Raw genomic sequence first — 57,671 nt, forward strand, 5'->3', positions numbered from 1 at the left:
GCGCGTCATTCCGGCCTGCGAACCGCCGGTACCGGTTAACCTGCGCCGATCCGCGTCCAACGAGGGTTTCGTACCGTCGGCGAATCCCTCGGCAACACGAACGGGGCCCCGCGACGGATGTCGCGGGGCCCCGTTCGTAGCAGGGTGGATCAGGCGTGCGGAAGGTCCGGAATCCGGGTCGCCCTGGCATAGACCGTCTCGCCCTCGGTCAGGCGGAGCGCCGCGGCGTCACCGCGGGTTACCTGGGCGGCGAACTGGTCGCCGGTCGCGGCATTGCGCAGTTCCAGGCGCACCTCGAAGCCGAGGCGCACGATCCGCTCGACCGTGGCCCTGGTGACGCCCGCCGATTCGGCGGTGCCCTCGTGTTCGGCCATCGCCATGCTGGGATCGCGACCGACGCGGATATCGTGCGGGCGGACCAGATGGCCGTTGAGCCGGGCCACCGCGCCGAGGAACGACATCACGAACTCGTTGGCGGGCCGGTCGTAGACCTCCTCGGGCGAACCGACCTGCTCGATGCGGCCCTTGTTCATCACCGCGATCCGGTCGGCCACATCCAGGGCTTCCTCCTGGTCGTGGGTGACCAGCACGGTGGTCACGTGGACCTCGTCGTGCAACCTGCGCAGCCACTGCCGCAGATCGGTGCGCACCTTGGCATCGAGCGCGCCGAACGGCTCGTCGAGCAGCAGCACCTGCGGGTCGACGGCCAGCGCACGAGCCAGTGCCATGCGCTGACGCTGACCGCCCGACAGCTGCGCCGGGTAACGGTGCTGGAAACCGTCGAGGCCGACGATGCCGAGCAGCTCGTCGACGCGCTTGTCGATCTCCTTCTTCGGCCGCTTGCGGATGGACAGGCCGAAGGCGACATTGTCACGCACAGTCATGTGCTTGAACGCGGCGTAGTGCTGGAACACGAAGCCGATGTCGCGCTTCTGCGGTGAGACGCGGGTGACGTCCTTGCCCGCGATCATGACGATGCCCGAATCGAGAGACTCGAGTCCCGCGATCGACCGCAGCAGGGTCGACTTGCCCGAACCGGACGGGCCGAGCAGGGCGGTCAATTCGCCGGATGGGATGTCGATGCTGACATCGTCGAGAGCGGCGAAGGAACCGTAGTTCTTGCGCGCGTTGGTCACGGTGATCATTCGGGGCCCCGTTTGCGTTCGAGAAGAGTCATCAGGAGAAGAACCACCAATGCCATGCCCATCAGCAGGGTGGCCGCGCTGTAGGCGCCGAAGGTGTTGTGATCGTTGATGTAGCGGCCGTGCACCAGCAGAGTCAGTGTTTGCGACTTGCCGGGCAGCGCGGTCGACACCATGATCACCGCGCCGAATTCGCCGAGTGAACGAGCCACGGTGAGCACGACGCCGTAGGTGAGGCCCCAGCGAATGGCGGGGAGAGTGATCCGCCAGAACGTCTGCCAGCGATTGGCGCCGAGAGTCGCCGCCGCCATCTCCTGGTCCTCACCGATCTCGTGCAGCACCGGCTCGACCTCGCGAACGACGAACGGCAGCGTGACGAAGATCGTCGCGATCACCATGCCGGGCAAACTGAAGATCACCTTCAAGCCGGTGTTCTCGATCGCACCGAACCAGCCGCCCGCACCCCAGAGCAGGATCAGCGCAACACCGACCACGACCGGCGACGTCGCGATCGGCAAGTCAACGAGACCCTGGACCAGATTGCGGCCGGGAAACTTGCTCCGGACCAACGCCAGCGCGGTGATGACGCCGAATATCACGTTCAGCGGCACCACGATGGCCACGATGATCATCGACAACTGGAACGCCGAGATCGCTGCGGGCGTGGTGATCGAATCGATGAACGCACCGATCCCACGCTCGAATGTGCGGTACAGAATGACGCCGAGCGGCAAGACCAACAGAATCAACAGGTAGCCCAGCGCAACGGTCCGCAGGGAAAGGCGGGTGAACACGGAGAGCCTCATTGGTCCGCCCTCTCCTTTCGGGACGCGCGCTCTGCCAGCAGCCGCAGCACGAACAGCGTGGCGAAGGAGATGACCAGCAGCGCCACCGATACCGCGGCCGCGTTCACCGGCCGGTCGACCTCGATCTGCTGCTGGATGTACTGCGAGGTCATCTGCGTCTCGCGCGGGATATTGCCGCCGATCAGCACCACCGAACCGTACTCACCGATCGCCCTGGCGAAGGCGAGCCCGCCGCCGGAGATGATCGCGGGCGTGAGCGTGGGCAGCACGATCCGGCGAAATGTCGTCCAGTTGCTCGCGCCCAGTGAGAGCGCGGCCTGTTCCACTTCCTTGTCGACCTCGATGAGCACGGGTTGCACCGAGCGCACCACGAAAGGCAGCGTGACGAAGGCCAGCGCCACGACCAGACCTGGCTGGGTGGCGTTGAGCTGAATGTCGACCGGGCTGTTGGGGCCGTACAGCGCCAGCAGCACGATCGAGGCGACGATCGTCGGCAGCGCGAACGGGAGGTCGATCAGCGCGTTGACGATGCCCTTGCCAGGAAACTCGTCACGCACCAGCACCCAGGCGATCAGGGTGCCCATCACGATGTTGATCACGGCCACGATCACCGAGACGCCGATCGTCACCTTCAGCGAGTCGAGCGCCGAGGGCGCGGTGACCGCGTCCCAGAAGCCCGACCAGCCTTCTTCGAAGGAGCTGACGGTGAGCGCTGCCAGCGGCAGCAGCACGATCACGCTGAGCCACATCACGGCGACACCGATGCCGAACGGGCCCACCGAGCCGGTAACGCGCAGCCACGACCAGCGAGGTCGGCGCGGGGCTGGCGGCTTTTTGTCCAGTTTCACGGCGCCGCCGGGATCGGGGGTTTCCCCGGTCCCGGCGGGCCCACTGCTGTCAGTCACAGTTGTCCAGTATCGCGTGTGAGCCGGGTCACCGACTACTTGGTGGCCTGGTCGTAGATGACGGCAACCTTGCCGGTGCCCTGCGCGAACAGATCCCTGTCGACGGCCTTCCAGCCACCGAGGTCGTCGATCGTCCACAGCTTGGCCGGGGTCGGGAAGTCCTCGGCGAACTCGGCGGCGACCTTCGGGTCAACCGGACGGAAGCCTGCCTGCGCCCACGCCTTCTGACCTTCGGCGGTGAAGAGGAAGTCGCGGAACGCGGTGGCCTTGGCCAGGTTCTTGGCGTTCTTCAGCACCGCGACCGGGTTCTCGATCTTGAAGGTGGTCGGCGGGTTGATGTGCTCGATCGGGTCGCCGTTGCGCTCGGAGAAGATGGCCTCGTTCTCGTAGCTCAGCAGCACGTCACCGGTGCCCTGCAGGAAGGTTTCGGTGGCTTCGCGACCAGACTTGGGCTGCACCCGCACGTGTTCGGGGGAGATCAGCTGCGACAGGTAGTCGAGACCTGCTTGCGGGTTCTTGCCGCCGTCGCTCTTGGCGGCGTATGGGGCGAGCAGGTTCCACTTGGCCGAGCCGGAGCTGAACGGGTTCGGGGTGACAACCTCGATTCCCGGCTTCAGCAGGTCGTCCCAGTCGTTGATGCCCTTGGGGTTGCCCTCGCGCACCACCAGGGTGACGACCGAGCCGAAGGGGATGCCCTTGGTGGCGTCGGCGTTCCAGCTCTCCTCGACCAGGCCCGCGTCGACGAGGCGGGTGATATCGGGCTCGACGGAGAAGTTCACGACATCGGCCTCGGCGCCGTCCTTGACCTTGCGCGACTGGTCGCCCGAGGCGCCGTACGACGGCCGGACCGCGACATCCTTGCCTGCCTCGGTCTCGTTGAACGCGGACGTGACCAGGTCGAATCCCGGCTTGGGCACGGCATAGGCATAGAGGTTGATGGTGCCCCCACTGCCGTCGGCCACGATGTCGCTGCCGTCGGTCGAGTCACTGGCCCCACCGCCGCAAGCGGTCAGCGCGAGCGCGGCGACAGCAGTGAGAGCGACGGCGGCGGCGCGACGGCGCGAGCCGATCCAGGTATTGCGAGACATCGGGGTGAACCTTTCGGGAAGGACCTGCGGCGCAACATCTTTCGTGGCGGCAGGATTACGCTCATCGATCGGTAGACCTGCCGTGTGCGGAATGCACGACAGTTGGCGCGACTCGGGCCGGTGGCCTCGACAGTGACGGACTTCGACTGCGAAAGGGAAAGCGCGCGCCAGTCTACTGGGCAGAAACGCGCAGACGAGTCCGGTGGCCGATCATCGACAGAGAATGTCAGCGACGGCGAGGTTGCCGACAGCGATCAACGCCAACTCATGGCGGATCTGCGGGGCGACACTCGACGACACAGGCAGACTGTAGCAGGTTGCGACATGATGGTCGCAATCGACGAGAGTTCATCAACCAGGGGGAATTTCATTCTATGACCATGGCTCCAGACCGGGTTCGCACGCGTTTTCCGGAGATCAGCACGCGCGCTTGGGAACACCCGGCCGACCGCACCGCGCTCGTGGCACTGCGCTCACTGAGCGGCTTCGACACGGTGCTGCGGGCGCTGTCGGGATTGCTGCGCGAGCGTCAGCACCGGTTGATGTATCTGGCGACGGCCGTGCGGGTCGACGATCGGCAGTTCCGCACGTTGCACCAGTTGCGCGCGGACTGCGTCGGCGTGCTCGACGCGCAATCCACGCCGGAGATGTTCGTGCTGCAGGACCCGTCGGTGAACGCGTTCACCATCGGGATGGACAAGCCGTTCATCGTGCTCACCACCGGGCTGCTCGAACTGATGGACACCGAGGAGTTGCGGTTCGTCGTAGGCCACGAACTCGGCCACGCGCTGTCGGGGCACGCGGTGTATCGCACGATGCTCATGCACCTGATGCGCCTGTCGGCCTCGGTCGGCTGGATGCCGGTGGGCGGCTGGGCGTTGCGCGCGATCGTGGCGGCTCTGATGGAGTGGAGCCGCAAGTCGGAGCTGTCCGGCGACCGGGCGGGGCTGCTGTGCTGCCAGGACGTGGACGCCTCGGTGCGCGTGCACATGAAGACCGCGGGTGGCGCGTGGCTGCACGAGATGAACCACGGCGCGTTCCTCGACCAGGCCGACGACTACCTGCGCTCGGGTGACCTGCGCGACGGCGTGCTCAAGCTGCTCAACCTGGAATTGCAGTCGCACCCGTTCTCGGTGCTGCGCGCGGCCGAGCTGCGTCGCTGGATCCAGTCCGGCGACTACGACCGGGTGCTCGGCGGCACCTACCCGCGCCGTGAGCACGACCGCAACGCGCGCATCAGCGAGGAGGTCAAGGAGGCGGCCCGGCACTATCGCGAGTCGTTCGATCAGTCCGAGGACATGCTGGTTCGCACGGTGCGCGACCTGGGACGCGATGTGGGCTCAGCGGTGAACACGGTCGGTCAGGAAGTCGGCCGCACAGTATCGGACCTGGGCAAACGCTTCGACGACTGGCGTAAGAACTAGCCGCGGCGCCGGCGCGGGCTTGTGCTCGCGCCGGTCACCGCGTGAAGAACCAGGCGATGACGACGAGAACGAGCAGGGCGAGGAGAGCGAGCTGAACGCGAGAACGTGGCATCAGCGGGCACCGCTGCCGACGGTCGGGCGTTCGGCGAGGGTGACCGGCATCGGCGGTTCGGTGCGATCGTCGCGGCGCAGGACGCGGAAGGCCATGCGCAAGCCGCGGTCGAGTAGGAAAGCGATGGCGAAGCTGATCGGGACCATGCCGACCAGCACCACGAGAAACTGCGGAATGAAGGGCAGCCCGGCTACCCAGAGTTCGAAGCCGTCCCACCAACCTGCGATGCGTTGCACGCCGACCAGCCTAGTCGGTCACCGTGAACGCCCTCGCCGTCCACTCGGCGCAAGCGAATTCCCGGGCCGCGACCAGCGGATCAACCGATATCGCTGCCCACAGCGGTGGACGCGCGCCCGCACCGCCGTGATGATGGGGTATGGAGTCTCCCAGCGTGGACAGCCTGCCGATTCTGAGCCCGGTCTCCTCCAGCGGCCGTCGCGGTGCGTTTCCACCCATCGACGACTACGCCTTCCTGTCCGACTGTGAATCCAGCTGCCTCATCGCCAGCAGCGGCTCGGTGGAATGGATGTGCGTGCCACGCCCCGACTCCCCCAGCGTTTTCGGCGCGGTCCTCGACCGTAGCGCCGGACATTTCCGCATCGGCCCCTACGGCAAGAACGTGCCGGCGGCGCGACGGTATCTGCCGGGCGGGATGATCCTGGAAACGACCTGGCAGACCGAAACCGGCTGGCTGATCGTGCGCGATGCGCTGGTACTCGGCCCGTGGCACAACAACATCGCCCGGTCGAAAACCCACCGGCGCACCCCGATGGACTGGGATGCCGAACACATGCTGCTGCGCACGGTCAAGTGCGTGAGCGGCACTGTGGAGCTGGAAATGAGCTGTCAGCCCTCGTTCGACTACCACCGGGGCGGGGCCAAATGGGAGTACACCGGCAAGGTCTACGAGCAGGCGACCGCGCGGGCGACGAGCGATCCAGCTGTCGGGCCGTCGCTGATACTCACCACCGACCTGCGTCTCGGTTTGGAGGGCAGAGAGGCACGGGCACGCACCAGAATGTCCGAGGGTGACCAGGTGTTCGTCGCGCTGACCTGGTCGGAACTGCCCGCGCCCGCCACCTTCGACGACGCGGCACAGAAGATGTGGGCGACCGCCGAATGCTGGCGACGCTGGATCAACCAGGGCGACTTCCCCGATCATCCGTGGCGCAGCTACTTGCAGCGCAGCGCGCTCACGCTGAAGGGACTCACCTACGCGCCGACCGGTGCACTGCTCGCTTCCTCGACCACCTCACTTCCGGAAACCCCTGGTGGACAACGTAACTGGGACTACCGCTACACCTGGGTGCGGGACGCGAGTTTCGCATTGTGGGGCCTTTACACCCTCGGACTCGACCGCGAGGCCAACGACTTCTTCGCCTTCCTCGATGACGTCACCACCGGCGACAATGGGGAAGCGGTCCCCCTGCAGGTGCTCTACGGGATCGGCGGCGAACGTCGCATCACCGAATACGAGCTGCCCAATCTTTCCGGCTACGACGGCGCGCGCCCGGTCCGCGTCGGCAATGCCGCCTACGACCAGGACCAGCACGACATCTGGGGCACCATGCTCGACGCGGTGTACCTGCACGTGAAATCGCGCGGGCAGATACCGGAATCGCTGTGGCCGCTGCTCGAACGCACCGTGCACGCGGCGATCGCGAACTGGCGCAAACCCGATCGCGGGATCTGGGAGGTGCGCGGTGAACCGCAGGACTTCACCTCGTCGAAGGTGATGTGCTGGGTGGCGCTGGATCGCGGTGCCCGGCTGGCGCAATTGCACGGCCAGCACGAGCGTGCGGCCGAGTGGTTCGAGATCGCCGAGGAGATCCGGGCCGACGTCCTCGAATTCGGTGTCAGCAAGGAGGGCATCCTCACGCAGACCTACGGTGGCGACACTCTCGATGCCTCGCTGCTGCTGGCGGTGCTGACCCGTTTCCTGCCGCCCGACGATCGGCGTATCCGCGCGACCGTGCTCGCCATCGCCGACCATCTCACCGTCAACGGGCTCGTGCTGCGCTACCGCACCGAAACCACCGACGACGGGCTGGAGGGCGAGGAGGGCACGTTCACGATCTGCTCGTTCTGGCTGGTCTCGGCGCTGGTGGAGATCGGCGAACTCGAACGGGCCACCAATCTGTGCGAGCGGCTACTCGGACTGGCCAGCCCGCTGCGCCTTTACGCCGAGGAGATCGACTCGCGCACCGGGCGTCACCTCGGCAACTTTCCGCAGGCGTTCACCCACCTGGCACTGATCAACGCCGTGACCCACGTGATCCGGGCAGAGGACCAGCGCAACGTTGGTCAGTTCCAGCCCGCGCACGCACCGTCGCACCGTCACACCGACCGTGAAGGTCCGATGGCCGCTCAGTAGGCGAGACGCTCGGCGCGGGCTCGCAGCCCGGCCACGGTGCGCAGGCCCGCATCGATCTCGGTGATGCGCAGTTCGCGGTGGTCGCCGTAGCGCAGGCCGGTTTCCTCGGCGGCGCGCAGTGCCTCGTCGGCGGTGCGGCCCACTTCGGCGGCGATCTCGGTGTAGTGGTCGCGCAGCACTCGTTGCAGTGCGCGCAGGCGGTTGCGTGATTCCTTGCCCACCTGGAAGATCACATCGTCGGCCAGGCGTGCCACCGCAACCTTCGCCTCGGCTTGTCTGCGTTGCTTGCGGGAACGGCGTTCGTCCCACAGGGCGTTCACGCCGAGCAGTACGCCCGCGCCCGCCGAATACCAGTTGACCAGCCCCATACCGAAAAACAGGCTGGTAGCCAGACCGACCATCAGGATGCCGCCGTAGGAACCGCGCAACGCGGAGAGAAACTGCTGTCCGACAACGACTTTGGCGCTTTCTAGCGTCTCCAACGACTGCACCGGCTCGAGTACCTCGCCGGGATCGGTCAGGCGCAGTTCGGGTAACGGCGGGGTGCGGTTGTCGGGCGGGAATTTCGAGGCCACTTGCTCGGTGAGTTCGACGGCACGATAGTGCGCCATCACGAAATTCTCCTCGACCGCCTCGCAGATGCGCGCGTCGAGTTCGGCGGCGAAGTCTGCCCACTTGCGCACCGGGTCGGTGCGGGTGATCTCGGCCTCGGCCTCGCGGACCAGCGTGCGCAAGCGGTGCCGCAGATCGTGTTCGATATCGGCGCTGAGCTCGGAACTGCCGTCGACGAGGGTGACCTGCCAGGTGGCGGTGCGCTGGCGCAACTGGTCGGCGGTGGTGCGCGCGGCGGCCAGACGCTGGGTGATCTCGGCGCGCCTGCGCGGGTCGCGCAGCGTATCCGACTCGGCCCGCAGAGTGACGGTGAGCTGGTCGGTGATCAGCGCGATATCGCGCACCGCGGCCGCCACTGCCACCGAATCAGCCTGGGCGACAACATATTCACTCAGATGATCGATGAGCTGGGGCACCCCCGACTCGGCATCACGCTGCTGGTCGCCGCGCTCGGTGGCCTCCCGATGCAGCAGACCCGAGACGGGCGCCACCGCGAAGTTCAGCCCGGCACCGTCGAGCAGCGTGCGATTGCGCCGCTGGGTCAGCGACCAGTGCGGGTTGCGGTCGATCTTGGTGAGCACGCAGACCACCGCCGGGCACACCTGCTCGACCCGGCGCAGGTAGTCCAGCTGGGCCTCGGTGAGTTCGGCGGCGGAATCCGCGGCGTAGAGGACCACATCGGCGGCGGCGATCATCGACCAGGCGGCCGCCTCGTGGGCGGTCGAACCCGGCGCGTCCATCACGACGAGACCGTCGGCCAGCAGCGCACTCGGCTCGGCGAACTCGGCGCGCAGCACGCCGAGGGCGGTCAGGGCGGGCAGCGGGTTCAGCGGATCGACGGGCACCCGTTCGACCCGGCCGCCCGGCGCCGATTTCACCAGCGTCGCCTTCGGCGCCTGGCCGTATTCGACGATCACCGGAACGCTCGGCTTGCCCTCGGTGGCGCTGACCGGGGACCCGACCATGCTGTTGACCAGCGTGCTCATCCCCGCCTGCGGCTCACCGACGACAACGATCCGGACCCGCGGATCGCTGAGCCTGGCCCGCACCATCCCGAGGCGCGCATCGAGGTCATTGCGGCCGCCCGAGCGGACCAGTTCCCGCAGTTCGTCGACCAGCGCGACAACGGGAGCCATCACATCCGGATGCTTCACCGTCGCGGTCTGCAGTCCGGCTGCGGCAGACAACTGTTCCTCACTCTCGTCGCATCGAACACGGCCGAAATCGTCGTGTTTCAGACCACGAAGTCATACCCATGGTGCTCGACGGGAAACGCGGCAGCGAGCAAATCGCCACCACCCATGCCCGTATCGAACAATCCGGCCGAAACGCCATGGTAACCGCCGTCGTGCTGGTCGAACTCGGCGGCGATCGGCTTGGTCTCGATGACCGGGGGTTTTACCGGCGCGACGGTGGGCTGCACGGTGACCACCGGCGGTGGGGTGACCACGGTCGGCGGATCGATGTCGACGGTGGGCTGCTTGGTCGGCTGATCGATGGTCGGTTGCTTCGTCGGCGCGGTCGGCTGCTGGGTGGGCACCGTCGCGGTCGTGTGGGGTGCGGTCTGGCTCGGCACGTCGACGGTCGGGGTACTCCCGCCGGTCGAGGGTGTCGTCACGCCACCGGTGGAGGGTGTCGTCACGCCGCCGGTGGTGCCCGGCTTGGTGGTGATGTCGTCGTCAGGGACGGTCGGCTTGGCCGGCCCGGTCGGCGACACCGTGATCGGCACCTTGGTGTCATCGGGCGCGGTCGGGACCGTGACCGAGGGGACGGGCAGCTTCACTGTGGTCGGGGTGTCGATGTCGACCGTCGGGACCTTGGACGGAACGGTCACCGGCACCGTCGTCGGGGTGCTGCCGCCACCGGAAACATCGGGCAGCACAACGGGTTTCGTCGGCGTGGGCGGGGTGAACAGGGCCGGCACCGAGGCAGCTGGCGCGGTGAGCGGCGAAACGGCCTGGTGGCCGAACACATTCGCGATCGGGGTGGTCGCGACGTCGGGCTGGATGGTGGTCTGCAACGGCGTGCTGACCACGGGGTTGACAGCGACCGGCGCGGGCGCGGCGGGCGCGATCGGCGCAGGCACGGGGGCGATCGGGGCCGGGGCGGGCGCGGGAGCCGGGGCGAACGGCGTCGCGGCGACGGGCGCGGGGGCAGGTGCCGCGATGGCGGGGGCAGGCGCTGCGATCGCCGGGGCGGGCGCCGCGGTGCCGGGCAGACCGACGCCCGAGGACGACGATCCGGGCAGGCCGGGAGCACCCGACGACGAGTTGCCGAGGCCGGAACCGCCGGACGGCGAGGTGCCGAGGCCGGACCCGGTCGGCGAGGTGGCCGCCGGGTCGCCGGGAACCTTCAGCCCGTCACCGAGCCACTGGCCGTAGTCGTCGAGCTGATCGCCGACCTGGCCGACCTGCACGTCGACCTTCATCTGCGAGGTGGCCCATACCCCGTCGAGCCCGACGTGGACGTCGACCTGCCAGTCGGTGGTCACCATCGCGCCGACGCCGTCGAACATGCCGCCCACACCGTCGAACGCACCGTCGAGATCGCCGATTCCGTTGAACATGCCGTTGGAGCCGGCCAGGTCGCCACTGGGCATACCGACGCTGTCATAGCCGGGGATGCCGAAACCCTGTCCGGGCAAACCGTCGTAGCCCGGAATACCGATGCCACCGCCCGGCAGACCGTCGAAACCGGGCAGGCCGTTGCCGGTGCCAGGGAGGTCGAAGCCGGGGAGGTTGCCCTGGCCGGGCAGACCCTCGAAACCGGGGAGGTCGAAGCCGGGGTCCGGGGAGGTGCCGGGTAGCGGGAAGGCGTTGTCGCCGTAGCCGGGTCCGGCCGGTGCGTGCCCGTAGGCCGGAATGCCGATACCGCTCGACGGCTCGTCGCTGCCGGGGATCCGGAATTCGCGATCATCATCGGAACCGGGAATCTCTGGGCGCCACCCGGATTCGTCCGGCGCCGCGACCATCGAGGCGTCGGCCTTCGGCGGCGCGAAGAACGGCGTGTGCGGCACGACGGGGGCAGGCGTCGGCTCGACGGCCAAGTCGGGGAAGGTCACGATGGGGCTGGGTGCGTCCGGGCTCGGATCGGTGGGCACGGTCTGCTGAGACCAGCCCGCGTACCGGCTGTCGGCATTGCTGGTGCCCGGCTCGCGCGTGGTCCCGTTGGCCGCGACCAACGCGCCACCGGTGACGTAGGCGCCTGCCCTGGCCACCCTGGCCACGCCGTTGGCGATCCGGTAGGCCGTGTCCGACCCCTCCGACCCCTCTGCGCGCGCGGCACCGTCATCGAAAGGCAGATCACGCGTCATCAAAGCTCCAACATCGCATCGCTGTGGTTCCCCACCACAAACAGCGGCGAAGTGAGGCCCATCCAACACTATTTCCCGGACATCGGCCTGTCATTTCGTCCAGGCCGGTTGGTACTCACCTTATGGCGAGCAACATCTTTCGGCGAGCCCGGGGAATCAGGGGCGCCGACGATCCCAAGAGAACTCTAACGATTGCTCAACGGCGCCTGAAGTTCGGCGCCATAACGTCGGTGCTCGCCGGCCGAGGAGGTCGGTGAAACGCATAGTCAGGAGCCCGATCATGACCGCACTCGCCACCCGCAATCGCGTCAAGGCCGCCGCATTACTCGGCGGCGCCGCCGTGATCACCGCCACTGTCACCGGCGTCGCCTCCGCCGATCCGGGCGACCGTCCCGACGACGGCCGGGCAACCACGATCATCTGCACCGCGCCGGGCGGCGGCGACGTTCCCGGAATGCCCCCGCTGTCGGACGGGCCTCGTGTGCACTTCGAGCACACCGTTCCCGGCCGGCCCGGCCATGAGTCCGGTCAGATCCGCATCGAACGCGCGGCGCCGGCCCCGGGACACCCCGCACCGCCGATGGACGGTCCGGTGGAATGTCAGCAGATCCACCCCGGCGGGGTGCGCACCAGCGTCCCCGCGCCCGGTGGCTTCACCGATGCCGTCCCTGCGCCGGCAACCGGTTCTGCCGACACCCAGCCCGCACGACCGTTCTGACCAGCGCTAACAAGGAAAACACTAGGGTGAGTGCATGACGGGACAGCAGATCTTGGTCGTCGACGACGAGGTCCGCGTGCTCGCGTCGCTGCGGCGCGGCCTGGAGCTCTCCGGCTTCGAGGTGATCACCGCGCCCGACGGCGCCCGTGCACTCTCCCTGGTGGGTTCCGCCGCGCCCGACGCCATGGTGCTCGATGTGAACATGCCCGAACTCGACGGTGTCGGCGTCGTCACCGCACTGCGCGCGATGGGCAACGACATCCCCATCTGCGTGCTCAGCGCGCGCAGTGCGGTCACCGACCGGATCGCCGCGCTCGAGCGTGGCGCCGACGACTATCTGACCAAACCGTTCGATCTGGGCGAGTTGGTCGCGCGGCTGCGCGCGCTGTTGCGGCGCAGGCCGGCAACCGTCACCGCCTCGACCGACACGATCCAGGTCGGCGAGGTGGTGATCGATCTGACCGGGCATCGGGTGCACGCGGGTTCGGCGCCGGTCGACCTCACCAAACGGGAGTTCGAACTGCTGGCGATGCTGGCCCGCAATACCGGGATCGTGCTCGGGCGCGAGCAGATCCTGTCGGCCGTCTGGGGTTACGACTTCACCACCGACACCAATGTGGTCGATGTGTTCGTCTCGTATCTGCGACGCAAATTGGAGGCCGACGGTGTCGCGCGGGTGGTGCACACCGTGCGCGGGGTCGGGTTCGTGCTGCGGGATCAGCCGTGAAGGCGTCATGGTCGCTGCGGGTCCGGGTGGCGCTGGTATCGGCCGTGGTCGCCGCGATCGTGGCGGTCACCCTCGGCCTGACCTACGGCGCGCTGCTGAAGGTGGCGGGTACCAGCCAGCTCGATCAGACCGTGTCCAGCATGCGGGTGCAGGTCGCGCAGCGGTTCGACGGTGATCGCCCGAGTCCACCGTCCGAGCTCGGGGCTCCTGCCGTACCCGGGCCTGCGGTCCTCGCACCGACCATCCCTCGTGAACACACGATCGTGGTCCCTGGCACAGCTGCGAACGAATCGCTGGCGCTGGTGCAGGGCGCGCCGGGTCTGGTGGTCCGGCTCGATCCCGATCGCGAACTCGTCGACGCCGCCATCACCCGCAGCCAGCTGATCGGACTCGGCATCGGGGTGGCCGGGGTGCTCGCCGCCGCCGTATTGGGTTGGGTACTGGCCGGATTCGCCGCCAGACCACTGCGCAGGCTGGCCACCGCCACCCACGAAATCGACACACTCGACGAGTTGCCACCGCTGTCGGGACGTGGCGCCAAGGAAGCCGAGGAACTCTCCGACGCGATCAACCGGATGCTCGCGCGCCTCGAGACCGCGCACGGCGAGACACGGCAGGCGCTGGCCAGTGCCCGCGACTTCGCCGCCGTCTGCGCCCACGAACTACGCACCCCGCTCACCGCCATGCGCACCGACCTGCAGGTGCTCGCGGGCACCGAACTGCCCGCCGACCAGCGCGGCGCCGTCCTGGCCGACGTGCTGGCCGCCGAGGGCCAGATCGAGCGCACCCTCACCGATCTGGAACGCCTCGCCGTCGGCGAGCTCACCGATCACGGTGCGTTCGAACCGTTCGAACTGTGCGAAATCCTCGACCGCTCGGTACAGAACGCGCGCCGCGCGAATCCCGGCGTCGACATCACGCTCACCGCGTGCGATCCGGTCCCGGTACACGGGTTGCCCGGCGGGATCATGCTGATCGTGACCAATGCCGTAGCCAACGCGGTCCTGCACGGGCACGCCACCGAGGTCACCGTCGCCGCACGGGCCACCGGCAACGGCGCGTCGATCACCATCGACGACAACGGCGCAGGCATTCCGGAACACCTGTCCCCCACCGCTTTCGACCGCTTCGCCAAACGACCGGGCTCCCCCGGCTCCGGCCTCGGCCTCGCACTGGTTCGCCAGCAGGCCGAATTGCATTCCGGCACAGCCGAACTCGACCGGAGTCCGCTCGGCGGCGCCCGCCTGCGGGTGGAAATAACTCAGGCGCCGGTGAGCACCGGCGCCTGAGTTGTCGCGCTGAGGGCTTGCCTACTTCTTGGGCTTGTCCGAATCCGAGGACAGTGCCGCCACGAAGGCTTCTTGGGGGACCTCCACGCGACCGATGGTCTTCATGCGCTTCTTGCCCTCCTTCTGCTTTTCGAGCAGCTTGCGCTTACGGCTGATATCGCCGCCGTAGCACTTGGCGAGCACGTCCTTGCGGATCGCCCGAATGTTCTCGCGGGCAATGATCTTCGCGCCGATCGCGGCTTGGATCGGCACCTCGAACTGCTGGCGCGGGATCAGTTCGCGCAGCTTGGTCGTCATCTTGTGGCCGTAGGCCTGCGCGGCGTCGCGGTGCACGATCGCGCTGAACGCGTCGACGGCCTCGCCCTGGAGCAGGATGTCGACCTTCACCAGATCGGCTTCCTGCTCGCCCGCCTCTTCGTAATCGAGGCTGGCGTAGCCGCGGGTGCGCGACTTCAGCAGGTCGAAGAAGTCGAAGATGATCTCGGCCATCGGCATCGTGTAGCGCAGCTCGACGCGGGTCTCGGACAGGTAGTCCATGCCGCCCAGCTCGCCGCGGCGCTGCTGACACAGCTCCATGATCGAGCCGATGAACTCACTCGGCGAGATGACGGTGCACTTCACGATGGGTTCGTACACGTGCCGCGATTTGCCCTCGGGCCAGTACGACGGGTTGGTGACGACGTGTTCGGTGCCGTCTTCCATCTCGACCCGGTACACCACGTTGGGCGCGGTGGAGATGAGCTCCAGATCGAACTCGCGCTGCAGGCGTTCGCGGGTGATCTCCATGTGCAGCAGACCGAGGAAGCCACAGCGGAAACCGAAGCCCAGCGCCACCGAGGTTTCCGGCTCGTAGGTGAGCGCGGCATCGTTGAGCTGCAGCTTGTCCAGTGCGTCGCGCAGATCCGGGTAGTCGGAGCCGTCGACCGGGTACAGACCCGAGTAGACCATCGGGCGCGGCTCGCGGTAGCCGGTGAGTGCCTCGGGAGCGCCGTTGCGGGCGCTGGTGACGGTATCGCCGACCTTCGACTGGCGCACGTCCTTCACGCCGGTGATCAGGTAACCGACCTCGCCGACGCCGAGCCCCTGAGTGGCCTTGGGTTCGGGCGAGACGATGCCGACCTCGAGCAACTCGTGGGTCGCACCGGTCGACATCATCTTGATCTTCTCGCGCGGCGAGATCTTGCCGTCGACCACGCGGATGTAGGTGACGACGCCGCGGTAGGTGTCGTAGACCGAGTCGAAGATCATCGCGCGAGCGGGTGCGTCGGCGTCGCCTACGGGAGAGGGAACGGCCTCGATCACCTTGTCCAGCAGTTCTCGCACGCCGACACCGGTCTTACCCGAGACCCGCAGCACGTCGTCCGGCTCGCAGCCGACGATGTGGGCGATCTCGGCCGCGTACCGATCGGGATCGGCGGCGGGCAGGTCGATCTTGTTCAGCACGGGAATGATCGTCAGATCCTTCTCCAGCGCCAGATACAGGTTCGCGAGGGTCTGTGCCTCGATGCCCTGCGCGGCATCGACCAGCAGAATCGCACCCTCACAGGCCTCGAGCGCGCGGGAGACCTCGTAGGTGAAGTCGACGTGGCCCGGAGTATCGATCATGTGCAACACGTACTCGGTGCCGTCGACCGTCCACGGCAACCGCACGTTCTGCGCCTTGATCGTGATGCCGCGCTCGCGCTCGATGTCCATCCTGTCCAGGTACTGGGCGCGCATGGCCCGCTCCTCGACCACACCGGTCAGCTGCAACATCCGATCGGCCAGGGTCGACTTGCCATGGTCGATGTGGGCGATGATGCAGAAGTTCCGGATCCGGGACGGATCGGTGAACGTCGTATCGGCAAAACTGGAAGCCACTCCACTCCTCGCGGGGTATAGGCGAACTGCGCCCATCGTCCCATGCGCCCAGCTAGACCCCTGCCACCGGTGCACCAGACCGTGAGTCGACGACACATTTCGCCCAGCTAGACCCCTGCCACCGGTGCACCAGACCGTGAGTCGACGACACATTTCGCCCAGCTAGACCCCTGCCACCGGTGCACCGGACCGTGCGTCGACCCCTCATTTCGCGCGGCGACGGCCCTGTCACCGGTGCACCGAAGTGCGAGTCGGCGTTATATTTCAGAGATGGCCAGCAGTTGGAACAGTCTCGGCAAGCAGCTCGGCGTCATCGCCAAGGAGCAGGGGCCCAAAATCGTGCGCAAGCAGGGGCCGCGACTGCTCGAGAAGCTGGTGGACGCACTGGCGACCAAGTCCGGACCCGCCGTCGCGGTGCGTCCGACAGCCTCGACACCCGTGCCGACGGCGCATCGCGCCCGCCAGATCGTCTACTGCCCGCAGCTCGACGGGCGCGCCGACCCCGGCGAGATCGTCTGGACCTGGGTGCCGTTCGAAGAAGACCCGACCAATGGCAAGGACCGCCCGGTCCTGGTGGTCGGGCGCGACCGCAAGACCCTGCTCGGGCTGATGCTGTCGTCCAAGGCCGACCGCGCCCACGACCGCAACTGGGTCGGGATCGGCGCCGGGCCGTGGGATCACGACGGCAGGCCGAGCTGGGTGCGGCTGGACCGGGTACTCGACGTGCCGGAGGACGGTATCCGGCGCGAGGGCGCCATCGTCGAGCGCAAGACCTTCGACCTGGTCGCGCACCGCCTGGTCGCCGAATACAGCTGGAGCTGAACGACAATCGAACCCCGACCCGGGTACACCGGATCGGGGTTCGATGGTTCGTAGCTAGGAGTGCACGTCCTTGGACCGGCCGAAGATCAGGCCGTAGAGCAGCGCCCCCAGCGCCCCGCCGATCAGCGGGAACACGATGAACGCCCACACCTGCGCCATCGCACCGTCCTGATACGGCGCGACGCCCAGGCTGCGCGCCGGGTTCACCGAGGTGTTGTCGATCGGCAGCGACACCAGGTAGATCACCGTGAGAGTGACGCCGATCGAGAGCCCGGCCAGCGGCACGTCGGAGATCTGATCGGTCGAGGCGAGCACCACGAACACCAGCAGCGCGGTGAGCATCACCTCGATGATGATGGTGGCCGCCAAGCCGTACCCGTTCTGCACCACGACCTCACCGAGGGGCCCGGTCACCGCCGACGGGCTGTGCGCACCCCAGCCGTTGGCACCGAGACCGTCGACCGGGCGGTCGTAGGCGGGCAGATTGTTGGCCAGCGCGAACAGCACCAGTCCGGCGAGGAACGCGCCGACCAGCTGGGCGATCACATAGCCGACCGCGCCGATCGCACTGATCCGCCCGAGCAACATGTGCCCGAGCGTGACGGCCGGATTGACATGGCAGCCCGAGATCGGCCCGATCGCGTAGACCAGGAACATCAGCGACAGCCCGAAGGCGAAGGCGACGCCGAGCGCGCCGACCCGATCGCCCGCCAGCACCATCGTGCCGACGCCACAGATCACGAGGATGAAAGTGCCGAGCCCCTCGGCCGCCCACTTCTTCGGCTCGGGGACTACTTCGATTTCGACGAGTTCCTGTGCAGTGGGAGACATCGGCTGCCACCTCTCCGGGAGGAATCATCCCCGCGGCGAGCGGGGTCCGCACGAGCCTCTCGGACATTACGCGAGGCGGGTGACCTCCACAACGACCTCCAGGTCTGTCGAGCCGCCGCCGGAGAACACGCCTTTCAACGGCGGCACATCGGCGTAGTCACGTCCGACACCGACCGACACGTGCTGTTCGTTCACGGCGAGATTGTTGGTCGGGTCATATCCCCACCACTGTCCGGTCCATGCCTCGATCCACGCGTGCGACTGGCCCGCCACCGTCTCGCCGATCGCCGCGCCCGGCTTCGGATGCAGGTAACCGGACACGTAGCGACTGGGAATACCCATGCTGCGCAACAACACCAGCGTCAGGTGGGCGTAGTCCTGGCACACACCACGGCGCTCGGCGAAGGCCTGCAACGCCGAGGTGTGCACCGAGGTCGTGCCCGCGATGTAGTCCATTTCCTTGTGCACCCACTCGGCCGCGCGCACCACCGCCTTGGCAGGCTCCTCACCGCGCGAGAGCTGGCGCGCCACGGTCGCGAGTTTGCGATCGCGCGGCACATAGGCGGTGGGGCTGAGCATTTCGTCGAACCGGTCGACGACACGCCCGCCCTGCAGTTCGTCCCAACTCAGTTCCTCGGCGGGTTCGGCGAACGGTTCGGTCTCCACCACCGAGGACCCGGTCACCTCGAGTTCGGTGTGCGGTGCGTGCAGGTCGAAGGCCGTGACCGCGGTGCCCCAATAGTCGGTGTAGCGATAAGCCCTTGTGGCGGGCACGGTTTCGACGCGATTGAGGATCACGTTCTGCCTGCTGTCGGCGCGCGGGGTGAGCCTGGCCTCGTTGAACGATCGCGTCACGGGCGCGTCGTAGACATAACCGGTGGTGTGCACCACCCTGATCCGCCAACTCATAGCTCTCCCTCTACCTGCACGCGGCCGTCCTGCTTGCTGCGCACATCGGTCCACGCCACCCACGGGGCGGCATGGAAGTACTGGCGTGACACGGCTTCACTGAGCTCACGGCACGATTTCTGCAGGGCGAGCAGGCGGCTCTGCAGATCTTCCAACAACACTCCAGGCGGCAGGAATTCGAGTTCGCTGCGCGCGCGTCCGAGCACCCGTTGCGCCTCGTGCCGCGCGCCGACGCGACTGCCCGGTCGCTGATCGAGCTCGGTCAGGCAGGCCTCGGCGACCCGCAGCGTGTGGAACACCGAACGCGGGAACAGGCGGTCGATCAGGATGAACTCGGCGACCCTGGCGGCGTCGAGGGCGCCGCGATGGGTGCGCAGGTAGGTGTCGTGCGCGCCCGCCGAGCGCAGCACCGTCACCCAGGCGGGCGAGGAGGTCTTGTCACCGGCACGCGAGAGCAGCAGCCGCACCATCATGTCGACGCGTTCGATGGAGCGGCCGAGCAGCAGGAAGCGGTAGCCGTCATCGCGACTCAGGGTCGAGTCGGTCAGTCCGGTGAACATCGCCGCCCTGCCCTTGATGTAGGAGAAGAACTCGTGCGGGCCGAGGCCACGTGCCGCCCGCTCCGCCGCGGCCATGCCGTTGTAGGTGGCATTGAGGCACTCCCACATCTCACTCGAGGTGACTTCGCGTGCGCCGCGGGCATTCTCGCGGGCCTTGGTGATGGAGTCACTGATCGAGACGCCGTGGTCGTGGCTGTAGGCGACGAGATCGGTGACCGACCACACGTCCAGGCGCAGGCCCTCGGGCGGTTCGATCCCGAGCACCTTCAACAGCACGCGGGAGGTGCGGTCCGCGTCGACGGTGGCGTCTTCGAGCAGTTGGTGCACTGCCACGTCAAGGATGCGCGCTGTGTCGTCGGCGCGCTCGACGTATCGGCCGATCCAGTAGAGGGATTCGGCGTTTCGCGCAAGCATGTCTCTATTCCCCGATCAGCCGCTGTGTCTGCTGCTGTTGCTGCTGTTGCTGATTGGCCTGCGGCGTGCTGAGTTCGCGACCGATCTCGAACGAATCCGCTTGCGGCGGTTCGCTGACGAGTTCGGGTCCGGCCAGTTCCCGGTCTTCGGTCCCCGAGCGCCCGGCCAGCACCCAGGTGTCCTTGCTGCCGCCGCCCTGACTGGAGTTCACCACCAGCGACCCCGCAGGCAACGCGACCCGGGTGAGACCGCCGGGCAGCACCCAGATGTCGTCGCCGTCGTTGACCGCGAACGGGCGCAGATCCACGTGGCGGGGCGCGAGATCGTCGCCGATCTTGGTCGGCACCGTCGAGAGCTGTACCACCGGCTGGGCGATCCAGCCACGCGGGTCGGCCTTGATCTTGCGCTTGATCGCCTCCAGCTCGCGCGGCGACGCGTCGGGCCCGATCACGATGCCGTAGCCACCGGAGCCCTCGACCGGTTTGACCACCAGGTCGCCGACCCGATCGAGCACTTCCTCGCGCTCGTCGTCGAGCCAGCAGCGGAAGGTGTCGACATTGGGCAGGATCGGCTTCTCACCCAGGTAGTACTCGATGATCTTGGGTACGTAGGTGTAGATGAGCTTGTCGTCGCCGACGCCGTTGCCGACCGCGCTCGAGATCACCACATTGCCCGCGCGGGCGGCGTTGAGCACCCCGGCGACGCCGAGCACGGAGTCGGGGCGGAAGTGCATCGGGTCGAGGAAGGTGTCGTCGATGCGCCGGTAGATCACGTCGACCTGACGCTCTCCGGCCGTCGTACGCATGTAGACGACGTTGTCGCGGCAGAACAGGTCGCGACCCTCCACCAGTTCCACGCCCATCTGCCTGGCCAGCAGGGAATGCTCGAAGTAGGCGGAGTTGTGCACGCCCGGCGTGAGCACCACCACTGTCGGGTCGACCTCGTTGGGCGCCGCGGACGCCCGCAGCGCGCGCAGGAGGTGGCCCGGATAGTCGCCCACCGCGCGCACCCGATGCGAGGAGAACAGATCGGGGAAGACCCTGGCCATCGTGCGCCGGTTCTCCATCACATAGGACACTCCCGACGGCGAGCGCAGATTGTCCTCCAGCACCCGGAAGTCGCCTTTTTCGTCGCGGACCAGGTCGATGCCGGAGACGTGGATGCGCACACCGTTGGGCGGTACCAGCCCGGCGGCCTCGCGATGGAAGTGTTCGCACGAGGTGACCAGCCGCTTGGGGATCACCTGATCGCGCAGAATGTTCTGTTCGCCGTAGACGTCGGCCAGGAACAACTCCATCGCGGTGACCCGCTGTTTGATCCCGCGTTCGAGCTTGGCCCACTCCGCGGCGGCGATCACCCTCGGCACCAGATCCAGCGGAAACGGCCGCTCCTGGCCCGAGAGGGAGAAGGTGATGCCCTGGTCGATGAACGCGCGGTCCAGCGCGTCCGATCGTTTGGCCAGGTCATCGACGTCATTGGCCGCCATCGCGGCGTGGATGCCCTTGTAGGGCGCCCGCACTTTTCCCGACCCGTCGAACATCTCGTCGAACGCGTCGGCGAAGCGTCCCGGGCCGTACCCCTCGAACAAGCCGGTGTGCGTGGCTGCTGGATGTCCGTTCGTTCTCACCATCGCCGGTGATGCAGATCGAGCCGTACCCGGCGCAGTGGTGGAGGTCATGACAAAAACTGTGCATCACCCGGCAGCAGCGTCGTGTGTGACACAGGTAAATTCTTTGCATCACCTGAAAGGGGTGAAATCGGCGTCGTCTCCCCGGTCCGGTGGATCCAGGGCCGATTTCGCCGGGGGGTGCCGAGCTGGTAACCTCGATATTCGGCGCGGTGTTACCCGTAGTTCAGCACCAACTGCTGCATCGTGGGCGCGCGCCCGACGAGCTTTCAAGGAACACCACCCAGCGACAGGAAACCAGAGGATACAGGCGTGGCCAACATCAAGTCCCAGATGAAGCGGATCCGTACCAACGAGGAAGCGCGTCAGCGCAACCAGTCGGTCAAGTCCGCGCTGCGCACCGCGATCCGCAACTTCCGTGCGGCTGCCTCCAGCGGCGACAAGGAAAAGGCTGCTGAGCAGCTGCAGTTCGCGAGCCGCAAGCTCGACAAGGCCGCGTCCAAGGGCGTCATCCACGCCAACCAGGCGGCCAACAAGAAGTCCGCGCTCGCGCTGGCTCTGAACAAGATCTGATCGTCGGCGAGCTAATGCTCGCTGGTAATACCTCGCAAGACGCAGCCGCCGTGGCCTCGATGACCACGGCGGCTTTTGTCGTTCCCTTCCACCAGCTACCATTCGCGCCATGTTGACGGTGTACGCGAATCAGACGGTGGTACGAGGCGATGACCTGGCCGAGGTGATCCGCGCGGCGGAGATCCTCGGCATCGGTCTCAAGGTCGAAAATGTGATGGTGCCCGACGAGGACGGTGGTTACGGCGCCGCGTGGATCGTCACCCGTGAGGACGAGGTTCCCCTCTACGACGAGTGGGAGGGACGCTACGACGACCTCGACGACGACGAGGATGTGGACATCTCGCTCGTCGTCGCCGGCGAGTAGCTCAATTCACGCAGGGCACCTGCCCCGAGGTGATGTCGCTGCGGACCGGCGTGCCCGCGTCGGGAGTCTCCGGCTCCGACGCGGTCGTGCTGGTCTGCCAAGCGCCCGCGGTCGACTCCGACGACCACGCGGCCGGCGGTTCGGTGCGTTGTCCCGTGCGCTCGACCGTGGTAGCGGTCGGTACGGGCATACCGAAGGCCGCGGCGATCTCGCGGCGGATCGCGGGCCGGTCGACGATGTTCACGTCCTGGCCGTTGATCACGTCGTAGCGCAGCACCGGCAGGGTGCGGAATTCGACCTGCGGATCGTCGGCGGTACCGAGGGTGCGGACGAATTCGGTCATGTTCCAGCCGTCCGACAGCACGATATTGCGATGCGCCACATCCATCAGCGACGAGAGCTTGCCAGGGTCGGTGAGCGTGCCCGCGCTACGTAACTGTCGAGCTACCGAGGTCAGGAACGCCTGCTGACGGTGGGTTCGGTCCAGGTCGCCGTTCTCCAGCCCGTGTCGTTGCCGGACGAAGGCCAGCGCCTGCGCCGGATTCAGCTGCTGGCGGCCCGCGGGGAAATCGGCGCCGGAGAACTCGGTGTCCTTCACCGGCTTGTTCAAGCAGACTTCCACGCCACCCAGCGCGGCGGCCAGATCGTAGAAGCCTGCCAGGGTGACCTCGGCGAACCGGTCGATCGGCACCCCCGTCAGGTCCCGGACCGCGGCCACGGTCGAGGCCCGCCCCGCCTCCCTGCCCGCCTGTTCCAGCTTGCGCTTATCGGTGATTCCTCGTGCGATCAGCTGGTCCTGCACGGCCGCCTTCTTCAACCCGTACGTCTCCTTGATCTTGGCGTGGGTGTAGCCCGGGATGCCGGTGACCGGCACATAGTCGTCGCGCGGAATCGACACCGCGACGATCTTGTTCATCGAGGCCGGAATGTGCACCAGGATCAGCGTATTGGCGTTGTATCCGCCCTCGTCACCGTCGCCCGCGTGGAGTTGATCGAGTACCTCGGGGGGCAGTTCGTTGCCGTTCTGATCGCGCCGGGTATCCAACCCGATCAGCAGGATATTGAGATCGCCGCCGAGTGAGTGCGGTGCGTCGTCACCGATCGCCCGCGACCGCAGGAACCCCGCGTCGAAAGTCCCCGCCGTCGACCACCCATACGCCGTCACCAGGACTACCGCTGCCGACAGCACCGCCGCGACAACCTTCACCACCTGCCGCGCTATTCGCCCCGCCGAGCCCCGACCGCGTCGACCGCGCCCGCCTTGTCCATCCCGGCTACCACTCGGCTCAACCATCTCATGATCAACTGTGCCAGCCGCGATAGCGAGCAGACATCGCGATTGGATCCCGATTGGATGGAGGTGCGGCGCGCCCGTTCAGTGGGGACGGATGCCGAGGTCCTGCGAAATCCGCAGCAGATAGCCGTCCGGATCCTGCACCGCGAACTGACGCACCCCGACCGCGTCGACGGCCCGCCCGTACCAGCCGATCAGACGGGGCACCTGGTTCAGCCGGTGGCGCGAAGGTCCAGGATGCGGGCGAGGGCGTGTTCTACGGCGTAGGTGGCGTCGGCGGCGCCGCCCTTGACATCGGCGTTGAGGGTGGCGACTACCCGCAGGGCGGTGCCGATGGTGGTGGGGTTCCAGCCGCGGGCTTGGGCCTGGGCCTTCTTGATCTTCCAGGGGGGCATGCCGAGTTTCTGGGCGAGGGCGAACGGGTCGCCGCGACCTGCCGAGCCGACTTTGGCGATGGTGTGGACGGAGTCGGCGAGTGCGTCGGCCAGCAGGACGTGGGGGACGCCGCGGTCGGTGGCCCAGCGCAGGGCCTCCATCGCGCCGGGGCGGTCGCCGGCGACGGCCAGGTCTGCCACGTCGAAGCCGGTGACCTCGGCTCGGCCGGAGTAGTAGCGCCGGACCGCGTTCGCGTCGACCTTGCCACCGGTGTCGGACACCAATTGCGAACAGGCGGCGGCCAATTCGCGCAGTTCCGAACCGACGGATTCGAGCAGGACCTGAACGACTTCGGTCGGCACCTTGACCCCGAGCGCCCGGAACTCGCCGCGCACGAACTCCACTCGCTCGGCGCCCTTGTTGAGTTTCGTGCACTCGTGGACGGTCGCGCCCTTCTTCTGCAGCGCGGGTGCCAGCGCCTTGGCGCGCCCGCCTCCTGAATGCAGAACCATCAGCACCACGCCGTCGGGCGGATCGGCGGCAGCCTCGGTGATCACCGCGACCGCGTCCTTGCCTGCTTCGGCGGCCGACTCGAGCACGATCACGCGGTCTTCGGCGAATAGCGACGGACTGAGCAACTCTGCCAGCTCCGCAGTACTCGCGTCACCGGCGCGCAGTCGATCGACGGGCACCGAGTCCGGATCGGGCGCGCAGGCCCGCACCTGCGCGGTCACCTTCGCAACCGCGCGTTCGACCAGCAGTTCCTCGTCGCCGAGGACCAGATGCACCGAGGCAGGGCGTTCGCTCACCAGCCGATCCTACGTACGCCCACCGACAACCTGGACACGCGCCGCCTTCCCGCGCCGCACCCGGCGACTTGCCCTGAACCCCTGCCCACGCCATCGAGGCGCTGGTCCGTGCCGCGCACGCGGTGCGGTTCGACGGGACGTGACAATCCGTAGGTCAGCGGCGGTACCCACGATCACGACATCACCATTTCGGTCGGTCCGAGCCACGGATGTGCCGAGCGCGGCAAGGGTGGTAGTCACCGTTGGGTGCGGATGACCGAAGGTGTTGCCTGACCCGGCACTGATCAACGCCAGGCGCGGGCCGACAGCACGCAGGAATTCCGGTGTGGTGGTGCGTGATCCGTGATGCGGCACCTTGAGAATGTCGGCACGCACATCACCGCCACGCACAATCCGGTCCTGCGCCTCGGCCTCGATGTCCCCGGTGAACAGGATCGTCCCGGCCGAGGTACGAGCCCGCATCACCAGCGACCGATCGTTGGCCTCATCGGCCGCCAATGATGTCGGCACCTCCCGGCTCGGGGTCAGCACACGTAATCCGACTGTCCCGAAGGTCATCTCATGCCCTGCGTGGAGTTCCATCAGCGGAATACCGGCCGCGCCGGCGAGTTCCGCCACCCGCTCTACTCCACCAGTGTCATCACTATGGCCATGCGATTCCCGCTGGGAAACACCGTGATCCGCTGACCGGCTATCGCCCGTCGCCAGCCTCTCCCCCGGGGTCCCACTCGGGCACACGACCTGATCACCTCCCGTCCGCGGCCGCGCGTCAGCGTCCACAGCCGACGCTCGCTCCGCCGGATGTGAGGCCGCCGTCGGCTCCGGTTCCCATGGCGCGGTCGATGTCGCCGAGTGCGACGGCGGTCCGACCAAGCCGTCCGGCGGCAATGGTGAAACCGCCACGTCCGCCGGGGGCACCTGCGCAGCGATTACACCCGGTGGCGATACCGACGATTCCACAGGATGCGGTGGCTCTCCCGCGGCCGCTGTTGGACGCGAGGGAGTTCCGGTTGGCGCCGCGAGGTTCGGCGGTGTCGGCACCGAGACCGACGCCGGCTCGTGGGTTCGGTGTGCGACGGCACAGGTTCGGGCGATAGCTGGGCGGAGTTCGCCTGGGGCGGTGGCTATCGCGTCGACGGTGCGGCCGCGGAGTGCGCCCGCGAGGCCGTTGATGTGGTCGGCGTGGGGGTGGGTCAGGACGAGCAGGGGAATGTGGGTGATTCTCAGGCGGTCCAGGCAGGCCCGCATCGGGCGAGGGTCGGGGCCGACGTCGATGACGACCGCGGCACCAGGAGCGACCGACAAGGCCAACCCATCGCCCTGGCCTACGTCGCACATCGCGAGCACCCAACCCGATGGCGGCCAACCCGGCTGCAAGAAGCGCACCGGGAGCAGCACTATCGACACGCCCAACGCCACTACGGCGAGGTATCTGCGGGTGTGCGACCAACGCAAGGCCGCCACGACGGCAACGACGATCACCGCTGCGACCACTCCCCCGACCGCGCCTCCCGGCACCGTGATCGTGGCGCCCGGCACCGCGGCAGCACGATCGGCGACGCCGAGCAGCCACCACATCGGTAGTCGGGCACACCAGAGCACCCACACCGCACCATCGCCCCACACGCACGCCACCACCGCGCCCACCGCACCGATCACCGTGATCAGCCCTACCACCGGTGCGACGAGCGCATTCGCCACGATCGCCACCAGGCTCACCCGCCCCGACAGGGCCACCATCAGCGGCAATGTGACGACGAACGCGGCCGCCGACACCGCGACGATCTCCGCGGGTGCGCGCCACCACCCGCGCGCTCGCAACCAGTCGGCCCAGCTGGGCGCCAGCAAGATCAGCCCCGCCGTGGCGAGAACGGACAGTGCGAATCCCGCGCTCACCGCCAATTGTGGTGCGACAGCGAGCAATCCGATCACTGCTGCACACAGCGCCGGTAGCGCCTGCTTGCGTCTTCCGGTGAGCAGAGCCAGCACTGTCACCGAGCCCATCGCCGCCGCGCGCAGCACACTCGGGTCGGGACGCGCGATGACGACGAACAGTACGACGACTCCCGCCGCCGCGGTGGCACTGGTTCGCGGACCAGCCGTGAGCAGTCGAGTGAGCGCCAACAGGACCGTCAACAAGATCGTGAAGTTGGCACCGCTGACGACACAGAGGTGCTGCAGTCCAGCAACTTCGAACGCGTCGCGCACTTCTTCTGACAATGCGACGGTATCGCCGACGACGAGCGCGGGCAGCAACCCTGCCGCGGCAGGTGGCAATGCTCTGGCGGACGCTTCGACCAGATCCGATCGCACGCCCGCCGCGAGCCGCTGCCACCACGGCGGCTCGCCGATCCGCTTCGGTGCATCGGTGGCGTGCAGGGTGGCAACAGTCAGATCCGCGCGGTTCGGCTCGCTGACCTCGGCCCGGAACCGCACCATCTGTCCAGGCGACAACTCGGCCCATTCGCGACCCTGCGCGAGCACCACGATCGAACCGCCGGCCTGCGTCCACGCCGGGCCCTGACCGAACTCGTGCAGACCTGCACGAACAATCCACCGCCGCTCGCCACCGAACCCACCGGCGCGCATGGGCTTCGCGTCGTCGGTGACGACGGCGAGCACGTTCACCGATCGACCGAACGACTCTCGCAGCGGGTGCGACTGGACATGATGCTCCTGCCAAGCACCCGCGGCCCCGAAGCCCGCCCCGAGCAACATCGTCGCCAACCCGGTCACCGCGACAACCCGCCACCGCTCCCGCCGATGCGCCATCGCCCACAGCAGCACCACCCACAGCCCGATCGCCACCACCACGGCGCCGACCGCCACCACCGATCCCGCGACCCACCCCATAGTCACCGCGACGATCGTCGCCAACCAACACCCGAGCGCCGCGGGCACCAGCCGCATATCGAGCACCTGCTGCCCCGGCTGCTCCTCCCCCACCGCTTCGTGCTGCTCCGCGGCCGTCCGCCGGCCATGCGCCCGTCTTTCCGCTGCCACCGGCAGCCACGCCGACCACGTCCGTCGACTCTGCCCCGACTGCTCCCGCGACCTGTCCTCGCGTTCCTCCTGCGACCTGCCCTCGCGTTCCTCCGCACCCGCCCGTGTGCGCCCCCGCGCCTCTCGCTGTTCAGCTCCTACACGTTGCACCACGGTTGTTGCTCGGTGCCGTGCCAACGCCTCCAGCAACGTTCCCTCGCCCGGCGCGACCGTCATCCGTCAGCCACGTCGTCATATCCGGGCGTACCACTGCCCGTGCTACCCGCGGGCAGATCTGCGGCACAACGGGTTTCGCCCAGCGTGCTCAGACATGTCGGCCCGACGATGTCGTCCGATCGGGGTGCGCAGTCGTCCGACGCCTGCAAGGTCTGATCTGTGGCGTGCCGCGCGCAGGGCCACATCGGGCAGCTCATGCCATCGCCGCCACACACGCGGCACTCCGGTGATAATCGTCGGCGGTGCATGAACTTTCACGCTCGCTGCTGCGAAATGTCCCCAGGATCATGTCGTCACCAGGTCGCGCAGTCGGGCCAAGCGCGCGGGGCCGATGCCGTCGACCTCGCCGAGTTGAGCGACGTCGGCGAAGCGACCGTTGGTCGAGCGCCACGCGAGGATCGCTTTGGCAGTAACCGGGCCGACGCCGGGTAGCGCGTCCAGTTCGGCTTCGGTTGCGGTGTTCAGATCGATGCGAGATTTTCCTGGCGTACCGCCCCCGGAGCTGGGGCCTACGGTATTCGAACCCACCGTGCTCGATCCGGCCGTGTTCGAGCTCGCGTTGTTCGGGCCTGCGGCGGGTGCGCGACCCGCGCCGATCATGATGCTGCCGAGGCGGGGTTGTCCGACCTGGGGGTCGGTGGCGCCGACGACAACCTGGTCTCCGTCGGAGAGCCGTTGGGCCAGGTTCAGGCCCGCCAGGTCAGCGCCTTCTCTGGTGCCGCCTGCCTTCTCGAGTGCGTCGGCGATCCGAGAGCCGTCCGGCAATCGGTGCAGCCCTGCCCGTTCGACCAAACCGACCACACTGACGACAACATCAGCGCTCGCGGTCGGGCCCGGACCGGCCATCGCCGCCGCCACGGTGGTCGGGCCGGGCTGAACCGCAATGCTTTCCGCCCGCAGTACCGGCACCGGCGGCACCGCCCGGGCCACGGGCTGATCACGCAGCACCATCACGCCGGTCAGCACCACCGCGATGACACCGACCAGGCCGAGCACCAGCGCACCGCGACGACCCGGATCCAGCCGCGCTTCACGAAAGCGCTCGGGCACCAGCCGCTTTCGCCCGCGCGAGACACCGTCGTCGAGCCACACCGGCGGCCCGACCGCTCCCGCGGGTCCCGATGACGGTGCGAGTTCGTCGTCGTCCCAGTGCCCTCGGTCGTCATCAGTGCGCGAATCAACCGTCCCGGAACCCATCCCGGACTCGCGCAGCGGCTGACGGCTCGGCCGCTCTCGCTCGCGGACCGCCAGACCACCCAGCCGCTGCCGTACCCGCTCGTGCTCTTCGTGTCGTGACATGGCAGCGACGTTATGCCGACGCCGACCTGACGAACCCACGCTGACCTGGGCAGGAAAGAAACCTGTGGATAACTCCTGCCCTGTGGATAACTCACCGCTCAACAGACCTCGTACCCGGGATCCGGCCTGCCCGAATAGATACCGTGCGCTCATGGCCGATTCGACGTATTCAGGTACCCATGGAACTCGCACAACGATTCCGCGACTTCGCACTCCGGGAAGCGCACGACAATTCCCCGCTCTATCACCGACGAGCACTGGATATCAGCGCGGACGCGGCGGTGTTGGCGCTGATCGCCCAATTGCCCACGGACAAGCAACAACCCAACCTGATCCTGGCCGCCGCGCGAGTGAACGGTGCGACCGCGGTTCCCTACAGCGAGTTCAGCGAACAACTACGCGAGAACTGGCCGGCGATCTCGGCCACAGCACTGACCCGGCGAACGCAGACGAACGAGGCGGGCCGGGCGGCGGCCTTACTGCCGGTGCTGGCCCGGCTACCCGGACCGCTGTCACTCATCGAGGTCGGCGCCTCGGCCGGATTGTGTCTGTACCCGGACCGTTTCAGCTATCGGTACGACGCAGCCGCGCTGGATCCGTTCGACGGTCCGTCGCCAGTTGTATTGTCCTGCACGACAACCGGTCCGGTGCCGATCCCGGACCGGCTCCCCCGAGTCGTCCATCGGGCAGGAGTGGATCTGAACCCACTCGACGCCGGCGACGAGGACGACCAGCAGTGGCTGTCCGCGCTCGTCTGGCCGGGTCAGGACGAGCGGCTGGCTCGGCTGCGCGCGGCCTGTTCGATCGCGGCCGCGGATCCTCCGACCGTCGTTACCGGCGACCTGAACGAGCAGATCATCGACTTGGTACACGGAGCACCACTCGACAGCACGGTGGTGGTGTTCCACAGCGCGGTGCTCAGCTATCTCTCGCCGCGGGCACGAGCGGACTTCCGGGCGACGGTGCGGGAGCTGCCCTGCCACTGGGTTTCGCAGGAGGGCCCCGGGGTGCTCGCCTCGCTCGTCGACCGGTTGCCGGCGCGCGAGTCGGCGGCGGCTCGGTTGGTACTCGCTCTCGACGACGAGCCGCTGGCTTTCGCCGGGCCGCACGGCCAGTCGCTGGACTGGTTCGGCCGGGCGTAGCGACCTCAGATTCGGCGCATCACCGACACGACACGGCCCAGGATGACTGCTTCGTCGCCGTCGATCACGGAGTAGGCGGGGTTGCGTGGTTCGAGTTGGACGTGGCCGTTGCGGCGGCGGTACACCTTGACCGTGGCTTCCTCGCCGATCATGGCGGCGACGATATCGCCGGAGTTGGCTTCGCGCTGACTGCGGACCACGACGAGGTCGCCGTCGCAGATCGCGGCGTCGATCATCGAGTCACCACGCACCCGCAGGCCGAAAACCTCACCGCGCCCGACCAGTTCACGCGGCAGGGTCATGACGTCGTCGGGGTTGTGCTCGGCCAGGATCGGGGTGCCCGCGGCGATGTCGCCGACGACGGGCACCGACACCGAGGCGTCGGAATCGGCGGCGGGGGCGCCACGCAGGAACAGGCGCACGTCTATGGGGCGGGTCATGGTGGCGGCGCGACGCAGGAAACCGTCCTCCTCCAACGCCTTCAGGTGTTGGGAGACCGTGGATGTGGAGCGCAGGCCCACCGCGTCGGCGATCTCCCGTGTGCTCGGCGAGTAGCCGTTGGCGAGCACCGAATCCCTGATCACGGCGAGGATGTGTTGCCTGCGGGGAGGCAGGTTCGCGGCGTCGAGGTGGTCGAAGTCGTCGTATCCGGTCATCGGGGAATCGTAGATCCCCATGCGATCACCACTTCAGTGCAGGTTCCTCGCGAAACAATTCGACAGCGGCAGGACGTGATAGGGCGCGAACAGCGGAATCCGGTGATAGCCACTGCGCTCGTAGAAGCGCACCGCGTCGGGCTGCAGATGGCCGGTCTGCAGGATGATCCGGGGCTGACCGGCCGCGCGGACAGACGCTTCGGCGGCTTGCAGCAGCGCGGTCGCGGTTCCGGTGCCCCGGTAGGAGAGGCGGACGAACATCCGCTTGAGTTCGAGGTCACCGGCGTTCCAGCGCAACGCGACGTGGCCGACGGGCTCGGCGCCCGAGTACGCGACGAATGTTCGGTGCACGGTCTCAGAATCGACCGACATGGGCGCGGGGCCGCGCAGTGTGAGCTCGAGGTGCGCGTAGCGGGGACCGACCTCCGCCGACATCTCCGCGCGCAGCAGCTCGGCATCCGGGTCGTCCCACTCGACCACGAGTACTCGCGGCGAAAGGTCGGTCTGTGGAGAAGTGTTGCCAGCCATGACTACCACGGTAGGCACCGGATCATCGCCACCGGACTGATTGCCCTCAGCGAGATTCTGAACCGGCACCGATCAGACACATCCGCCCGGCAACACCGCGACGCCGAGTGCGCCGATACCGAGGTGTACACCGAGTGCGGGGCCGAACTCGGCGACGTAAAGTTCTTGAACCTCCGGCAGCTGCTCACGCAGTTGCGCCGCGATGTTCTCGGCGGCCTCGGGTGCACCGAGGTGCTGGATGCCGAGGGCCGCGCCGTCGGACGCGGCCGCGTCGACCGCGGCGGCAACCAGCTTGGCGTAGGCGCGCGATCTGGTTCGCACCTTCTCGCGCATTTCGAGCTTGCCCTCCACCAGTTGCAGCAGGGGCTTCGTCACCAGTTCGCTGCCGAAGAATGCGGCGGCGCTGCTGAGCCTGCCGCCCTTGCGGAGTTGCTCGGTACGGTTGACCAGGATGAACGTGCGAGAACGGGTCGCGGCCGACACCGCGCACTCGTAGACGTCGTCCAGCGGTTCACCGGCCGTCGCCCTGCGCGCGGCGGCCAACACCGGCAGACCGGTGGCAAGACCGGCGCCGAGCGAATCGACCACGCGCACTCGATCTTCGGCGCCCATGTCGCGCACCGCCTGGCGACCCGATTCCCAGGTCGCCGACAACCGGCGCGACAAGTGCACCGCGACAACGCCGGCACCATCGCTGTGGCTCAACGCGCGTTCGTAGGCTTCGCGCAGTTCGCCGGGCGAAGCGGCCGAGGTGGTGACCGAGTCCGCCGTGTAATCGATCTCGATCGGGTCGATGCCATCCCGGATCTCACGCTCACCGACGAGCACATGCAACGGCACCACTTCGATACCGAGCTCGGCGACCAGATCGGCGGACAACCCCGCCGCCGAATCGGTGACCACCACAACGGCCACGGACTACCGGACCTCCTGCAGCGCCTTGGTCATCGCCGTCGCCACTGCCGCGTGCCCAGCCCAGCCCCAGTGGATGCCATCCGGGTTCGCGGACCCCGACTCGATGTCGTCACGGACGGCCTCACCGAGGTCGACGAGCGGCACCGAGGTGCGACCGGACCACGCCTGCAAGGCCTTGACCGCCCGTGCCCGACCCCGGTGCACCCGCCCGTAGGCATCGCACTTGTGCACCGACGGCAGCACCGCCACGACGGGCAGCTCAGGACGCAGATGGTTCAACGCGGTACGCGACTGTTCCAGGTAGTCCACGCTCACCCGCGGCGGAAGGGCAACCGGGCGACCGAGTTTCGACAGCTTCGGCTGCAACCAGTTGTAGGACGCGCGCACGCCACGGCGCAAACGCGGCGGACGGATGTAGCGGATCATCTCCCGCAGCGCGGTGGGCAGCGGGGACGGCAGAGTGTCCATGCCGCCGACGGCGAACACGACCGCTCCGGCGCGTGGCACCGCGGCCCACACCCGAGGATCACCGATCAGTGCCCAGTACGCATCGCGGCAGGTCCAGCCGATCCGCGCGATCAGCTCGACATCCCAATCCAGCTCCGCGGCGACCATATTCGGCCAGATCCGCGGATCGTCGGCAGGCAGCCCGCCCTTCGGCCCGTAGTAGGCGAGCGAGTCGGCGATCACGAGCAGCACTGGACGCGGCGCGGCAGACTCCACCGGCCTGGGCGACACGGCTTCCTCAACGAGCAGCGAACCGGCTGGCTTCGCAACGACCGATTCGCCATGCGAGGCAGCAGGGTTCGCGGCCGCCTCGACTGCGAGATCCGCGTCAGTGGCAGGCGAAGATGCCGGCAAGCTGTCCGCGGTATCGAGGTCCACGCCGGGGAGTGCGGCGGGAGGATCGGCCTGCGCATCAGCAGATCCGGTTTCGGCGGCGGCCGTCACCTCAGCCGAAGAAACTTCGGACGAGGTAGTGGCGTCGGACTGAACCGGACCAGTCGCATCCGGTCGGAGTGGTTGCAGCGCAGCCAGATCCGTCGGTCCGGCGGTATCCGCGATCGACTCGACGACTGCCGGGTCATCGACGGATTGCTCCGCGGACAGTTCGCTGCCGGAGACCGCATCCGCATCCGCCGTAGCGAATTCCGCAGTGGACTCGACGGTATCAGCCTGTACCGCACCGGAATCCGCATCGACGAGTTCGTCTGTCGAACCGTCATCTGCGGCAACGTCCACCGATGCCGTGACACCGGAAGTCTCGCTGTCGGCTTCCTGCACAGCAGAACTGGATGCGACGTCGACAGCGTCGTGTGCACCCTCGGCATTGTCACCGATCGAGGTCACCGCACTATCGCCGTCGATACTGCCGTCCGGGGAAACATCGGCGGCCGAGGAGTCGGAATCCGCTGTCCCCGAGCCGGACTCGACGGCGCCTGCCGCCGAGTCGACCGGCTCGGGCTCAGCGACGACCGGCGCGGGAAGCGGGCCGAACAGGGCATCGGGCAGCGATCGTGCGCTGCGCGCGGTGACCTGCTTGAAGAGTTCGTCCGGTACCGAACGGATCGGCTCCTCGCGCTCTGCGCGCGCGGGCCGAGCGGGTGGCGGGCCGAATAGCGCGTCCGGCAACTGCCGTCCGGCTTTCGCCGTCACCTGCTGGAACATCTCATCAGGTACTGATCGGTCGGGCTCTTCATTGGACATCGGGAGCTACCTTCGCCGCTGCGTTCCACACATCGAGGCGCCAGCCGGGTCGGTCGATATCCGGGCCGTGACTGGAAAGCTGCACCCAGCTGGTATTGGCCAGCCCGCCGAGGGCAGGCCAGTTCTCCGGTGGCAGTTCCAGCAACGCGGCCGTCAGAGCAGCGATCAACCCGCCGTGCGCAACCAGGATGATAGTCCGACCGGGCCAATCCTGCCGCTCGTTGTACAGTTCGCGCACCACGGGCAGCGCACGCGCGCCGACCTCGAGCTTGCTCTCGCCACCGGGCGGTGTGTAGGTGGCGTCGAGACGCCACTGCACCCGAGCGCCGGGGTAGTCGGCGTCGACTTCGAGGTGGGTCAGGCCCTCCCAGTCACCCAGGTTGGTCTCGCGCAGCCGCGGATCGGTGATGACAGGCAGATCGGTGATGTCACCGAGCGCCTGCGCGGTTTCCTTGGCGCGACGCAGATCGGAGGCGTGGATCGCGATGGAGTTGCGTGAACCCAGTTCGCGCGCAGCCTCTTTGGCCTGCTGGCGACCGAGTTCGGTGAGATCGGTGTCGATCTGGCCCTGCATCCGGTCGGCCGCGTTCCATTCGGTCTGCCCGTGCCGCAACAGGATCAGGTTGCGCACATGGGCGTACTTACTCACTCGTTGATTCCCTCTACCTGCGCGTCGTCGTCCGCGGCCGGAGTCGGGAGTGCGGCGATGCCCTCGACGGGAACCGCCGGGCAGTCACGCCACAGGCGCTCGAGTGCGTAGAAATTGCGCTCGTCGTTGTGCTGGACGTGCACGACGATGTCGACGTAGTCGAGCAGCGCCCAGCGACCCTCACGGGTGCCTTCGCGACGGACCGGCTTGTGGCCGGCTTCGCGCAGCTTGTCCTCGATGTTGTCGACGATCGCGTTGACCTGGCGCTCGTTGGGCGCCGACGCGATCACGAAACAGTCGGTGATCACCAACTGCTCGGACACGTCGAGCACGACGACATCGGTGGCGAGCTTGTCGTCGGCCGCGAGTGCGGCGACCGTGGCCATCTCGATCGCTTCGGTTGAGGCACTCATGCCATCTCCTTCTGCAGGGTCAGACCCTCGCTCATGTGACTCAACGTCAGCTACCTTCCGTTCCTGCGGGCACGTAGAGGTGCCGCTTCGATATGTACTGCACCACGCCGTCGGGGACGAGATACCAGACCGGCCGACCCTCCGCGGCGCGGCGGCGGCATTCGCTCGACGAGATGGCCAGTGCGGGGATCTCGACCATCGTCACGGCGTCGGCGGGAAGGTCCCGCAGATGCTCCTCGAGATGATCGGTGTTCAGTTCGTAACCCGGTCGGCTCACCCCGACGAACTTCGCCAGTTCGAACAGTTCGGTCCAATCCTGCCATGTCAGGATGTTGGCCAGCGCGTCCGCACCGGTGATGAAGTACAGCTCCGCGTCGGGGTGCGCGTTTTGCATCTCGCGCAGGGTATCCACGGTGTAGGTGACCTTGTTGCGTTCGATGTCGGCCCGGCTGACAGAGAACCTCGGGTTGGATGCGGTGGCGATGACTGTCATCAGGTAGCGATCCTCGGCGGGGCTGACCTGCTTGTTGACCTTCTGCCACGGCTGGCCGGTAGGTACGAAGATCACTTCGTCGAGCTCGAACCGGTTCGCGACCTCGCTCGCCGCGACCAGGTGGCCGTGGTGGATCGGGTCGAAGGTGCCGCCCATTACACCGAGCTTGCGACGCGGCCGAGCTGTTTCGTGCATGAGGTCTGAGCTTAATCCGGCCGACGGGACCGGGGCGGACCGGACTACTCCGGGGCATCGCGGCGCTCGCGAGATCCCGACGCCTGCGCGCACATCTGGGCGAACTGGGCACGGGTGCGTTTCAGCTCTTCGACGAGGTGCGCGGCCGGGTCGGCGGCGACCCGGCGATTCAGTTCGATCAGCAACACGTCGATCGTCACCCACCACGGCCCGCGCACGCGCCCCCGGGGTCCGCGCAGTTGCAGCCAGGCGGCGGCGCGCAGGCAGCGGGCCCGCGGCACGATCTTGTCCTGTTCGCCCCACAGCCCCGCGGCACGCAGGTAGCCGCCGAGCGCCTCGGACTCCTGCCCACAGCACTCACGAGCAACGGCCTCCGACCACACCAGATCGGCATGGCGGCGCCGCTGCTCGGGCGAACCGGCGATCAGCCGCGCCGCCTCGGCGAACTGCCACGCGGCCTGGCGGTAGCGACCGAGGTGGTTCAGCGATTCGGCGAACTGGGCGCGCACCAGCGCGAGCTCACCGGGTGGGTAGCCGACGGCGCCGCTCAGCAGGGTCCGGTCGAACGCCACCACCGCCTCTGCGTGCTTGCCGGCCCGATGCCAGGCACGACCGGCGACCAGCCACAGGTGTACCGAGTCGGCCTGGGAGATCGGGCGCCAACAAGCCGCGGCCGAGGCGGCGGCGCGAGCCACATCACGGTCGCGGCCCGGCTGGGCGGCGACGGCGGTGACCAGCTGGGTACGCATCGCGGCGAGTTCTCGCCCACCCAGTTCACCGGCGCCGACGACAAGCGCCCTACGCAGCTGTTCCTCCGCCGCCGCGGGGGCGTCGGCCAGGCGCGCGGCGGCGATCCCGGCCAGGCGCCGTGCCGCACGGGCCCCTGCACCCGGCGCAAGATGCCGAGCCGCGACACCGAGCGGGCTCGCCGTGCCCGGCTCGGCAACGGTGCCCTGCCCCGAACCCGTCGCGGGTTGCGGGGAGCCTCCTTCGGCTACGGCCGTGCCCGACCCGGCGATGGGTCGATCTCCCGAACCTTCAGCGGGACCGCCCGGAATGATGGGTTCGACGCGGGGGCGATCGTTGTCGTTCGCGAACGGATCGGTCACCGAGCGGACCGCGCCCACCGACCGAGCACGTAGCCCGACCGCACCATCCCTACGTCCGATATCCGTCGATCGGATCGCTCGTCGTCGCGCGACGCCCCTGCCAGCATGGGCGTGATCTTGGTTGCCGTGCCATGTGAGGCGCTTAACGTCGGCTGAAGTGCTCAGGCAGTGGGGCGCTTCGACTTCGGGAGTTTGGCGACGACCGCGTCGTAGGATGCGTCGATCAGTTCGCGTAGTTCGTCGTCGGGCACCGCGCCGCTTACGCGGATGCTGTTCCAGCCGTAGCGGCCGATGTAGGGCGACACGGTGACATCGTCGGGGTAGATGTTGACCAGTTCATCGGCTTCGGTGCGGTCGCGACCGCATTTGAGGCTGATCGACGTGCCGGCACCGAGGAACGCGAACACTTTGTCGCCGACCTTGGCGACGGTGTCGCCCTCCCACGGCTCGTCTTCCCAAGCGCCCGGTTTGGCCAGACAGTAGGCCGAGACGTCAACACTCATCGTCAGCTCCTTCAGACGGGCAACAACCTGGAGACCACCTCGGTCAGCTGCCGAGCTGATCGGCATTCGTGCATCTCGATCACCGAACCGTAGTCGCGAGCCGCTGAATCGCCTGTCCCCCAAAGGTTTTTGGGTTCGGGATTCAGCCAGTGCGCGTGCCGGGCGGTGCCGACCAGTTCGCGCAGGGTGTCCAGTTGTGGGTTGCGATAGTTGGTGCGACCGTCACCGAGGACCAGTAGCGAGCTGCGACTGGTGACGGCTTCGCCGAAGTTCTCGGCGAAACTGGTCAGCGCGTAACCGTAGTCGGAGTGCCCGTCGGCGTCGATGATGCGCGATTCGGTGAAGATCCGGGTCATCACGTCGTCGAGGCCCGCGTATGGCTCGAAGAACCCGGTGACCTCGTCGGTGCGGTCGACGAACGCGAAGATCCGCACCCGCGAGAACTGCTCACGCAGTGCGCTCACCAGCAACAGCGTGAAGTTGCTGAACCCGGCCACCGAGCCCGAGATATCGCACAGCAGTACCAGTTCCGGCCGGCCGGGACGAGGTTTGCGGTTCACCAGGTCGATCGGCACCCCACCGGTCGACATCGACGCGCGCAGGGTTTTACGCAGATCGATCTCGCCGCGCCGAGCCCGTTTGCGCCGCACCGCCAGCCGAGAGGCCAGGATCCGGGCCAATCGCTGGGTACCGCGCCGCAGTTCGGTGAGCTCGCGTTCGGAGGCGCGTAAGAAGTCGGCGTCCTCGGCCTGACGGGCGACACCGTAGGTCGCGACGCGTTCGCGCCCGATCTGTTCGGCCACGCGCCGGTTGGTCTCGGCTTCCACACTCGCCCGGAACCCCGCGATGCGTTCCCTGGCGACGCGGCGGGCGACCTCGGTGTCTCGCTCGCTCGCGTCGGGGGGCAAGGCGAGGCCGGCGAGCACCTTGGCCAGCAACGACTGGGGCGCAAGATCTTTGAGCGCCTGGTACGCGGAGAACGACGGCCCGCGCGCGGACTGGTACTGCCCGAGTTGCTCGACCACCTGCCCCGCCAGCAATTGCTGTTGGGGGCCGCTGTCCTCGGCGGCGAGCAGTTCGGCGAGTTGCTCGCGTAGGGCAGCCAGGTCGATCTGTCCATCGGGGGTGCGCGGCAGGTCTGGAGTCTCGGCGCTGCGATCACCCACGGCGACGGGGAACCACAGGTCGAACAGTCCGTCGAAGGTGGCGCGGTGGGTGGGCCTGCGCAGCAGCGCACAGGCCAGTCCCTCGCGTACGGCCTCGCGATCGAGCAGGTCGAGCACGGTCAATACCCGCCCGGCGTCGACGGTCTCCGACGGTCCGACCGGCACGCCGCGGGCTCGGAGCGCACCGACGAAACCGGCGACGTGGCCACCGATTCCGTGCGGTGTCGGCGCGGTCATGATCAGGCCAGTTTCAGCTCGGCCAGCGCGCGCTGGTGATCGCTGCGGTGCTTGAGCACCACGCCGAGCGTGGCGCGCACGGTCGCGTCGTCGAGGTCGGCGGCGCCGAGGGCGAGCAAGGTGTTGCCCCAGTCGATCGTTTCGGCGACCGAGGGCAGCTTCTTGAGTTGCATTCCGCGCAGCACGTGCACGACCCGCACCAGTTGCTCGGCCACGGTGCTCGGGAGTTCCGGTACGCGGCTGGCCAGGATGCGGCGCTCGAGGTCTTCGTCGGGGAAGTCCAGGTGCAGATACAGGCAGCGGCGTTTGAGTGCCTCCGACAGTTCCCGGGTGGCGTTCGAGGTGAGCACCACGAACGGCTTGCGGGTGGCGGTGATAGTGCCGAGTTCGGGCACGGTCACCGCGAAATCGCTGAGCACTTCGAGCAGCAGGCCTTCGATCTCGACATCGGCCTTGTCGGTCTCATCGATCAGCAGCACCGTCGGCTCGGAGCGCCGGATGGCGGTGAGCAAGGGGCGCGAGAGCAGGAACTCCTCGGTGAAGACGTCGGCTTTGGTTTCGGCCCAATCGTTTTCACTCGACGCCTGGATCCGCAGGATCTGCTTGGCGTGGTTCCACTCGTAGAGCGCACGGGCCTCGTCAACGCCCTCGTAGCACTGCAGGCGGACCAGTTCGGCGTCGGCGACCTGGGCCACCGCTCGCGAGAGTTCGGTCTTGCCGACACCGGCCGGGCCCTCGATGAGCAGCGGTTTGCCCAACCGATCGGCAAGGAAGACCGAAGTGGCCGTTGCCTTGTCGGCCAGGTAGCCGGTGGTGGCGAGCCGGTCGATGACATCGTCGACCGAGGTGAAGATCGGTTCCTGTACGAGAGTCACGATCACACCGGCCGAGTCTGGCCGTCGCCCCACACGATCCACTTCGTGGAGGTGAGTTCGGGCAGTGCCATCGGGCCGCGGGCATGCAGCTTCTGAGTGGAGATGCCGATCTCGGCGCCGAAGCCGAACTGCTCACCGTCGGTGAACGCGGTGGACGCGTTCACCATCACCGCGGCGGCGTCGACTCGGGCGGTGAACTCGCGGGCGGCGGCCAGGTCGGCGGTGACGATGGCTTCGGTGTGGCCGGTCCCCCAGGTGTTGATGTGGTCGACGGCGGCATCGAGGTCGTCGACGACCTTCAGCGCGATATCCATGGTGAGGTACTCCTCACCCCAATCGGCATCGGTGGCCGGGACCTGACCGGGCAGATCGCCGTGGATGGTGACGCCCGCGTCTTCGAGTGCCTTGCTCAGGCGAGGCAGCGCGGTCTCCGCGACGGCGGCGTCGATGAGGACGGTCTCGGCGGCGTTGCAGACACTCGGGCGGCGGGTCTTGGCATTGAGCACGATGGCCTCGGCCATGGCCAGGTCGGCGGCCGAGTGCACGTAGACGTGGCAGTTGCCGGTGCCGGTCTCGATGGTCGGCACCTGGGCGTCGCGGACGACAGCGTTGATCAGGCCAGCACCGCCACGCGGGATCACCACGTCGACGAGGCCGCGGGCCTGGATCAGGTGGGTGACGCTGGAGCGGTCGTTGCTCGGCAGCAGCTGCACGGCATCGGCCGGAACACCCTGGGCGACAAGGGCTTCACGCAATACCTCGACCAGTGCGGCATTGGAATTCGCGGCCGAGGACGACCCGCGCAGCAGCGCCGCGTTGCCCGACTTGAGAGCGAGGCCGAACGCGTCGACGGTGACATTGGGCCTGGCCTCGTAGACCATGCCGACCACACCGAGCGGCACGCGCGTCTGGCGGATCTCGAGACCGTTCGGCAGGGTGGAGCCGCGAACGATGACGCCGACCGGGTCGGGCAGGGTGGCGACCTGACGCAGACCCGAGGCGATGCCGTCGATGCGGGCCTTGGTGAGCCGCAGCCGGTCGAGCAGGTTCTCCTCGGTACCGGCGGCCTGCGCGGTCGCGATGTCGGCGGCGTTGGCCGCGAGCACGCGATCGGTGGCGATGAGCAGGGCGTCGGCCGCCGCGTGCAGTGCGTCGTTCTTCTGCGCCGTGGTCAGCTGAGCCAGCACACGGGACGCGACGCGAGCCCTGCGGGCGGCGTCGTGCACCGCTGCGCGGATGTCCAGCTCGGGGGTCACTTCTACCGTCATGGGTATCAGCGTACGCAGTCCGACTCGCGCACTCGACGCCACCCAGCACCCGAAATACGGCTCCGACCGGCGGCGGGACCGAGTTGTCCACAGGTTCGGCGACGCTATCGACGCAGTTGTCCCCAAGGACGCCGACGCAGGGACTGCGTGTGGCGCGCACACCCGCTGACCGGCGCCGTCACCACGCTCTAGGCACGCATCAGCACCTTCGCCCCAGCGAGGATGGCAACCTCTCCGTCACAGCCGCCGACCAGTGCATACACATCCGCTGCCCCCTACTCCCACGGCGGCAAGGGATGCCCGAACCGATGGCGCCCTCGCCGCTAGATTCAGCGTTATGGACCGCACCGATTCGCCCACCGTCGTCGTCCTCGGCAGCGTCAATATGGACCTGGTCACGACAACCGCGCGCAGGCCCGCACCGGGCGAGACCGTGCTCGGGTCCGAGTTCGCGACAGTCCCCGGCGGGAAGGGTGCGAATCAGGCGATCGCGGCGGCACGCTCAGGCGCGCGGGTGCGGTTTCTCGGCGCGATCGGCGATGACGCGTTCGGGGCCGAACTGACGGCGGCGCTGTCGGACGCGGGCGTCGATACCACCTCGCTGCGCCGGGTCGATGGTGCCAGCGGGATCGCCTCGATCGTCGTCGACGGGGCCGGCGAGAACAGCATCATCGTGGTAGCGGGAGCCAACGGGCGGGTGACGGATCTGTCGACCGCCGAACTCGCAGCGATCGCGGCTGCCGACATCCTGTTGTGCCAGTTGGAGATTCCGATCGACACGGTGCTCGCCGCCGCCCGACACGCTCGCACGTCGGGCACGGTCGTCGCCCTGAATCCCTCGCCGGTTCAGTCGTTGCCCACTGAACTGTGGACCGCCGTGGACCTCGCGATTGTGAATTCCTTGGAATCCGAACAGTATTCGGCCGAACTGACCGAGGTCACCCACGTGGTGCGCACGCTCGGCGGGGACGGGGCGGTGTATCGCGGCCAGGACGGGACCGAGCTCTCCGTCGCGGGACTCGCCGTCGATGTGGTCGACACGACCGGCGCGGGTGACGCATTCACCGGCGCACTGGTCGCAACCTGGAATCAGGGTGCGCCGACCGCACTGAACTGGGCGAATACCGCCGGCGCACTGGCGACCACCCGCCTGGGCGCAAGCTCGTCGATTCCCAGCAGCGCACAGATCGCGGCGGCGATCACCACCGGCTGACCTGCCGGGCGCGGTGAAAATCAGGTGCGCCACATCCGTCCCACCCCTACCGTTGGTCCTTCATCTAGGAGAGGACCGACCATGTTTCCCGTCGAGCTGCGCGGTACGCGAGCGCAGACGCTCATGTGGGCCAACGAGCACGAGATCGAGCAGTCAGCGCTGCGCCAGCTTCGCAATATCGCGAACCTGGAATGGGTGTACGGACTGCGCGTGATGCCCGATGTGCACCTGGGTAAAGGCGCGACGGTGGGTTCGGTCATCGCGATGCGTGATGCGGTCGCGCCCGCAGCGGTCGGCGTCGATATCGGGTGCGGGATGGAGAGCGTGAAGACCGATCTCACCGCCGCCGATCTCCCGGACGACTTGCGCTCGCTGCGCAGCCGGATCGAGCAGGCGGTGCCCGTCGGCTTCCAGGCGCACAAGGATGCCGTGAACGTGACGAAGCTCGGTGCCGAGCTCGCGGGTTCACACGGGCAGGCCGCCTTGCGCGCCAACGGGTGGGAGCGGTTCTGGCGTTCGTTCGGTGAGCTGCATCCCGGGGTTTCCCAGCTGGAGTCCAAGGCGCACAAGCAGATCGGGTCGCTTGGCGGCGGCAATCACTTCATCGAAGTCTGCCTCGACTCCGACGATGCCGTCTGGATTCTGCTGCACTCGGGTTCGCGCAATATCGGCAAGGAACTGGCCGAGCGGCACATGGCGGTGGCGCGTGCGCTGCCGCACAACCAGTCGCTGCCGGATCGGGACCTGGCCGTCTTCGTGTCCGGGACCTCGGAGATGGACGCCTACCGGCGTGATCTCACCTGGGCGCAGGAGTACGCCGCGCGCAATCGCGCGGTGATGCTGTCGCTGGTGTGCCGTGCGGTGCGCGACGAATTCACCGGGCGCGAGGTGCGTTTCGACGAGCCCATTTCCTGCCACCACAACTATGTGGCCGAGGAGATCATCGACGGCGAGCCGATGCTGGTGACCCGTAAGGGTGCGGTGCGGGCCGGATCCGGTGAACTCGCGTTGATTCCGGGGTCGATGGGGACGCGGTCGTATGTGGTGCGGGGCAAGGGGAATCCCGCTTCGTTCCAGTCGGCCTCGCACGGTGCGGGACGGCGGTTGAGCCGGTCGGCCGCCAAACGGCAGTTCACGGTCGCGGATCTGGTCGCGCAGACCGAGGGTGTGGAATCGCGGAAGGACGCGGGGGTGGTCGATGAGATCCCGGCCGCGTACAAGGACATCGATCAGGTGATCGCGGCACAGGCCGATCTGGTCGATGTGGTGGCGACGCTGCGTCAGGTGCTGTGTGTGAAGGGCTGATTCATCGTCGGCGCAGGGTGCCCGCCACACCCGCGCCGACGAGCAGCAACCCGACGACGAAGGTGTAGCCGCTGGTGATCCACGCGTGGAGCGCGAGGTGCATTTCATCGGTCATCAGCGGCAGATCACCCACCATCCGCCACGTGCTCTCCGGCGAGACGAAGTAGACAAGGCCGGGCAGCACGCCCCACACCAGTCCGGCCAGGACGGTCGCGACGGGAGTGAACCCGGCCAGCGCGCTCACCAGCAGGAGCAGCAGCGCGCCCACGATGATCTGCAGGGTCGAGCCGAGCCGGTCGGCGGCGTCACCGAGGATGACCCACCGGCTGGTGTCGAGTGCCCCGTGTGCGGCGAGCCCCATCCCGACCGGCGTCACGATCAGCGCGAGAAACGCGCCGATCAGCGTGCGGGAGGTGTTCGAATTCGTCTGGAATTGCGAACCGGGCGGCGTCCACCCGGCAGGCGAGTCGAATCTGTTCGACATAACGCCCCTCCCGCGGTCAGGCAATAGCCCTATTCTCCTCCCCCGCAGGACTATTCGCCGACTGAATGGCCGATCTGGCTGTGCGAGGCGACGCCTGATCTCGCACGAACATGGGTAACTCCACCGGGCACGAGCCAACCGCGCCCCCGACGTTCCCACGGCCGCGCCCCCTGCTCCCTGCGCACCCGAATCCGGCCAGAATCGCGGAGAGGCGGTACCTACCTGTCGGAGGTGTGCGGCACGATAGGCGCATGACCTCACCCGCAGGCAACGATGTGCTCGACCTGACGGACCCTGACCTGCGCGAACGAGCTGAGCAGTTGCTTCGTGAGCTCGCCGGGCCCGACGCGCGGTTGCGGGAGGATCAGTGGATCGCGATCGAAGCGCTGGTGGTGCGGCGCAGGCGGGCGCTGGTGGTGCAGCGGACCGGCTGGGGTAAGTCAGCGGTGTATTTCATCGCGGCCAAGTTGCTGCGCGGGGCGGGGCGTGGACCGACGGTGATCGTGTCGCCGCTGCTGGCGTTGATGCGCAACCAGGTGGCGGCCGCCGAGCGCGCCGGGGTGGTGGCGGCCACGATCAACTCGGGCAATGTCACCGAGTGGGACGAGATCCATCAGCGGGTGGCCGACGGTGCGGTCGACGTGCTGCTGGTGAGCCCGGAACGGTTGAACAACCCCGACTTCCGCGATCAGGTACTGCCGCGTCTGGCTGCCGACGCCGGGCTCGTCGTCATCGACGAAGCGCACTGCGTGTCGGACTGGGGCCACGACTTCCGGCCCGATTACCGCCGCATCCGAACGCTGATCGCCGACCTCGGGTCGGAGGTGCCGGTCCTGGCGACCACCGCGACCGCCAACGACCGGGTGGTCACCGATGTGGCCGGGCAGATCGGCACCGACACGCTGGTGTTGCGCGGCACGCTGGATCGCGAGTCGCTGCACCTTTCGGTGGTGCGGTTCGACGACGCGGTGCAGCGCACGGCGTGGCTGGGCGAACAGCTACATCGGATGCCGGGCTCGGGCATCATCTACTGCCTCACGGTCGCCGCGGCCAACGATCTGGCCGACCTGCTGAATTCGCACGGCCACACCGTCGCCGCCTACACCGGCCAAACCGACCCCGCCGAACGCGAGGTGCTCGAGGCCGCGCTGCTGAACAACGAGGTCAAGGCGTTGATCGCGACGTCGGCGCTCGGTATGGGCTTCGACAAGCCGGATCTCGGTTTCGTTGTGCACGTCGGGGCTCCGTCCTCGCCGATCGCGTACTACCAGCAGGTCGGTCGTGCGGGCCGCGGCACCGAGCGCGCCGAGGTTGTCCTGCTGCCGGGCCCCGAGGACGCGCGGATCTGGAGCTACTTCGCGTCCGTCGCCTTCCCGCGTGAGCACATCGTGCGCTCGGTGCTCGCCGCGTTGGATACCGACCGGGCGATGTCGACGGTGGCGCTCGAACCGCTCGTCGAGCTGAACCGATCGCGGCTCGAGATGGTGCTGAAGGTGCTCGATGTCGACGGTGCCGTGCGGCGGGTGCGCGGCGGGTGGCTCTCGACCGGCCAGGACTGGGCCTACGACACCGAACGCTACGAGGGCTTGGCCGCGGCACGCGACGCCGAACAACAAGCGATGATCGACTATCAGTCGACGTCGACGTGCCGGATGACCTTCCTGCGCCGCCAACTCGACGACCCAGGCATGGCCGGGCTGGCAACAGCCGACCTCGATTGCGGCCGCTGCGACAACTGCACCGGCACCCGCCCCGACACCACCGTCGACGACGCCGCGATCGCCGCAACCCGGGCCCGCCTCGACCGCCCCGGCCTCGACCTCGCCCCCCGCAAACAGTGGCCGAGCGGCATGGCGAAGCTGGGAATCCCGTTGTCGGGCAAGATCTCCGGCGGTGCCGAGACCGGTCGCGTACTGGGTCGACTCACCGACCTCAGCTGGGGCATGCGTTTGCGCACCCTGCTCGACGCCCCCGACGCACCGGTACCCGACGCGGTCTTCGACGCCTGCATCGCTGTGCTCCGCGACTGGACCTGGACCACCCGCCCCACCTCGGTGCTCGCCCTCGAATCCCCCCGCTACCCCCAGCTCACCTCCAGCCTCGCCGCACGCCTGGCCCAGATCGGCAGACTCGACAACCTCGGCACCCTCCACACCAGACCCGACCGCCCCCCGGTCTCCGCGGCCAACTCCGCCCACCGAGTGGCCGGACTGTTCGACTCCTGGGAGATCCCCGACCTCGCCGCGGTCAACGGCCCGATCCTGCTAGTCGACACCCTCACCGACACCGGCTGGACCATGACCGTCGCCGCCCACGCCCTCCGCACCAGCGGCGCCGACGCAATCCTCCCTTTCGCCCTGGCCACCCCCACCTAACCGCCCCACCCAGCCACACCGCACCCCGAAGACCAGAGCTCTACCGCACTCCCAGCCTCACCACCCACCCCGAAGTCCGCAGTGCCCTACCGCACTCCCAGCCCCACCACACACCCCGAAGCCCGCAGCCCTACCGCACTCCCAGCCCCACCACACACCCCGAAGCCCGCAGCCCTACCGCACTCCCAGCCCCACCGTGCACCCCAGGTCCGCCATGACCGCACTCCCAACCCCGCACCCGCGACCCATAGGGAGCGGCGGCCACGAAGTGGCCGGTCCGCGGCCGGGTCGCCGGTTAGCGCTCGAAAGCGCTGCGCCGAAGGCGCTAGTCTCGAGCGCTAACCGGCGGCCCCTCAGGGCCACGGACACGCGCGCGCCAGCGCGCCAATAAACACAGCGTCAAACCTCCTGGGACTACCAACCCCCCGAATCCCCGACCCACCCCAAAAAACCCAACACGCCGCCCGGATTGTGTGCGCCCTCCACCACCAGTGCTTGAATGCGCCTATGACCAGGACCACATTTGCTCGAACCCTGATGGCCGTTGCCGCGGGCTGTGCGGCCGGATTCACCCTTTTGACCGTTCCCGCCCAGGCGTCGAACGAGAACCCCCTCGACTGCGCCGGCGTCCCCGGCGCCCAGGCCGCGGCCGACCGCGAGAGCGCCATCCGCGGCATCGCCATCACACCGTTGTGCTTCAGCGGCGGCCTCTACAGCGGCGTCCACGCCGGCATCCCACTGGCGGTGTTCAATCCGCTGACCATGCCGGGCACCGCGAGCGTGTGCGTCGCGGAGCGCGAAACCGTTGAGGCGGCAGCGAAATTCGAATGGACCGACCGGGTCCACGTGATGCCGATGTGCATTCAGAATCGGGCGTTCGGCGTCTACGAGCTGTAGTTCCACCCCGAACTGAGCGGTCCGCACGGAGTCGATCCGTGCGGACTTTTTTTGCCTCTTGCTCTATACGTATACATCTACTTATAGTGAGTCGGACGGAACGCACACAGTCACCGCACAACTGAACACAGACCCACGACGACGGCCCGAAACGAGGGGCACGCCGCTCGTACACCCATGCCCATATGCGCACTGCCTTATCGAATCGGAGCGATCGATGTCCACCGAACCCCTCCCCACGCACGACACCGACCTGGTTGCCGTTGACACCACCAAGCCAACCAGCCCCGACGCCGACGGCTTCGCCCCGATCACCGTCAAGGTCGGCCCCGGCGGCGGCCGCACCCAGCGCTTCACCGGCCGACAGGTCGGCGAATCGCGCCGGGCAACCCGCAAGGCCATCGAGACCGTCCGGGTCTACCTCACCCGCAAGGGCAACTTCCTGGTGCACAAGCAGACCGCCGCGTGGTCGGACTACAACGAGCTCGGCGACTGGACCGAGGACTGGAAGAACTGGCGCTCGATCCTCGGCAAGAGCGAGCAGAGCTGGGGCGACTACACCACCGAGGTGGTCGATTCGCTCGACGCACTGCGCCCACTGGTCTCGCCGAAGGTCCACCTGATGGTCGTCGACCGCGTCCAGCACCCGCGCAACCACGACCTCGACGTCTGACCCGCCAGGCCAGGAAAGGACCTACCACTATGTTCGCCGGACTGGGACGCGTCGTCGTCCACCATCCTTGGAAAGTGATCGGCCTGTGGGTGCTCGCGATCGTCGCCGTGTTGGCGACGGCACCGACGCTCACCGCGACGACCGATCAATCCGAGTTCCTGCCTTCGCATTACGAGTCGATCCAGGCGATGAAGTTGCAGGAGCGGGCATTTCCGCAGCATGCCGCACCCGCCGCCCTCATCGTGGTGGTCCGCGCGGACGGCGCGGCGCTGACCGACGCAGATTCGACGGCGGTCAGCGCGGCCGCCGCGGCACTGACCGCACGCAACATCAAGGGCGTCACCGGCATTCAGGTGACGCCACCGTCGGACAACCGTCTGGTCCAGGTCATCGCGGTGCAGATGACCAAACTGACCGACGCCGCCGACAAGACCCAAGGCGAGGCGGTGAAGAGCCTGCGCGAGCAGCTGACGGAACAGGTGCGTGACTCCGGGCTGAAGGCAGGCATCACCGGCACGGCGGCACAGACCCTCGATCAGACCGAAGAGGGTGAGAAGGGTATGGCGATCATCGGCATCGCGACGATCATCTTGATCTTGGTGCTGCTGCTGATCATCTTCCGCAGCCCGGTGATCGCCTTGCTGCCGGTGATCACCATCGGTGCGATCTCGAGCACCGTCAGCGGCCTGATCGCGATGGCCGCCAAGGCATTCGACCTCGATATCGACACCTCGATCAGCGCGATCCTGCTGGTGGTGCTGTTCGGTGTCGGCACCGACTACATCCTGTTCCTGATGTTCCGCTACCGGGAACGGCTGCGGGCGGGCGATGACCCGAAGACCGCGATGGTCAATGCCGTAGCCCGCGTCGGTGAGGCCATCACCTCGGCGGCGGCGGCCGTGATCATCGCGTTCATGGCACTGACACTGTCGAGCCTCGGGATGTTCCGGGCGATGGGTCCGGCGCTGGCGATCGCGGTCGCGGTGGCACTACTGGCCGGTCTCACGCTGGTGCCCGCGATCGTCTCGCTGCTCGGCACCAAGGTGTTCTGGCCGTCGAAGTCTTGGCAGGTCGAGCCGCGGGGTGCCAGATTCGGCGCGATCGGTGCGGCGATGGGCAGGCGGCCCGGCGTGTTCGCTGTCGCTTCCGGCGGCGTGCTGGTGGCCCTCGGGGTGTTCGCGATCGGCTTCAATCCGACCTTCGATCTGAGCTCGGGCTCCACCTCCGACGCCTCCGAGTCGGTGGTCTTCACCACCGAGTTGCTCAAGGGCATGCCCGCGGGCGCGACCCAGCCCTCCGATGTGCTGCTGCACTCGCCCGGCGGGCCGCTCGGCGATGACCAGCTCGCGGCCTACCGAACCGCGTTGACCCAGGTGGCGGGTGTCGGCCAGGTCGGACCCGCGCAGCTGTCGCCGGACCGGACGATCGCGAACTTCCAGGTGACGCTCGCCGACGCACCGGAATCCGACGCCGCGCTCGACACGGTGGCCGGTCCGCTGCGTGCGGTCGCGCATCAGGCGGCGCCCGCGGGGGCCACGGCGGCGGTCGGTGGCATGACCGCGGTGTTCGTGGACTTCAAGGACGCGATGAACCACGACTACGCGATCGTATTCCCGGTGGCCGCGATCCTGATCATGCTGGTACTGGCGCTGCTGCTGCGCAGTCTCGTCGCACCCTGGTACCTGATGGCCTCGGTGTTCCTCGGCTTCGCCGCGACCCTCGGCGCGACGGTGCTGGTGTTCCAGCAGATCCAGGGGGAGAACGGCCTGATCTTCACGCTGCCGGTGATCATGTACTTGTTCGTCGTCGCGTTGGGTACCGACTACAACATCCTGATGGTCGCCCGCTTGCGGGAAGAAGCCCGCGAGGGGCACACACCACGGGAAGCGGCGGCGCTGGCCGTGCGACACACGGGGCCGACGGTGGCCGCTGCCGGTCTCATCCTGGCGGGCACCTTCGCCTCGATGATGTTGGCGGGCAACAGCACTCTGTCGCAGATGGGCTTCGCCATCTCGGTGGGTATCGCGATCGCCGCGTTCGTGATGGCACTGTTCTTCACTCCCGCGGTGACCGCGCTCCTCGGGCGCCGCGCGTGGTGGCCCGGCCACGGTGGTGACAGTGACGAGGACAAGAAGTCGCGCTGGGCAGCGCACTCCTACGCCGAGAGCTACTACACGCCGCCGACGGAGCACAGCCGCTGGTAGCGAACAGACACACAACGACACAGGTCCGCTCCCCGTCGGGAGCGGACCTGCTCGTCTATCGTTGGGCGGGTGGCCAAGTCTGCGGCGCCCGCGGTCGAACTATCGGTGGGTGAGCACACGGTGCGGGTCAGCAATCCCGACCGGGTGTACTTTCCCGAGCTCGGCGTGACAAAGCTCGACTTGGCGCAGTACTACCTGAGCGTCGGGGACGGGATCGTCAACGCTGTGCGGGATCGGCCCTGCATGCTACACCGATTTCCCAAGGGACTACCCGGTGGAAAGGTGCACCAGAAGCGGGTGCCAGCGGGTGCGCCGGACTGGATTCCGACGGTGCGCGTACATTTTCCGCGCTACGGCAGGCATGCCGACGAGCTGTGCGTGCGTGAGCTCGCGGACGTGATCTGGGCTGTGCAGATGTCCACGGTGGAGTTCCATCCCTGGAATTCGCGGGCCTCGGATACCGAGTCGCCGGACGAATGGCGCATCGACCTCGATCCGATGCCGGACTGCCCGTGGTCGCGGGTGCGGCGGGTAGCCGGGGTGGTGCACGAGGTGCTCGACGAACTCGGAGCGGTCGGCTGGCCGAAGACCTCCGGTGGTTCCGGACTGCATGTGTACGTGCGGATCGCGCCGGAGTACGGGTTCGGGGAGGTCCGACGGGCGGCGCTCGCGTTCGCGCAGGAGGTGGAACGACGCGCGCCCGAGGACGTCACGACGGCCTGGTGGCGCAAGGACCGCGATCCCGCGCAGCTGTTCGTCGACTACAACCAGAACGCGCGCGACCACACCATCGCCGCCGCCTACTCCGTGCGGGGCGTACCGGAAGCGACCGTGTCGACCCCGGTTCGCTGGACCGAGATCGACGACATCGTGCCGCGCGACTTCACCATCGCGACCGTGCCCGCCCGCTACGCCGAGCTCGGCGACCTGCAGGCCGACATGGACAACACCGTCTTCGACATCGCACCCCTGCTGGAACTGGCCGATCGGCACGGCGTCGAGGAACTCGTCGACCTCGACGAAGAATGAGCCGTCCTGGACGACACCGCCGACGACTACACGAGACCGCGATGCGGCGGGCCGCCGACGGATGAGTGTCACGACCAGCCGACCAGCGTGTGCACCGGGACGAGAAACCATGGTGGAACGACGCGCGCTGGGGACGAGACTGGGAGGGTGCGGCGGCGCCGTCGATAGCGACCAGGAAGAATCAGAGTCCGGGACCGCGCGCGGTGCCGACGACAGCGCTCGAGCCGCAGTGCGGCGCAGAAAGCCGATCGACCCAGGAGGTCTCTGTGCAGGAATCCGCGACCACGATCGCGATCGCCCCGGACCAGCCGGCGCCGCGCTTGCTCGAGAAAGCGGTCGTCGGAGCGGGCGCTCGGGTCGGTGAGCTCGCGGAGGCCGACGCACTGATCTGGACCGGCAAACCCGGTGATTTTCCGGCGACCCTGCCGTCGTCGGTACGCTGGGCGCAGTTGCCCGCCGCGGGGATCGAGGACTTCTTCGACGCAGGCGTATTCACCGCGCACCCGGACGTGCTGTTCACCTCCGCCGCCGGGGCGTTCTCGCACAGTGTCGCCGAACACGCGCTGATGATGTTGCTGGCGGGTGTGCGGTATCTGCCCGAGCAGTTGCGGGCTACGTCGTGGCAGCAACGCGAGTTCTTCCCGCACATCGGGTCGTTGCGCGGCAAGACCGTGACGATCGTCGGCGCGGGTGGGATCGGGCGTGCGCTGATCCCGATGCTGGCCCCGCTGGGTGCCCATGTGATCGCGGTGAACCGGTCGGGACGCCCGGTGAGCGGTCATGGGATTCCCGCCGATGTCGAGACGGTGCCCACCGATCAGCTCGCACGGGTGTATTCGCATACCGATCATGTGGTGGTGGCGGCACCGGCGACGGCGCAGACCCGCCACCTCATCGGTGCCGACGAATTGGCCAGGCTCAAGCCGTCGTCGTGGGTGATCAATGTGGCCCGTGGCAGCCTGATCGACACCGACGCACTGGTGGACGCGCTGACCGGCGGGTTGATCGGTGGCGCCGGACTCGACGTCACCGACCCGGAACCACTGCCCGACGGGCACCCACTGTGGACCTTGCCGAACGCGATCATCACCCCGCACGATTCGAACCCACCGCAGCTGCGGTTGGCGGCGTTCGCCGATCATGTCGGCGCGAACGTGGCGCGGTTCGTCACGGGTGAGCCGTTGGAGGCGATGATCGACACCTCCCGGGGTTACTGAGGGATCCGACTGCTCACCCAGGCGGCGATCTGGCTGCGTTTGGCGAAGCCGAGCTTGGTGAGAATGTGCTGAACGTGGTTCTGCGCGGTGCGGTCGGAAAGTACAAGAGCCGCGGCGATTTCGTGGTTGGTCAGGCCGCGTGCGACCAGGTCGGCCACCTCGCGTTCGCGTGGTGTCAGTGCGGCGCAGGTGATCTCGTGCGCGGCCACCACGCGTAGCCGATGGGTCCACGGGGGCATGGCGAGGGAGATCGCCGTCGGCAATGCCCTTTTCGCGAGGGCGACCGCGGCGGCGGTGTCGCGGTGCAGCAACAGCAGCTCGGCGAGTTCGCACTCGGCCTCGACGGCGAACCCGGGGGCGCCGATCATGCGCGCGGTCTGCGCGGCACCGGCGAGTTCGATGCGGGCGACGTCCGAATCACCGAGTGCCACAGCGAATTTGCCCAACCAGAGCTCGACCGGGCCGAGGTAGTTGGCATTGCCGCCGCCGGTGACGTGCATGCCACGGTATCGACCGAGTTGCTCGCGGAAGTACGCGACGTCGTCGCCGATGCGCAGCGCTGCGGCGATCGCCCCACCGACCGCGAGCACATTGAGCCGGAAATACGGCGGCACCGACCATTTCTGGGGCGGCCCGAGATTGCGATAGAGCGGTTCGGCTTCGGCACTCAGCCCGCTGTCCATCATCGGGAACGCGGTGCCGAGCGCGGCGAGCAGCAGGTTGCTCACCGGTCCGCGCGTCACCGCAGCGGCCGCCGTCAGCACCTCGCGGCGATGGCCGCGATGGTGTCCGACGACGCCGAGCAACGCCCGGTAAGCCCCCTCCCCCGCCGGATGCCCGAGTGTTGTCGCGAGCTCGTGTGCCTGTCCGGCCAGGTCGAGCGCATCGTCGAATTCGGCGTGCGCCTGAGCCGACGCGGCCTGCGCGACGAGCAGGCGCCAGCGCGACATCGGTCCGCCGGTCCGCTCGGAACACCAACTCAGACAGGCCAATTCGCCGGTGATCACACTCAGATCACCCTGCTCCCACAGTGCGTCGATGCGCCACAACCTGCCCCACATCTCCACGGCGGGATCACGCGCACGCTCGCCCGCTTCGATCATCCGGGTGGCCAGTACCCGGTGCTCGTCGCGGTGCTCGGGTCCGCTGCAGGCGAGCCGACGGGCGCGCAGCGCGGCAGCCAAGACGACGGGATCATCACTGCGGTCGGCGGATTGCATTGCGGCCCTGCTGGATTCATCGACACCGTCGAGATTGCCGAGGTGAACCGCCGCCTCGGTGGCGCGGGCGAGCAACCGGGCCCGCAACGACTCGGGGAGCGCGTCGGCGGGCGGCGCGCCGCTCAGCCCGTCGGCGGGCGTGCCGTCGGGCGGGTGATCAGCCGCTGACGCCACGGCCCGAGCGCCAGCCGCCAACGCCTCGTCTCGGGCGCGGGCCGCCAGCGCTTCGTCCCGGGGGCAGGCCGCCAGCGCTTCATCCCGGACACCGGCCGCCCGCGCTTCATCCCGGACACCGGCCGCCCGCGCTTCATCCCGGACACCGGCCGCCCGCGCTTCATCCCGGACACCGGCCGCCAGCGCTTCATCCCGGACACCGGCCGCCCGCGCTTCATCCCGGACACCGGCCGCCCGCGCTTCATCCCGGACACCGGCCGCCAGCGCTTCGGCACAGGCATCGGCGATGTCGCGATCCCAGCTTCGGTCGCCGATCGGCTCGAGCACCAGCGCGGCCTCGGCAAGCAAGACGACAGCCTCAGGTCTGCGGTGCGGAGGTCCGGCGTGACATGCGGCGCGCGCTATCGCTTGTGCTGCGAGGAAATCCGACTTCGCCGAGTTCAGGACGCCGGCACGCGCGGCTGCTGCGGCGCGTTGCAGCAGCAGGCCGCCCCTGGCGACCGGGTCGAGGTCGGCCGCGTGGGTCAAGGCCAACCCGTAGAGCCGGACGGCTTCCTCGAAAGCCAGTTCCCGCAACGCGACGTCCGCCGCGCGGCGCGCCCAGCGGACCGCGGGCTCAGGGGCTCCGCCCACCGCGGCATTGGCCCAATGCCAGGCCAGCGCCGCCGAATTCGCCTCCACCGCATCGGGATACAGCTCCTCGATACCCAGCGCCGCGCGTTGATGCAGCAGCACACGCCGCTGTAGCGACAACCCGTCGAGCAGGGCGGCGCGCACGAGGGCATGGGTGAAACGCACCGTACCCGGCTCATCGGCGGCGGCCAGCAGACCCGCATCGATCGCCTCGTCGACCGCGCCGAGACAGTCCGGCACCGAACGTTCGACGAGCCGGGCGGCGACCGCGATCGTGAACCGCTCGCCCAAGATCGACGCGGCGCGGAGCAACTCCTGCGCCGATGCCGAGCGGGGTGTCATCCGGCCGCGCACCACCTCGCGCAAGCTGGTGGGCAGGCGCAGCGCGTCATCGGTGGATCCGCGCAGGGAACGGCCTAGTTCGCGCAGGTAGAAGGGGTTGCCCGCGGTCATGTCGAAGGCCTCGCCGGCCAACTGGTCGGGGAGGTCACGGCCCGCCTCGATCCGCAAACAGTGCGCGGAGTCGGTGGGCGAGAGTCCGCGCAGGGGCAGCGAGCCTGCGACCGGTTCGCGCAGGAGGTCGGGTTTGATGGTGGTCCAGCCGGTGCCCGCGGTGCCGCAACATTCGGTGGCACACACCATGATTCGGCGCTCGCGCAACGCACGCACCACATAGAGCAGCGCTTGCAGCGATGGCTCGTCGGCCCAATGGATGTCGTCGACGACCAGCAGGACGCCGCCGGTGGCACCGTCGAGGCCCGCGGCGAACCCGTCGAACAGGGCGACGCGGTCGGCGCCGGGGGCAGGCGTGCTGGTGCCGAGCGCCTGGTGCCAGAGCCAGAACGGTGGGGTGTCGGGCAGTTCGAGGGCACGGGCCCACAGGGTGCGCACTCCGTCGCGCCGCGCGCGCACGGTCAGTTCGGCGACGAGGCTGGTCTTGCCGACGCCCGCCTCGCCGGAACAGATCACCAGTTGCGGCGCGCCGTGCACCGCGTCGTCGAGCCGACCCAGCAGATCGGCCAGTTCGCCGTCACGTCCGATCAACTCGGTCGCCACACCTCACCTCCGAGTATCAGAGCATACTCGCAGGTGAGGGGCTATAACAGGGGCTATGAGGCGGTGCGCTCGGTCAGGCCGCCGACCGATACTACGTACTCCTTCGCTTGATCGTCGAAGTTGATCGAATAGGTGGTCGGATAGCGGGTCGAGTGCTGGTAGGCCTGGGGTTGGGTGATGTCGCCGGTGAACGAGGGCTTGGTGAGCAGCCAGTCCCTGGTGAACATCGGTTCGGTGAAGATGTACTGGCCGTCCCACGCACCGTTGATCAGGGTCTGAGTGAACTCGAACTGGCCCGGAACCACCGGTTTCGTGCCGTCGACCCAATGCACGCCCATCGCGGGCACCGCCTGCACCTCGATCGGCTCGGGCAGGGTGGTGAAACCGGTCGGCATGTACTTCAGGTCGGGCTTGACGCCCGCCTTGGCGAGGAACTGCGGGTCCTGCGGGTTGATCGCCTGCACCGCGGCATCGTCGATGAAGTAGAAGTGCGTGTCGAAATGGGATTTGTCGAAGATGCCGATCGGTGGGTGGCCGTGCGGGACCCAGTCGAAGGTGAGGTGGTTGATCACCGTGCCCTCGGCTTCCGCCGGGAGGGCCAGGCCGGGGCTGGCCGGTGGCGGGCCCTCTGGCATCGTGGCGGGCATCGGCAGCCCTTCCAGCGCCGACTCCTGGATACGCAGACCGAGTTCGGTGGGATGGCCGTCCTTGTCGGTGGTCACGTAGGTGCGGATCTGGCCGTTGCCCATGGATCGTTCGTCGCCGTAATAGGTCTTCGGGCCGGAATCGTCGCTACACGCGGCCGCGGAGGCGAGGACGAGCGCGGCCGCCAGCGCCGTCGTGAGTATTCGCGCGCGCCGCCTGATATCGGACATGACCGCTCCCTTCGACGGGGTCAGTCCTGAACGTAGAAGGGTTTGCCGACCCGAGCGTCCGCCGAAATACTCATCTGAGGTACTCATCAGCGGCAAAAGTTTCCATTCGGAGGTATGGGCATGATCGGCACGCCGGAATCGGACACCGCGGGTTAGGCTGTCCCCGTCCTGGTTCGGTAAGGATGGGATCGGCAATGGGATGGACCTTCACCGCTGACGAATTCGCGCACGTCTGGCGGGAATCGGGTCAGGACCGCATGCCGTTTCCGCTGCGCGTGCTCGAGTCACCGCACACCGAGAACGACGCGGCCCGATTGCGCGCGGGGCTGCACGATCGACTACCCGGGGGCGACCCCGACCTCGCCGCCTGCCTGCGGATCATCGCCGAACCGCACGCCAGAGTCGTACTGGTCGGCGGCGCCCATACCCCCGGCAGCGAAATCCGGCTACTCGCCTGCGCGGTCTACGACCATGCCGTGCTGGTAGTGCAAGATCCGAGTACCCGGCCCGATTACGGTGGCAGCGTGCGTGTTTCGATCGGGCATACCGCGGGGATCGGCGCCCGCGTGGCGGCCTGTCTGCCCGATACCCCGCCCGGACGCGAACCCGCGCGCGAGGCCGCGACCGACGCGGTACGCGACGAGGAAACCGTGCTCGCGACCCATCCCGCGGTGCCGCGTATCCAGCGGTTATTGCGCAGGCCGCATACCGCCGAGGGCCACATTCGGATCGAGACCGGGCTCGACCGTCCGGTGCCGAGCCCGCCGGTGCACTACAGCTGGATCGACGTGGCCAACGATGGTCGATACCTGCTGCGCGCGGGTGAAACCGTGCACGTGGTGCCCGCGTCCACTGGGCAACTCGCCGCGCAGTTACAGCGCAGGTTGGTGCCGGCGCACAGTTCGCACAGCAGAAGGTCCGGCTAACCTGGACTCCACCGCATCATCTGGAGGGGAGACGCGATGACGATCGAGAGCAGCAGAGCCGAGATCTC

52 protein-coding genes (1 of these 52 cut by a window edge) are annotated in these 57,671 nt (G+C 67.9%); 19 read left to right on the forward strand and 33 right to left on the reverse strand.

From position 1 onward, the window contains the following. Window positions 1–149: 149 nt before the first annotated feature. The 5 genes from ACFXKN_RS08160 to ACFXKN_RS08180 all read right to left on the reverse strand — a co-directional run bounded on the left by ACFXKN_RS08160 (window position 150) and on the right by ACFXKN_RS08180 (window position 4,241). Window positions 150–1,145, reverse strand: coding sequence for a sulfate/molybdate ABC transporter ATP-binding protein (locus tag ACFXKN_RS08160; RefSeq protein WP_378952829.1), 996 nt, complete (start codon window positions 1,143–1,145; stop codon window positions 150–152). After that, entirely contained in the window at window positions 1,142–1,948 is an 807-nt protein-coding gene (gene cysW / locus ACFXKN_RS08165; RefSeq protein WP_378952832.1) for a sulfate ABC transporter permease subunit CysW, read from the reverse strand. Before cysW ends, ACFXKN_RS08160 begins: the two co-directional genes overlap by 4 nt. Further along, window positions 1,945–2,796, reverse strand: a complete 852-nt coding sequence (gene cysT / locus ACFXKN_RS08170; protein WP_378952973.1) for a sulfate ABC transporter permease subunit CysT — start codon at window positions 2,794–2,796, stop codon at window positions 1,945–1,947. The genes cysW and cysT overlap by 4 nt, the downstream gene beginning before the upstream one ends. Before the next feature lie 92 nt (window positions 2,797–2,888). Continuing rightward, window positions 2,889–3,941, reverse strand: coding sequence for a sulfate ABC transporter substrate-binding protein (locus ACFXKN_RS08175; RefSeq protein WP_378952835.1), 1,053 nt, complete (start codon window positions 3,939–3,941; stop codon window positions 2,889–2,891). A gap of 210 nt (window positions 3,942–4,151) precedes the next feature. After that, entirely contained in the window at window positions 4,152–4,241 is a 90-nt protein-coding gene (locus tag ACFXKN_RS08180) for an Ms4533A family Cys-rich leader peptide (RefSeq protein WP_019045829.1), read from the reverse strand. Between the two features lie 74 nt (window positions 4,242–4,315). On the opposite strand from ACFXKN_RS08180, the gene ACFXKN_RS08185 reads away from it, so the two are divergent. Continuing rightward, window positions 4,316–5,365, forward strand: a complete 1,050-nt coding sequence (locus ACFXKN_RS08185) for a M48 family metallopeptidase (RefSeq protein ID WP_378952838.1) — start codon at window positions 4,316–4,318, stop codon at window positions 5,363–5,365. 111 nt (window positions 5,366–5,476) lie between these two features. On the opposite strand, the gene ACFXKN_RS08190 is transcribed toward ACFXKN_RS08185, so the two are convergent. Continuing rightward, window positions 5,477–5,713 (reverse strand): hypothetical protein, encoded by a 237-nt coding sequence (locus tag ACFXKN_RS08190; RefSeq protein ID WP_194828689.1) that lies wholly within the window; start codon window positions 5,711–5,713, stop codon window positions 5,477–5,479. A 140-nt stretch (window positions 5,714–5,853) separates the two neighbouring features. On the opposite strand from ACFXKN_RS08190, the gene ACFXKN_RS08195 reads away from it, so the two are divergent. Then, window positions 5,854–7,851: a glycoside hydrolase family 15 protein gene (locus ACFXKN_RS08195; RefSeq protein WP_379432776.1), complete on the forward strand. Its 1,998-nt coding sequence runs from the start codon at window positions 5,854–5,856 to the stop codon at window positions 7,849–7,851. Here the strand turns inward: ACFXKN_RS08195 and ACFXKN_RS08200 are convergent. Then, entirely contained in the window at window positions 7,845–9,650 is a 1,806-nt protein-coding gene (locus tag ACFXKN_RS08200) for a hypothetical protein (RefSeq protein WP_379432777.1), read from the reverse strand. The two genes, ACFXKN_RS08195 and ACFXKN_RS08200, sit on opposite strands and share 7 nt — an antisense overlap. A gap of 47 nt (window positions 9,651–9,697) precedes the next feature. Further along, the gene (locus ACFXKN_RS08205) at window positions 9,698–11,776 is read right to left on the reverse strand and encodes a hypothetical protein (protein ID WP_379432778.1); all 2,079 of its coding nucleotides are present in this window, start codon (window positions 11,774–11,776) and stop codon (window positions 9,698–9,700) included. 280 nt (window positions 11,777–12,056) lie between these two features. Between ACFXKN_RS08205 and ACFXKN_RS08210 the strand changes: the two genes are divergently transcribed. From ACFXKN_RS08210 to ACFXKN_RS08220, 3 genes are read left to right on the forward strand one after another with little or no spacing between them, the layout of a single operon-like run. Next, complete coding sequence (locus tag ACFXKN_RS08210) at window positions 12,057–12,494, forward strand: hypothetical protein (RefSeq protein ID WP_379432779.1); 438 nt, start codon at window positions 12,057–12,059, stop codon at window positions 12,492–12,494. 34 nt (window positions 12,495–12,528) lie between these two features. Continuing rightward, on the forward strand, window positions 12,529–13,221 hold the full coding sequence (locus ACFXKN_RS08215; protein ID WP_379432780.1) for a response regulator transcription factor: 693 nt from the start codon (window positions 12,529–12,531) through the stop codon (window positions 13,219–13,221). After that, window positions 13,218–14,510 (forward strand): ATP-binding protein, encoded by a 1,293-nt coding sequence (locus tag ACFXKN_RS08220; protein WP_379432781.1) that lies wholly within the window; start codon window positions 13,218–13,220, stop codon window positions 14,508–14,510. The genes ACFXKN_RS08215 and ACFXKN_RS08220 overlap by 4 nt, the downstream gene beginning before the upstream one ends. A gap of 21 nt (window positions 14,511–14,531) precedes the next feature. Here ACFXKN_RS08220 and lepA read toward each other — a convergent pair whose 3' ends face one another. Continuing rightward, entirely contained in the window at window positions 14,532–16,406 is a 1,875-nt protein-coding gene (gene lepA / locus ACFXKN_RS08225; protein ID WP_379432782.1) for a translation elongation factor 4, read from the reverse strand. A 234-nt stretch (window positions 16,407–16,640) separates the two neighbouring features. Between lepA and ACFXKN_RS08230 the strand changes: the two genes are divergently transcribed. Then, a complete protein-coding gene (locus tag ACFXKN_RS08230; protein ID WP_378952864.1) occupies window positions 16,641–17,192 on the forward strand; it encodes a type II toxin-antitoxin system PemK/MazF family toxin in 552 nt (183 codons plus the stop codon). Between the two features lie 54 nt (window positions 17,193–17,246). On the opposite strand, the gene ACFXKN_RS08235 is transcribed toward ACFXKN_RS08230, so the two are convergent. The 4 genes from ACFXKN_RS08235 to ACFXKN_RS08250 all read right to left on the reverse strand — a co-directional run bounded on the left by ACFXKN_RS08235 (window position 17,247) and on the right by ACFXKN_RS08250 (window position 21,536). After that, window positions 17,247–18,023: an aquaporin gene (locus ACFXKN_RS08235; RefSeq protein ID WP_379432783.1), complete on the reverse strand. Its 777-nt coding sequence runs from the start codon at window positions 18,021–18,023 to the stop codon at window positions 17,247–17,249. 66 nt (window positions 18,024–18,089) lie between these two features. Next, window positions 18,090–18,932, reverse strand: a complete 843-nt coding sequence (locus ACFXKN_RS08240) for a transglutaminase domain-containing protein (RefSeq protein ID WP_378952870.1) — start codon at window positions 18,930–18,932, stop codon at window positions 18,090–18,092. Further along, the gene (locus ACFXKN_RS08245) at window positions 18,929–19,906 is read right to left on the reverse strand and encodes an alpha-E domain-containing protein (protein ID WP_378952873.1); all 978 of its coding nucleotides are present in this window, start codon (window positions 19,904–19,906) and stop codon (window positions 18,929–18,931) included. Before ACFXKN_RS08245 ends, ACFXKN_RS08240 begins: the two co-directional genes overlap by 4 nt. 4 nt (window positions 19,907–19,910) lie before the next feature. Beyond that, a complete protein-coding gene (locus ACFXKN_RS08250) occupies window positions 19,911–21,536 on the reverse strand; it encodes a circularly permuted type 2 ATP-grasp protein (protein WP_378952977.1) in 1,626 nt (541 codons plus the stop codon). A gap of 309 nt (window positions 21,537–21,845) precedes the next feature. On the opposite strand from ACFXKN_RS08250, the gene rpsT reads away from it, so the two are divergent. Further along, entirely contained in the window at window positions 21,846–22,106 is a 261-nt protein-coding gene (gene rpsT, locus ACFXKN_RS08255) for a 30S ribosomal protein S20 (RefSeq protein WP_378952876.1), read from the forward strand. A 109-nt stretch (window positions 22,107–22,215) separates the two neighbouring features. Further along, window positions 22,216–22,470: a hypothetical protein gene (locus tag ACFXKN_RS08260; protein WP_378918766.1), complete on the forward strand. Its 255-nt coding sequence runs from the start codon at window positions 22,216–22,218 to the stop codon at window positions 22,468–22,470. A 1-nt stretch (window position 22,471) separates the two neighbouring features. On the opposite strand, the gene ACFXKN_RS08265 is transcribed toward ACFXKN_RS08260, so the two are convergent. The 5 genes from ACFXKN_RS08265 to ACFXKN_RS08285 all read right to left on the reverse strand — a co-directional run bounded on the left by ACFXKN_RS08265 (window position 22,472) and on the right by ACFXKN_RS08285 (window position 29,466). Beyond that, window positions 22,472–23,677 carry an LCP family protein gene (locus ACFXKN_RS08265; protein WP_379432784.1) on the reverse strand — a complete coding sequence of 402 codons (1,206 nt, stop codon included), beginning with the start codon at window positions 23,675–23,677 and terminating at the stop codon, window positions 22,472–22,474. A 168-nt stretch (window positions 23,678–23,845) separates the two neighbouring features. Further along, the gene (locus ACFXKN_RS08270) at window positions 23,846–23,971 is read right to left on the reverse strand and encodes a hypothetical protein (protein WP_379432785.1); all 126 of its coding nucleotides are present in this window, start codon (window positions 23,969–23,971) and stop codon (window positions 23,846–23,848) included. Between the two features lie 5 nt (window positions 23,972–23,976). Continuing rightward, window positions 23,977–24,948 (reverse strand): DNA polymerase III subunit delta, encoded by a 972-nt coding sequence (gene holA, locus ACFXKN_RS08275; RefSeq protein ID WP_378952882.1) that lies wholly within the window; start codon window positions 24,946–24,948, stop codon window positions 23,977–23,979. A 9-nt stretch (window positions 24,949–24,957) separates the two neighbouring features. Then, window positions 24,958–27,894, reverse strand: coding sequence for a ComEC/Rec2 family competence protein (locus ACFXKN_RS08280; protein ID WP_379432786.1), 2,937 nt, complete (start codon window positions 27,892–27,894; stop codon window positions 24,958–24,960). A 558-nt stretch (window positions 27,895–28,452) separates the two neighbouring features. After that, window positions 28,453–29,466 carry a ComEA family DNA-binding protein gene (locus tag ACFXKN_RS08285; RefSeq protein WP_379432787.1) on the reverse strand — a complete coding sequence of 338 codons (1,014 nt, stop codon included), beginning with the start codon at window positions 29,464–29,466 and terminating at the stop codon, window positions 28,453–28,455. A gap of 179 nt (window positions 29,467–29,645) precedes the next feature. On the opposite strand from ACFXKN_RS08285, the gene ACFXKN_RS08290 reads away from it, so the two are divergent. Continuing rightward, a complete protein-coding gene (locus tag ACFXKN_RS08290) occupies window positions 29,646–30,608 on the forward strand; it encodes a DUF2332 domain-containing protein (protein ID WP_379432788.1) in 963 nt (320 codons plus the stop codon). Between the two features lie 5 nt (window positions 30,609–30,613). Here the strand turns inward: ACFXKN_RS08290 and lexA are convergent, their stop codons facing one another. The 12 genes from lexA to ACFXKN_RS08350 all read right to left on the reverse strand — a co-directional run bounded on the left by lexA (window position 30,614) and on the right by ACFXKN_RS08350 (window position 41,322). Further along, the gene (gene lexA / locus ACFXKN_RS08295; protein WP_378952982.1) at window positions 30,614–31,264 is read right to left on the reverse strand and encodes a transcriptional repressor LexA; all 651 of its coding nucleotides are present in this window, start codon (window positions 31,262–31,264) and stop codon (window positions 30,614–30,616) included. A 33-nt stretch (window positions 31,265–31,297) separates the two neighbouring features. After that, complete coding sequence (locus ACFXKN_RS08300) at window positions 31,298–31,792, reverse strand: GNAT family N-acetyltransferase (RefSeq protein WP_378952894.1); 495 nt, start codon at window positions 31,790–31,792, stop codon at window positions 31,298–31,300. Window positions 31,793–31,864: 72 nt separating this feature from the next. After that, complete coding sequence (locus ACFXKN_RS08305) at window positions 31,865–32,707, reverse strand: DegV family protein (protein WP_378952897.1); 843 nt, start codon at window positions 32,705–32,707, stop codon at window positions 31,865–31,867. Between the two features lie 3 nt (window positions 32,708–32,710). Beyond that, window positions 32,711–34,414, reverse strand: coding sequence for a diglucosylglycerate octanoyltransferase (gene octT, locus ACFXKN_RS08310; protein ID WP_379432789.1), 1,704 nt, complete (start codon window positions 34,412–34,414; stop codon window positions 32,711–32,713). After that, window positions 34,404–35,063 carry a histidine phosphatase family protein gene (locus ACFXKN_RS08315; RefSeq protein WP_378952903.1) on the reverse strand — a complete coding sequence of 220 codons (660 nt, stop codon included), beginning with the start codon at window positions 35,061–35,063 and terminating at the stop codon, window positions 34,404–34,406. Before ACFXKN_RS08315 ends, octT begins: the two co-directional genes overlap by 11 nt. After that, window positions 35,060–35,476 (reverse strand): ribosome silencing factor, encoded by a 417-nt coding sequence (gene rsfS, locus ACFXKN_RS08320; protein ID WP_056821472.1) that lies wholly within the window; start codon window positions 35,474–35,476, stop codon window positions 35,060–35,062. The genes ACFXKN_RS08315 and rsfS overlap by 4 nt, the downstream gene beginning before the upstream one ends. Window positions 35,477–35,522: 46 nt before the next feature. After that, entirely contained in the window at window positions 35,523–36,164 is a 642-nt protein-coding gene (nadD, locus tag ACFXKN_RS08325; RefSeq protein WP_101463962.1) for a nicotinate-nucleotide adenylyltransferase, read from the reverse strand. Window positions 36,165–36,208: 44 nt separating this feature from the next. Continuing rightward, the gene (locus tag ACFXKN_RS08330; protein WP_378952906.1) at window positions 36,209–37,273 is read right to left on the reverse strand and encodes a hypothetical protein; all 1,065 of its coding nucleotides are present in this window, start codon (window positions 37,271–37,273) and stop codon (window positions 36,209–36,211) included. A gap of 161 nt (window positions 37,274–37,434) precedes the next feature. Continuing rightward, complete coding sequence (locus ACFXKN_RS08335; protein WP_378952909.1) at window positions 37,435–37,776, reverse strand: MmcQ/YjbR family DNA-binding protein; 342 nt, start codon at window positions 37,774–37,776, stop codon at window positions 37,435–37,437. A gap of 11 nt (window positions 37,777–37,787) precedes the next feature. Continuing rightward, a complete protein-coding gene (locus tag ACFXKN_RS08340) occupies window positions 37,788–39,179 on the reverse strand; it encodes a VWA domain-containing protein (protein ID WP_378952912.1) in 1,392 nt (463 codons plus the stop codon). A 2-nt stretch (window positions 39,180–39,181) separates the two neighbouring features. Beyond that, entirely contained in the window at window positions 39,182–40,060 is an 879-nt protein-coding gene (locus ACFXKN_RS08345) for an AAA family ATPase (RefSeq protein ID WP_378952915.1), read from the reverse strand. Next, the gene (locus tag ACFXKN_RS08350; protein WP_378952918.1) at window positions 40,057–41,322 is read right to left on the reverse strand and encodes a glutamate-5-semialdehyde dehydrogenase; all 1,266 of its coding nucleotides are present in this window, start codon (window positions 41,320–41,322) and stop codon (window positions 40,057–40,059) included. The genes ACFXKN_RS08345 and ACFXKN_RS08350 overlap by 4 nt, the downstream gene beginning before the upstream one ends. Window positions 41,323–41,659: 337 nt before the next feature. Here ACFXKN_RS08350 and ACFXKN_RS08355 point away from each other — a divergent pair, with 337 nt between their 5' ends. Continuing rightward, the gene (locus ACFXKN_RS08355; protein ID WP_378952921.1) at window positions 41,660–42,535 is read left to right on the forward strand and encodes a ribokinase; all 876 of its coding nucleotides are present in this window, start codon (window positions 41,660–41,662) and stop codon (window positions 42,533–42,535) included. Between the two features lie 81 nt (window positions 42,536–42,616). Beyond that, window positions 42,617–43,840, forward strand: coding sequence for an RtcB family protein (locus tag ACFXKN_RS08360; protein WP_379432790.1), 1,224 nt, complete (start codon window positions 42,617–42,619; stop codon window positions 43,838–43,840). Between the two features lies 1 nt (window position 43,841). On the opposite strand, the gene ACFXKN_RS08365 is transcribed toward ACFXKN_RS08360, so the two are convergent. Then, entirely contained in the window at window positions 43,842–44,324 is a 483-nt protein-coding gene (locus tag ACFXKN_RS08365) for a hypothetical protein (protein ID WP_378952927.1), read from the reverse strand. Between the two features lie 251 nt (window positions 44,325–44,575). On the opposite strand from ACFXKN_RS08365, the gene ACFXKN_RS08370 reads away from it, so the two are divergent. From ACFXKN_RS08370 to ACFXKN_RS08395, 6 genes are all read left to right on the forward strand, one after another. After that, window positions 44,576–46,699: a RecQ family ATP-dependent DNA helicase gene (locus ACFXKN_RS08370; RefSeq protein WP_379432791.1), complete on the forward strand. Its 2,124-nt coding sequence runs from the start codon at window positions 44,576–44,578 to the stop codon at window positions 46,697–46,699. A gap of 537 nt (window positions 46,700–47,236) precedes the next feature. Continuing rightward, window positions 47,237–47,596, forward strand: a complete 360-nt coding sequence (locus ACFXKN_RS08375; RefSeq protein WP_378972500.1) for a hypothetical protein — start codon at window positions 47,237–47,239, stop codon at window positions 47,594–47,596. A 217-nt stretch (window positions 47,597–47,813) separates the two neighbouring features. Further along, entirely contained in the window at window positions 47,814–48,269 is a 456-nt protein-coding gene (locus ACFXKN_RS08380; RefSeq protein WP_379432792.1) for an EXLDI protein, read from the forward strand. A gap of 29 nt (window positions 48,270–48,298) precedes the next feature. Then, a complete protein-coding gene (locus ACFXKN_RS08385; protein ID WP_379432793.1) occupies window positions 48,299–50,473 on the forward strand; it encodes an MMPL family transporter in 2,175 nt (724 codons plus the stop codon). A 69-nt stretch (window positions 50,474–50,542) separates the two neighbouring features. Next, window positions 50,543–51,502: a non-homologous end-joining DNA ligase gene (gene ligD / locus ACFXKN_RS08390; protein WP_378972481.1), complete on the forward strand. Its 960-nt coding sequence runs from the start codon at window positions 50,543–50,545 to the stop codon at window positions 51,500–51,502. A gap of 266 nt (window positions 51,503–51,768) precedes the next feature. Continuing rightward, a complete protein-coding gene (locus ACFXKN_RS08395) occupies window positions 51,769–52,719 on the forward strand; it encodes a D-isomer specific 2-hydroxyacid dehydrogenase family protein (RefSeq protein ID WP_378972475.1) in 951 nt (316 codons plus the stop codon). Here the strand turns inward: ACFXKN_RS08395 and ACFXKN_RS08400 are convergent. Next, window positions 52,713–55,802, reverse strand: coding sequence for an AAA family ATPase (locus ACFXKN_RS08400; RefSeq protein WP_379432794.1), 3,090 nt, complete (start codon window positions 55,800–55,802; stop codon window positions 52,713–52,715). The genes ACFXKN_RS08395 and ACFXKN_RS08400 overlap by 7 nt on opposite strands. A gap of 53 nt (window positions 55,803–55,855) precedes the next feature. After that, window positions 55,856–56,677 carry a DUF5602 domain-containing protein gene (locus ACFXKN_RS08405; RefSeq protein WP_378972468.1) on the reverse strand — a complete coding sequence of 274 codons (822 nt, stop codon included), beginning with the start codon at window positions 56,675–56,677 and terminating at the stop codon, window positions 55,856–55,858. A gap of 194 nt (window positions 56,678–56,871) precedes the next feature. Between ACFXKN_RS08405 and ACFXKN_RS08410 the strand changes: the two genes are divergently transcribed. Next, window positions 56,872–57,603 (forward strand): ESX secretion-associated protein EspG, encoded by a 732-nt coding sequence (locus ACFXKN_RS08410; protein ID WP_378972411.1) that lies wholly within the window; start codon window positions 56,872–56,874, stop codon window positions 57,601–57,603. Between the two features lie 36 nt (window positions 57,604–57,639). Then, on the forward strand, window positions 57,640–57,671 hold the 5' portion of the coding sequence (locus ACFXKN_RS08415; RefSeq protein ID WP_378972396.1) for a hypothetical protein. 343 nt of this gene lie beyond the right edge of the window; 32 of the gene's 375 nt are visible here — the first part of the coding sequence; it begins with the start codon at window positions 57,640–57,642; the stop codon falls past the right edge of the window.

It is taken from the genome of Nocardia sp. NPDC059195, from assembly GCF_042754695.1.
Lineage (GTDB): Bacteria > Actinomycetota > Actinomycetes > Mycobacteriales > Mycobacteriaceae > Nocardia.

What these genes read in the sequence shown, in the direction of transcription:
- ACFXKN_RS08160 (WP_378952829.1), bottom strand. Translation starts at nt 1,145, where the DNA reads ATGATCACCGTGACCAACGCGCGCAAGAACTACGGTTCCTTCGCCGCT.
- cysW (WP_378952832.1), bottom strand. Translation starts at nt 1,948, where the DNA reads ATGAGGCTCTCCGTGTTCACCCGCCTTTCCCTGCGGACCGTTGCGCTG.
- ACFXKN_RS08175 (WP_378952835.1), bottom strand. Translation starts at nt 3,941, where the DNA reads ATGTCTCGCAATACCTGGATCGGCTCGCGCCGTCGCGCCGCCGCCGTC.
- ACFXKN_RS08185 (WP_378952838.1), top strand. Translation starts at nt 4,316, where the DNA reads ATGACCATGGCTCCAGACCGGGTTCGCACGCGTTTTCCGGAGATCAGC.
- ACFXKN_RS08195 (WP_379432776.1), top strand. Translation starts at nt 5,854, where the DNA reads ATGGAGTCTCCCAGCGTGGACAGCCTGCCGATTCTGAGCCCGGTCTCC.
- ACFXKN_RS08205 (WP_379432778.1), bottom strand. Translation starts at nt 11,776, where the DNA reads ATGACGCGTGATCTGCCTTTCGATGACGGTGCCGCGCGCGCAGAGGGG.
- ACFXKN_RS08210 (WP_379432779.1), top strand. Translation starts at nt 12,057, where the DNA reads ATGACCGCACTCGCCACCCGCAATCGCGTCAAGGCCGCCGCATTACTC.
- ACFXKN_RS08215 (WP_379432780.1), top strand. Translation starts at nt 12,529, where the DNA reads ATGACGGGACAGCAGATCTTGGTCGTCGACGACGAGGTCCGCGTGCTC.
- lepA (WP_379432782.1), bottom strand. Translation starts at nt 16,406, where the DNA reads ATGGGCGCAGTTCGCCTATACCCCGCGAGGAGTGGAGTGGCTTCCAGT.
- ACFXKN_RS08230 (WP_378952864.1), top strand. Translation starts at nt 16,641, where the DNA reads ATGGCCAGCAGTTGGAACAGTCTCGGCAAGCAGCTCGGCGTCATCGCC.
- ACFXKN_RS08235 (WP_379432783.1), bottom strand. Translation starts at nt 18,023, where the DNA reads ATGTCTCCCACTGCACAGGAACTCGTCGAAATCGAAGTAGTCCCCGAG.
- ACFXKN_RS08240 (WP_378952870.1), bottom strand. Translation starts at nt 18,932, where the DNA reads ATGAGTTGGCGGATCAGGGTGGTGCACACCACCGGTTATGTCTACGAC.
- ACFXKN_RS08245 (WP_378952873.1), bottom strand. Translation starts at nt 19,906, where the DNA reads ATGCTTGCGCGAAACGCCGAATCCCTCTACTGGATCGGCCGATACGTC.
- ACFXKN_RS08250 (WP_378952977.1), bottom strand. Translation starts at nt 21,536, where the DNA reads ATGGTGAGAACGAACGGACATCCAGCAGCCACGCACACCGGCTTGTTC.
- ACFXKN_RS08260 (WP_378918766.1), top strand. Translation starts at nt 22,216, where the DNA reads ATGTTGACGGTGTACGCGAATCAGACGGTGGTACGAGGCGATGACCTG.
- ACFXKN_RS08285 (WP_379432787.1), bottom strand. Translation starts at nt 29,466, where the DNA reads ATGTCACGACACGAAGAGCACGAGCGGGTACGGCAGCGGCTGGGTGGT.
- ACFXKN_RS08290 (WP_379432788.1), top strand. Translation starts at nt 29,646, where the DNA reads ATGGAACTCGCACAACGATTCCGCGACTTCGCACTCCGGGAAGCGCAC.
- lexA (WP_378952982.1), bottom strand. Translation starts at nt 31,264, where the DNA reads ATGACCGGATACGACGACTTCGACCACCTCGACGCCGCGAACCTGCCT.
- ACFXKN_RS08300 (WP_378952894.1), bottom strand. Translation starts at nt 31,792, where the DNA reads ATGGCTGGCAACACTTCTCCACAGACCGACCTTTCGCCGCGAGTACTC.
- octT (WP_379432789.1), bottom strand. Translation starts at nt 34,414, where the DNA reads ATGTCCAATGAAGAGCCCGACCGATCAGTACCTGATGAGATGTTCCAG.
- rsfS (WP_056821472.1), bottom strand. Translation starts at nt 35,476, where the DNA reads ATGAGTGCCTCAACCGAAGCGATCGAGATGGCCACGGTCGCCGCACTC.
- nadD (WP_101463962.1), bottom strand. Translation starts at nt 36,164, where the DNA reads ATGCACGAAACAGCTCGGCCGCGTCGCAAGCTCGGTGTAATGGGCGGC.
- ACFXKN_RS08335 (WP_378952909.1), bottom strand. Translation starts at nt 37,776, where the DNA reads ATGAGTGTTGACGTCTCGGCCTACTGTCTGGCCAAACCGGGCGCTTGG.
- ACFXKN_RS08340 (WP_378952912.1), bottom strand. Translation starts at nt 39,179, where the DNA reads ATGACCGCGCCGACACCGCACGGAATCGGTGGCCACGTCGCCGGTTTC.
- ACFXKN_RS08350 (WP_378952918.1), bottom strand. Translation starts at nt 41,322, where the DNA reads ATGACGGTAGAAGTGACCCCCGAGCTGGACATCCGCGCAGCGGTGCAC.
- ACFXKN_RS08355 (WP_378952921.1), top strand. Translation starts at nt 41,660, where the DNA reads ATGGACCGCACCGATTCGCCCACCGTCGTCGTCCTCGGCAGCGTCAAT.
- ACFXKN_RS08360 (WP_379432790.1), top strand. Translation starts at nt 42,617, where the DNA reads ATGTTTCCCGTCGAGCTGCGCGGTACGCGAGCGCAGACGCTCATGTGG.
- ACFXKN_RS08365 (WP_378952927.1), bottom strand. Translation starts at nt 44,324, where the DNA reads ATGTCGAACAGATTCGACTCGCCTGCCGGGTGGACGCCGCCCGGTTCG.
- ACFXKN_RS08370 (WP_379432791.1), top strand. Translation starts at nt 44,576, where the DNA reads ATGACCTCACCCGCAGGCAACGATGTGCTCGACCTGACGGACCCTGAC.
- ACFXKN_RS08375 (WP_378972500.1), top strand. Translation starts at nt 47,237, where the DNA reads ATGGCCGTTGCCGCGGGCTGTGCGGCCGGATTCACCCTTTTGACCGTT.
- ACFXKN_RS08380 (WP_379432792.1), top strand. Translation starts at nt 47,814, where the DNA reads ATGTCCACCGAACCCCTCCCCACGCACGACACCGACCTGGTTGCCGTT.
- ACFXKN_RS08385 (WP_379432793.1), top strand. Translation starts at nt 48,299, where the DNA reads ATGTTCGCCGGACTGGGACGCGTCGTCGTCCACCATCCTTGGAAAGTG.
- ACFXKN_RS08405 (WP_378972468.1), bottom strand. Translation starts at nt 56,677, where the DNA reads ATGTCCGATATCAGGCGGCGCGCGCGAATACTCACGACGGCGCTGGCG.
- ACFXKN_RS08410 (WP_378972411.1), top strand. Translation starts at nt 56,872, where the DNA reads ATGGGATGGACCTTCACCGCTGACGAATTCGCGCACGTCTGGCGGGAA.